Source organism: Psychrobacillus sp. Z3-81, assembly GCF_056620325.1.
The window spans coordinates 57,672-115,342 of record NZ_JBWQPU010000012.1; the positions used below are offsets into that span (position 1 = coordinate 57,672).

At 38.6% G+C, this 57,671-nt stretch carries 52 protein-coding genes and 1 other RNA gene (2 of these 53 cut by a window edge); 32 read left to right on the forward strand and 21 right to left on the reverse strand.

All coding sequences use genetic code 11. From position 1 onward, the window contains the following. Window positions 1-562: the 3' portion of an MBL fold metallo-hydrolase gene (locus tag AC1ECF_RS13305; protein WP_480389916.1), read on the forward strand. It extends 371 nt beyond the left edge of the window; only the last 562 of its 933 coding nucleotides appear in the window; the start codon falls outside the window, past its left edge; its stop codon occupies window positions 560-562. Window positions 563-939: 377 nt separating this feature from the next. Beyond that, on the forward strand, window positions 940-1,950 hold the full coding sequence (locus tag AC1ECF_RS13310) for an IS1595 family transposase (protein WP_480389917.1): 1,011 nt from the start codon (window positions 940-942) through the stop codon (window positions 1,948-1,950). Window positions 1,951-1,984: 34 nt separating this feature from the next. Here AC1ECF_RS13310 and AC1ECF_RS13315 read toward each other — a convergent pair whose 3' ends face one another. Together AC1ECF_RS13315 and AC1ECF_RS13320 are read right to left on the reverse strand one after the other, a co-directional pair. Further along, on the reverse strand, window positions 1,985-2,491 hold the full coding sequence (locus AC1ECF_RS13315; protein WP_480389918.1) for a YhfM domain-containing protein: 507 nt from the start codon (window positions 2,489-2,491) through the stop codon (window positions 1,985-1,987). Window positions 2,492-2,720: 229 nt separating this feature from the next. Continuing rightward, entirely contained in the window at window positions 2,721-3,083 is a 363-nt protein-coding gene (locus AC1ECF_RS13320; RefSeq protein ID WP_480389919.1) for an SLAP domain-containing protein, read from the reverse strand. A 125-nt stretch (window positions 3,084-3,208) separates the two neighbouring features. On the opposite strand from AC1ECF_RS13320, the gene AC1ECF_RS13325 reads away from it, so the two are divergent. Continuing rightward, window positions 3,209-4,186 (forward strand): macro domain-containing protein, encoded by a 978-nt coding sequence (locus AC1ECF_RS13325; RefSeq protein ID WP_480389920.1) that lies wholly within the window; start codon window positions 3,209-3,211, stop codon window positions 4,184-4,186. A gap of 545 nt (window positions 4,187-4,731) precedes the next feature. Here AC1ECF_RS13325 and AC1ECF_RS13330 read toward each other — a convergent pair. Both AC1ECF_RS13330 and AC1ECF_RS13335 read right to left on the reverse strand, forming a co-directional pair. Next, complete coding sequence (locus AC1ECF_RS13330) at window positions 4,732-4,956, reverse strand: sulfurtransferase TusA family protein (RefSeq protein WP_480389921.1); 225 nt, start codon at window positions 4,954-4,956, stop codon at window positions 4,732-4,734. A 19-nt stretch (window positions 4,957-4,975) separates the two neighbouring features. Beyond that, window positions 4,976-6,037 (reverse strand): YeeE/YedE thiosulfate transporter family protein, encoded by a 1,062-nt coding sequence (locus AC1ECF_RS13335; RefSeq protein WP_480389972.1) that lies wholly within the window; start codon window positions 6,035-6,037, stop codon window positions 4,976-4,978. 198 nt (window positions 6,038-6,235) lie between these two features. Here AC1ECF_RS13335 and AC1ECF_RS13340 point away from each other — a divergent pair, with 198 nt between their 5' ends. The 3 genes from AC1ECF_RS13340 (at window position 6,236) to AC1ECF_RS13350 (ending at window position 8,876) form a co-directional block, all read left to right on the forward strand. Next, a complete protein-coding gene (locus AC1ECF_RS13340; RefSeq protein WP_480389922.1) occupies window positions 6,236-6,886 on the forward strand; it encodes a vWA domain-containing protein in 651 nt (216 codons plus the stop codon). Window positions 6,887-6,906: 20 nt separating this feature from the next. Next, a complete protein-coding gene (locus tag AC1ECF_RS13345) occupies window positions 6,907-7,815 on the forward strand; it encodes a ferrochelatase (protein WP_480389923.1) in 909 nt (302 codons plus the stop codon). Between the two features lie 506 nt (window positions 7,816-8,321). Then, the gene (locus tag AC1ECF_RS13350; RefSeq protein WP_480389924.1) at window positions 8,322-8,876 is read left to right on the forward strand and encodes an HD domain-containing protein; all 555 of its coding nucleotides are present in this window, start codon (window positions 8,322-8,324) and stop codon (window positions 8,874-8,876) included. A gap of 88 nt (window positions 8,877-8,964) precedes the next feature. Here AC1ECF_RS13350 and AC1ECF_RS13355 read toward each other — a convergent pair whose 3' ends face one another. Next, window positions 8,965-9,234, reverse strand: a complete 270-nt coding sequence (locus tag AC1ECF_RS13355) for a hypothetical protein (RefSeq protein ID WP_480389925.1) — start codon at window positions 9,232-9,234, stop codon at window positions 8,965-8,967. A 135-nt stretch (window positions 9,235-9,369) separates the two neighbouring features. Beyond that, entirely contained in the window at window positions 9,370-9,735 is a 366-nt protein-coding gene (locus AC1ECF_RS13360; RefSeq protein ID WP_480389926.1) for a DUF2188 domain-containing protein, read from the reverse strand. 107 nt (window positions 9,736-9,842) lie between these two features. Here AC1ECF_RS13360 and AC1ECF_RS13365 point away from each other — a divergent pair, with 107 nt between their 5' ends. Next, entirely contained in the window at window positions 9,843-10,553 is a 711-nt protein-coding gene (locus tag AC1ECF_RS13365) for an alpha/beta fold hydrolase (RefSeq protein ID WP_480389927.1), read from the forward strand. 405 nt (window positions 10,554-10,958) lie between these two features. Here AC1ECF_RS13365 and AC1ECF_RS13370 read toward each other — a convergent pair whose 3' ends face one another. Continuing rightward, a complete protein-coding gene (locus AC1ECF_RS13370) occupies window positions 10,959-12,380 on the reverse strand; it encodes an aldehyde dehydrogenase family protein (protein ID WP_480389928.1) in 1,422 nt (473 codons plus the stop codon). Between the two features lie 126 nt (window positions 12,381-12,506). On the opposite strand from AC1ECF_RS13370, the gene AC1ECF_RS13375 reads away from it, so the two are divergent. The 6 genes from AC1ECF_RS13375 (at window position 12,507) to AC1ECF_RS13400 (ending at window position 22,348) form a co-directional block, all read left to right on the forward strand. After that, the gene (locus AC1ECF_RS13375) at window positions 12,507-13,142 is read left to right on the forward strand and encodes an SIMPL domain-containing protein (protein WP_480389929.1); all 636 of its coding nucleotides are present in this window, start codon (window positions 12,507-12,509) and stop codon (window positions 13,140-13,142) included. A gap of 138 nt (window positions 13,143-13,280) precedes the next feature. Next, window positions 13,281-14,486, forward strand: a complete 1,206-nt coding sequence (locus AC1ECF_RS13380; protein WP_480389930.1) for an EAL-associated domain-containing protein — start codon at window positions 13,281-13,283, stop codon at window positions 14,484-14,486. 282 nt (window positions 14,487-14,768) lie between these two features. Further along, window positions 14,769-15,980: a NupC/NupG family nucleoside CNT transporter gene (locus AC1ECF_RS13385; RefSeq protein ID WP_480389931.1), complete on the forward strand. Its 1,212-nt coding sequence runs from the start codon at window positions 14,769-14,771 to the stop codon at window positions 15,978-15,980. Window positions 15,981-16,302: 322 nt separating this feature from the next. Then, a complete protein-coding gene (locus tag AC1ECF_RS13390) occupies window positions 16,303-17,514 on the forward strand; it encodes a NupC/NupG family nucleoside CNT transporter (RefSeq protein WP_480389932.1) in 1,212 nt (403 codons plus the stop codon). Between the two features lie 299 nt (window positions 17,515-17,813). Further along, a complete protein-coding gene (locus AC1ECF_RS13395; RefSeq protein WP_480389933.1) occupies window positions 17,814-20,690 on the forward strand; it encodes a bifunctional diguanylate cyclase/phosphodiesterase in 2,877 nt (958 codons plus the stop codon). 20 nt (window positions 20,691-20,710) lie between these two features. Beyond that, window positions 20,711-22,348, forward strand: coding sequence for a thiamine pyrophosphate-binding protein (locus tag AC1ECF_RS13400; RefSeq protein WP_480389934.1), 1,638 nt, complete (start codon window positions 20,711-20,713; stop codon window positions 22,346-22,348). A gap of 199 nt (window positions 22,349-22,547) precedes the next feature. On the opposite strand, the gene AC1ECF_RS13405 is transcribed toward AC1ECF_RS13400, so the two are convergent. Both AC1ECF_RS13405 and AC1ECF_RS13410 read right to left on the reverse strand, forming a co-directional pair. Then, complete coding sequence (locus AC1ECF_RS13405) at window positions 22,548-23,270, reverse strand: class I SAM-dependent methyltransferase (RefSeq protein WP_480389935.1); 723 nt, start codon at window positions 23,268-23,270, stop codon at window positions 22,548-22,550. Then, complete coding sequence (locus tag AC1ECF_RS13410; protein WP_480389936.1) at window positions 23,270-23,941, reverse strand: hypothetical protein; 672 nt, start codon at window positions 23,939-23,941, stop codon at window positions 23,270-23,272. The genes AC1ECF_RS13405 and AC1ECF_RS13410 overlap by 1 nt, the downstream gene beginning before the upstream one ends. 272 nt (window positions 23,942-24,213) lie before the next feature. Between AC1ECF_RS13410 and AC1ECF_RS13415 the strand changes: the two genes are divergently transcribed. From AC1ECF_RS13415 to AC1ECF_RS13435, 5 genes are all read left to right on the forward strand, one after another. After that, on the forward strand, window positions 24,214-24,987 hold the full coding sequence (locus tag AC1ECF_RS13415) for a gluconate 2-dehydrogenase subunit 3 family protein (protein ID WP_480389937.1): 774 nt from the start codon (window positions 24,214-24,216) through the stop codon (window positions 24,985-24,987). Window positions 24,988-25,005: 18 nt separating this feature from the next. Next, the gene (locus AC1ECF_RS13420; RefSeq protein ID WP_480389938.1) at window positions 25,006-26,721 is read left to right on the forward strand and encodes a GMC family oxidoreductase; all 1,716 of its coding nucleotides are present in this window, start codon (window positions 25,006-25,008) and stop codon (window positions 26,719-26,721) included. A gap of 409 nt (window positions 26,722-27,130) precedes the next feature. Next, entirely contained in the window at window positions 27,131-28,300 is a 1,170-nt protein-coding gene (gene nagA / locus AC1ECF_RS13425; protein WP_480389939.1) for an N-acetylglucosamine-6-phosphate deacetylase, read from the forward strand. A 1-nt stretch (window position 28,301) separates the two neighbouring features. Further along, window positions 28,302-29,006: a glucosamine-6-phosphate deaminase gene (gene nagB / locus AC1ECF_RS13430; protein ID WP_480389973.1), complete on the forward strand. Its 705-nt coding sequence runs from the start codon at window positions 28,302-28,304 to the stop codon at window positions 29,004-29,006. 255 nt (window positions 29,007-29,261) lie between these two features. After that, on the forward strand, window positions 29,262-29,996 hold the full coding sequence (locus tag AC1ECF_RS13435; protein WP_480389940.1) for a class I SAM-dependent methyltransferase: 735 nt from the start codon (window positions 29,262-29,264) through the stop codon (window positions 29,994-29,996). Window positions 29,997-30,321: 325 nt separating this feature from the next. Here AC1ECF_RS13435 and AC1ECF_RS13440 read toward each other — a convergent pair whose 3' ends face one another. Further along, window positions 30,322-30,951, reverse strand: a complete 630-nt coding sequence (locus AC1ECF_RS13440; protein WP_480389941.1) for an alpha/beta hydrolase — start codon at window positions 30,949-30,951, stop codon at window positions 30,322-30,324. Between the two features lie 298 nt (window positions 30,952-31,249). Here AC1ECF_RS13440 and cypC point away from each other — a divergent pair, with 298 nt between their 5' ends. Together cypC and AC1ECF_RS13450 are read left to right on the forward strand one after the other, a co-directional pair. Then, a complete protein-coding gene (gene cypC / locus AC1ECF_RS13445) occupies window positions 31,250-32,506 on the forward strand; it encodes a CYP152 family fatty-acid peroxygenase CypC (RefSeq protein ID WP_480389942.1) in 1,257 nt (418 codons plus the stop codon). A 90-nt stretch (window positions 32,507-32,596) separates the two neighbouring features. Continuing rightward, window positions 32,597-32,857 carry a metal-sensitive transcriptional regulator gene (locus tag AC1ECF_RS13450; protein ID WP_480389943.1) on the forward strand — a complete coding sequence of 87 codons (261 nt, stop codon included), beginning with the start codon at window positions 32,597-32,599 and terminating at the stop codon, window positions 32,855-32,857. A 113-nt stretch (window positions 32,858-32,970) separates the two neighbouring features. Here AC1ECF_RS13450 and AC1ECF_RS13455 read toward each other — a convergent pair whose 3' ends face one another. Next, on the reverse strand, window positions 32,971-34,140 hold the full coding sequence (locus tag AC1ECF_RS13455) for a M20 metallopeptidase family protein (protein WP_480389944.1): 1,170 nt from the start codon (window positions 34,138-34,140) through the stop codon (window positions 32,971-32,973). Between the two features lie 246 nt (window positions 34,141-34,386). Between AC1ECF_RS13455 and AC1ECF_RS13460 the strand changes: the two genes are divergently transcribed. Further along, window positions 34,387-34,911, forward strand: coding sequence for a YhcN/YlaJ family sporulation lipoprotein (locus AC1ECF_RS13460; protein ID WP_480389945.1), 525 nt, complete (start codon window positions 34,387-34,389; stop codon window positions 34,909-34,911). A gap of 82 nt (window positions 34,912-34,993) precedes the next feature. Here the strand turns inward: AC1ECF_RS13460 and AC1ECF_RS13465 are convergent, their stop codons facing one another. Then, complete coding sequence (locus tag AC1ECF_RS13465; RefSeq protein ID WP_480389974.1) at window positions 34,994-36,517, reverse strand: solute symporter family protein; 1,524 nt, start codon at window positions 36,515-36,517, stop codon at window positions 34,994-34,996. Window positions 36,518-36,519: 2 nt separating this feature from the next. After that, window positions 36,520-36,927 carry a DUF485 domain-containing protein gene (locus AC1ECF_RS13470; RefSeq protein ID WP_480389946.1) on the reverse strand — a complete coding sequence of 136 codons (408 nt, stop codon included), beginning with the start codon at window positions 36,925-36,927 and terminating at the stop codon, window positions 36,520-36,522. Between the two features lie 279 nt (window positions 36,928-37,206). Between AC1ECF_RS13470 and AC1ECF_RS13475 the strand changes: the two genes are divergently transcribed. Both AC1ECF_RS13475 and AC1ECF_RS13480 read left to right on the forward strand, forming a co-directional pair. Continuing rightward, window positions 37,207-41,004, forward strand: coding sequence for a DEAD/DEAH box helicase (locus AC1ECF_RS13475; RefSeq protein ID WP_480389947.1), 3,798 nt, complete (start codon window positions 37,207-37,209; stop codon window positions 41,002-41,004). A 12-nt stretch (window positions 41,005-41,016) separates the two neighbouring features. After that, window positions 41,017-41,772: a hypothetical protein gene (locus AC1ECF_RS13480; protein ID WP_480389948.1), complete on the forward strand. Its 756-nt coding sequence runs from the start codon at window positions 41,017-41,019 to the stop codon at window positions 41,770-41,772. A 189-nt stretch (window positions 41,773-41,961) separates the two neighbouring features. Here the strand turns inward: AC1ECF_RS13480 and AC1ECF_RS13485 are convergent, their stop codons facing one another. Continuing rightward, window positions 41,962-42,768 carry a S1C family serine protease gene (locus tag AC1ECF_RS13485; RefSeq protein ID WP_480389949.1) on the reverse strand — a complete coding sequence of 269 codons (807 nt, stop codon included), beginning with the start codon at window positions 42,766-42,768 and terminating at the stop codon, window positions 41,962-41,964. Between the two features lie 112 nt (window positions 42,769-42,880). Between AC1ECF_RS13485 and ssrS the strand changes: the two genes are divergently transcribed. From ssrS to AC1ECF_RS13510, 5 genes are all read left to right on the forward strand, one after another. Beyond that, window positions 42,881-43,077: non-coding RNA, 6S RNA (ssrS, locus tag AC1ECF_RS13490), on the forward strand. A 230-nt stretch (window positions 43,078-43,307) separates the two neighbouring features. Beyond that, a complete protein-coding gene (locus AC1ECF_RS13495) occupies window positions 43,308-44,015 on the forward strand; it encodes a 3D domain-containing protein (protein ID WP_480389950.1) in 708 nt (235 codons plus the stop codon). 191 nt (window positions 44,016-44,206) lie between these two features. Next, window positions 44,207-44,566 (forward strand): MerR family transcriptional regulator, encoded by a 360-nt coding sequence (locus tag AC1ECF_RS13500; protein WP_480389951.1) that lies wholly within the window; start codon window positions 44,207-44,209, stop codon window positions 44,564-44,566. 35 nt (window positions 44,567-44,601) lie between these two features. Continuing rightward, on the forward strand, window positions 44,602-45,942 hold the full coding sequence (locus tag AC1ECF_RS13505; RefSeq protein ID WP_480389952.1) for a hemolysin family protein: 1,341 nt from the start codon (window positions 44,602-44,604) through the stop codon (window positions 45,940-45,942). A gap of 48 nt (window positions 45,943-45,990) precedes the next feature. Further along, a complete protein-coding gene (locus AC1ECF_RS13510; RefSeq protein ID WP_480389953.1) occupies window positions 45,991-46,800 on the forward strand; it encodes an undecaprenyl-diphosphate phosphatase in 810 nt (269 codons plus the stop codon). 20 nt (window positions 46,801-46,820) lie between these two features. Here AC1ECF_RS13510 and AC1ECF_RS13515 read toward each other — a convergent pair whose 3' ends face one another. Next, window positions 46,821-47,615, reverse strand: a complete 795-nt coding sequence (locus tag AC1ECF_RS13515) for a nucleotidyltransferase domain-containing protein (protein ID WP_480389954.1) — start codon at window positions 47,613-47,615, stop codon at window positions 46,821-46,823. 543 nt (window positions 47,616-48,158) lie between these two features. On the opposite strand from AC1ECF_RS13515, the gene AC1ECF_RS13520 reads away from it, so the two are divergent. After that, the gene (locus AC1ECF_RS13520; RefSeq protein WP_480389955.1) at window positions 48,159-52,571 is read left to right on the forward strand and encodes a S8 family serine peptidase; all 4,413 of its coding nucleotides are present in this window, start codon (window positions 48,159-48,161) and stop codon (window positions 52,569-52,571) included. Window positions 52,572-52,638: 67 nt separating this feature from the next. On the opposite strand, the gene AC1ECF_RS13525 is transcribed toward AC1ECF_RS13520, so the two are convergent. Further along, entirely contained in the window at window positions 52,639-52,941 is a 303-nt protein-coding gene (locus AC1ECF_RS13525; protein WP_480389956.1) for a YunC family protein, read from the reverse strand. Window positions 52,942-53,194: 253 nt separating this feature from the next. Here AC1ECF_RS13525 and AC1ECF_RS13530 point away from each other — a divergent pair, with 253 nt between their 5' ends. Continuing rightward, window positions 53,195-53,788, forward strand: coding sequence for a kinase (locus AC1ECF_RS13530; protein WP_480389957.1), 594 nt, complete (start codon window positions 53,195-53,197; stop codon window positions 53,786-53,788). A gap of 136 nt (window positions 53,789-53,924) precedes the next feature. Beyond that, window positions 53,925-54,128 carry an alpha/beta-type small acid-soluble spore protein gene (locus AC1ECF_RS13535; RefSeq protein ID WP_480389958.1) on the forward strand — a complete coding sequence of 68 codons (204 nt, stop codon included), beginning with the start codon at window positions 53,925-53,927 and terminating at the stop codon, window positions 54,126-54,128. 85 nt (window positions 54,129-54,213) lie between these two features. On the opposite strand, the gene AC1ECF_RS13540 is transcribed toward AC1ECF_RS13535, so the two are convergent. From AC1ECF_RS13540 to AC1ECF_RS13555, 4 genes are all read right to left on the reverse strand, one after another. Then, on the reverse strand, window positions 54,214-54,504 hold the full coding sequence (locus tag AC1ECF_RS13540) for a DUF2653 family protein (protein ID WP_480389959.1): 291 nt from the start codon (window positions 54,502-54,504) through the stop codon (window positions 54,214-54,216). Continuing rightward, window positions 54,492-54,935 (reverse strand): hypothetical protein, encoded by a 444-nt coding sequence (locus AC1ECF_RS13545; RefSeq protein ID WP_480389960.1) that lies wholly within the window; start codon window positions 54,933-54,935, stop codon window positions 54,492-54,494. The genes AC1ECF_RS13540 and AC1ECF_RS13545 overlap by 13 nt, the downstream gene beginning before the upstream one ends. A gap of 87 nt (window positions 54,936-55,022) precedes the next feature. Beyond that, entirely contained in the window at window positions 55,023-55,151 is a 129-nt protein-coding gene (sda, locus tag AC1ECF_RS13550) for a sporulation histidine kinase inhibitor Sda (protein ID WP_480389961.1), read from the reverse strand. A gap of 449 nt (window positions 55,152-55,600) precedes the next feature. Next, window positions 55,601-55,741 (reverse strand): hypothetical protein, encoded by a 141-nt coding sequence (locus AC1ECF_RS13555; RefSeq protein WP_480389962.1) that lies wholly within the window; start codon window positions 55,739-55,741, stop codon window positions 55,601-55,603. 117 nt (window positions 55,742-55,858) lie between these two features. Here AC1ECF_RS13555 and AC1ECF_RS13560 point away from each other — a divergent pair, with 117 nt between their 5' ends. After that, window positions 55,859-56,809, forward strand: a complete 951-nt coding sequence (locus AC1ECF_RS13560; protein ID WP_480389963.1) for a hypothetical protein — start codon at window positions 55,859-55,861, stop codon at window positions 56,807-56,809. Window positions 56,810-56,944: 135 nt separating this feature from the next. On the opposite strand, the gene hutH is transcribed toward AC1ECF_RS13560, so the two are convergent. Then, window positions 56,945-57,671 carry the 3' portion of a histidine ammonia-lyase gene (gene hutH, locus AC1ECF_RS13565; protein ID WP_480389964.1) on the reverse strand. Its footprint extends 785 nt past the window's final position, so only the last 727 of its 1,512 coding nucleotides appear in the window; its start codon lies off the right edge, out of view; it ends in the stop codon at window positions 56,945-56,947.

Sequence of the window (57,671 nt, forward strand, 5' to 3'; positions counted from 1 at the left end):
AGAGGCTATCCCGGAGGACAGGCTACTCGTAAAAGAAGATGGCGAAACCTTATCAATTGGCGAAAACTGCACGCTGAAATTTTTCCATACACCAGGTCACGCAAATCATCATTTTAGTATTTATGATCCAGTAAGCAATGGAATGTTTACTGGGGATACAGTAGGCGTACGCTATGAGCAGCTTGCAAAGGAAGGAATCGGTTTTTATTTGCCTTCTACCTCTCCAAACCAATTTGATCCAGAGGCTATGCTTGTAGCAATCAATCAGATGAAAGAGATGAAGCTCGATTACATCTATTTTGGTCATTATGGAATGACAGCCAATGTTGAGCAAGCGCTGATCATGGTTTCTAACTGGTTAGATGTGTTTATGAAGGAAGCAAAATCGGTTTTTGCGGATGGAGAATCTCATGAAGTATTAGCTGCTCGATTAAAGGAACGGATTCGTACTGCACTGGATGCCCATCAAGTTGCTCCGAACCATCCTGTATACCCAATTATCGAATTGGATATGCGGGTATGCTCCATGGGGTTGCTAGAATACTTGCAAAAGCAAGCTTAAGATTAAGGGAGGCCGTAACACGAATGTTTTGGTGCTACGGCTTTTGTTTAACCATTTAAAAGGAAATCAGATAAATATTAATTGATAGTAAACTATTTGATTTTTTATGTAAAAGAGGTTACAAATATAAAGGGTGAAACGTAAAAAGAAAAAAATACGCTCATCCTAATGCCTATAAAAGAGGCGTTGAGTGACTATGCTACTAGCAAATAAGAACTTGTAGCAGTCATTATACATATAGGTAACCAAGTGGTCATTTCCCTCGGCTTCATTCGACGGATTTCCATTGTTATTAAAGGCTGTTTTCGTTTAGATTGTTGCTTTCTTGACCATACTTTTATTAGGTTGATAAAATAGGGTTAAGGGGGCGTTAAGGTATGTGGAGAGATGTATATGAAGATTTCAGCGAATTAACAAAATCAGAACAAATAGCACTATTTGAGGCAATGAAACAAGATTTGTTTCCCGAAGAACCAGATAAAATCACGAAACTTCTAAAAACTATTCGTGAAGCGAGGTTTTCTTCGGGGATTGGTTGCGTTCATTGTGGTAGTACAGCCGTTAAACGTAACGGTAAATATCGCAGTCGCCAACGCTATCTGTGTAAAGATTGCGGTAAATCCTTTAACGATATGACAAACACGCCATTTTCAGGTTCTCGATACCCTCAAAAGTGGGTGAAATATATTGAACTTATGGTTGAGGGCTATACTCTGCCTAAAATTGCTGAAAAACTTCAAATACACATTTCTACCGCATTTTATTGGCGACACAAAATCTTGTACGCATTAGGTAGTCAAGGTTTTAACCAATTACAAGGTATTGTTGAAAGCGATGAAACTTTCTTTCGTGAATCTTTAAAAGGTTATCGTCAAATAAATCATAGAAAACCTAAAAAGCGTGGAGAAAAAGACAGAAAAAGAGGGATTTCTAACCTTAAAATTGCTGTTGTGGTGGCACAAGACCGTAACGGCAGTGTGATTGCTCGAAAAGCAGGAACAGGTCGTGTGAAAGCAGAAGAAATTGACAATGTGATAGGTGAGTATATTCACCCATCTTCTTTGCTATGTACAGATACAGCGACTAACTATAAGAAGTTTGCAAAAATTAAGGGATTACAACACGAAACTGTCAACGAAAGACAAAAACAACGTGTGAAAAAGGGTATCTACCACATTCAGCACGTTAATAATTTTCATAATCGCCTAAAAGGTTGGATGGAACGCTTTCAAGGTGTAGGAACTCGCTATTTAGACAATTATCTTTATTGGTTCCGCTGGTTAGATTTAGGGAAAAATTTAGCATTTGATAAACGTGTAGAACAAATGCTTATTTCAGCGTGTCAAAAATCCAATTATACAACTGTTGAAATGCTAAGAAGTGCATAAGAAAAGACCTCGAATTGAGGTCTTAATATAACTGCTATTCGATTAAATCAATTAATTTGTCTGTCATCTCTTCCGAAACCGTAAAAATGGTATTCTTATCATTTGAATTCATAAATGTGCTTCTTTCACCTTTTTCTCCTACCCATAAAAGAAAACTCTGTTTATTTTCATTCGAATAAACAATATCTATATAAAACTCTGGATTTACCATATTTACTATACCATCTTCTTTTACAGCACTTGTAAATATAGTATTGAAAGTTTCGATAGATTTGTCATCATTAAAAACAGTTGGGTCAAAGCCTTTCGATTTCGAAATACTAACCTTTGAAATTTCTCCAACTAATTTCAATTTCTCATTATCTTCTGCTGACCGCTGATTTGTTTCAACCTTATCTGCATCAGTTTTAGAAACGACTTCTGTTTGTTGCTCAAGTTTATTCTTATCAGTGTCTTTTGTAGTGTTATCGCCTGATTGGCAACCCAAAAGAATAGTTGATACAAAGGTCAATGATAAAATAAGTGACAAAGTTTTTTTCATATTAAAATACCTCCTAACATTTTTTTAAATTATTCAATTTAGACGAAGTAAACCCTCTTTTAGTTACAAATAATTTTATCAGATAATATGTTATATGCAAATTCGATATAAAAACAACAATCTTTTAGAAAACAGCCTTATTAAATTAGTTGTAAAACTATTTAATATAACTCCCAATATTCATGAAAAAAGAGCCAATATCAGAGGTTGGCTCTTTTTTCGTGTTTACTTAACCAAAATACAATTCGCCAAGCCTAGCTTCATTACCCTGCCAGCTACCAGCAGGAAAAATAAAGGTCCATGGCATGCTTGTCTTTGGGGGAACAACGAATGAAGAAAGACTGAAGGTGTTTTCTGCTATTTGTTTTCCATCTATTGAATACGTCATTCTCTGTTCTTGAAATAGCAAAGGTTGATCAGCTGTGTTATGTACGATAGCTGTAACTAAAAGCTCTTTTTTATAATTCACGGCATGACGAATAACAGAGAAAGGGGGAAAGGTGTCCAAGCTAGAAAATACTGCCTCTAATTCTTGTCGATCATGTTTGGAAATTGCTCTATCCCAAGAAGCTTCGTAGTTAAAAGTTTGCATCCATTCTCCTCCTTTTTTTGTAGTGTAACACACTTTTCAAGCCTCCTAGTATTCACTAAAATGAAATTATGTTAGTTGACCGCAACAAATGGTGAAGAACCATTATCATAGAAGGGAGAAAGATTATGCCATTTGAGATTGTCCGAAACGATATAACCAAGATGGATGTGGATGTCATTGTGAATGCAGCAAACTCACAGCTCCAAATGGGTGGAGGGGTATGTGGTGCAATTTTTCAAGCTGCCGGAGCGGAGCAATTGCAAGCTGCTTGTAATGAAATAGGGAGTTGCCCAGTCGGTGGTGCAGTGATGACGGAGGCGTTCCAGCTTCCGGCAAAGCGCATTATCCATACAGTTGGTCCTATCTGGAGAGGTGGATCTAACAAGGAGCAGCAACAATTGGAGAATTGTTACCTGAATACTTTACAATTAGCTATTACAGAGGGATATGAATCCATTGCATTCCCCCTCATTTCATCTGGAATTTATGGCTACCCGAAGGATCAAGCTCTCCAAGTTGCAATATCTACCATAAGTTCCTTCCTTATGAAGCACGACCTACTTGTCTATCTAGTGGTATTTGATCGAAGTGCTTTCGTGTTAAGTGAAAAACTATTTAGTTCCATTCGTGCCTACATTGACGAACATACAGTTCAAACTTTAAGCCATAAGTTACGAATGATGCCGAAGGAAATTGAAATGCTTCAGGTGTCGGAGACTACTTTTGAAAAAAAGACAGACCTGGAGCAACTTATTCATAAAAAAGATGAACCTTTCTCTAGACGCTTGCTTTGGCTGATAGATGAAAAGGGAATGACCGATGTAGGTACCTATAAGAAAGCCAATATCGACCGCCGGCTTTTTTCTAAAATTAAAAATAACATAGACTATACACCGATGAAAAAGACGGCGGTAGCCTTTGCAATCGCTTTGGAATTAACCATTGAAGAAACAGAGGACCTATTGGGGCGTGCTGGCTATACACTGTCTAAAAGCCATACATTTGATTTAATCATTCGATATTTTATTGAACAAGAACAATACGACATATTTGAAATCAACGAAGCGTTATTCGCGTTTGAACAGGATTTACTAGGGGCTTAAAATAATAGGGGGAATGGATGAGATTACTACATGGGTACATTCTGGGATTTTTGTACTGGCAATATCCTTTACAAGAATGTACTGGCTAGAAGAGAGTCTAGCCGCGGATTTATCTAATTGTGATAGCAGTCACTGTCGTAGCAGGTATCACCGGCTTATTTTTATTAAAGTCCAATAATAAAAAATTAGAAGCTCCAAAGAAGAAAATAGTTGGAGTAAGCCCTGATAGAATTATTTGATTTAGTGAAACATTTTTCAGTAGCATAAACAAGTTGATTGAAGTGAAAGGCGTGCAGACTCCTACGGGAACAGCGCGCAAAGGAACAAAGGCAATAACGTCACATCGTGTGACATTGCCTTTGTGACCAACATCCTGTTGGCCCGCACTCGGACTGAGCATAGCGAGGGAGAAGGCTGAGGCCGTGCCCGTGGAAAGCGAAGCGCCTGTAACGGAAATCAGTGACTTCTAAGATCTAAAACTAATTCTATACAATTTTCTCCTTATAAAAGCCCCCGAAAAATTTTTCGGGGGCTTTCAACTTTCGTTATTTCTTTTGAACAGTGATGGTCCAAGCTGCATCATCTAATTGTTCGTAGTTAGTGATTGTATGACCTTCTTCAGCTGCCCAGCGTGGGATAGATTCCGTAGCTTGTGTACAATCAAACTCGATTACTAGCTCATCTCCAGAGGATAGCTCCGTCATTGCTTCTTTTGCTTCAACTAAAGGGAAAGGACATACCATTCCCATTACTTCTAATACTTGTTTCATTCAAATACACTCCTTTAAATTATGCTGGTTTCACAGCTGTTTTAGTAGCTGTTGCTTTGTTTTTCTTGCGACCACGGACAAATACAAAGTAAACAGCAGTCCATGTTCCTAAAAGCATAAACGTTAGAGAAATCCAACCTTGCCATGTCATCATAGCAGTCATTACTAGACCGTTCCCAATCGAACAGCCTCCCGCAAGACTAGCCCCGAATCCCATTAAATTACCGCCTATGAAACTATTAATACCCGTTTTCACATCAGGCATTCTAAAACGAAACTCTCTACTTGCTTTTGCTGCAAAAAATGATCCGAAGAAAATACCAAGAACTAAGAAGACGCCCCAGTTTAGAACTGCTGAATCTCCAGTAGTTAAATACTGAAGGATATTTGCCGACGGAGTAGTAACCCCTAATCCAAACACACGGCCAGTTGCCGCACTAAGTGGCCAAGCAAGAACTGCGATTGCTCCGATTAATAGAGCAGTTACGAATGGGTGCCAGCGTTTCTCAAACAAGATATGTGCTAGTCCGGTTCTCTTCGGTTTTAAAGAAGGAATAAATACCTTTGGCTTCGTCACTTCTTTATACACAATCCACGCAACTACTGCTAACAGGATGGCAACAAAAATCCATACATTTAGACCAAATGTTTCTGGGATAGAGTTAGTTGGCAACTGTGATGACTGAATTTGTGCGTTAAGAGGTGCAAGCACTCCAGACTTCATGATTGTTGCCATCAGCATATATCCTGCAAGAGCGATCCAGCTTCCTATCAAGCCTTCTCCTGCTCGGTACCATGTTCCTGTTGCGCAGCCACCAGCTAAAATAATACCAATACCAAAAATGAAAGATCCGACAATGACTGCAAGCAACGGAAGCGTGCCTGCATTATATTCAAAAATTCCTAGCTCCATAAGGGTGAACACACCAACACTTTGTACTGCAATCGCGATTAATAACGCATAAAACATACGATTATCCTTCGCTAAATACATATCACGAAATCCGCCTGTAAGACAGAAGCGTCCACGTTGCATAACAAAGCCTAGTAAGGCGCCACAAATTAAACCGGTAATAATCATATATAACAAATAAATCCCGCCTTTTTAAATTCATACTAAACTTATAGGAATATATTATATTATGATAAATTTAATTTCAATAAATTAAACTCAATTACTAAAAGTCTATATTTTCAATCAAATTTGTCTCCTCCGAAGCGACCTACTGGGAAAAAAGAATTGATATCATCTATTTACAAACGAAGAGGAGGAATTGATATGAAAAAGAACTTAACTGAATTGGTGTTTATTCTTGACAAGAGTGGTTCCATGTCAGGGCTGGAGGCAGATACAATCGGGGGGTTCAATGCCATGTTAAGGAAACAGAAAAAAGAGGAAGGAGATGCTATTGTCACGACCGTGCTATTTAGCGATAAATATGAGCTACTCCATGACCGACTTTCTATTAAAGGAGTGTCACCACTTACAGAGGACGACTACCAAGTAGGCGGAATGACGGCACTACTAGATGCTATTGGAGCAACTATTCAAAAAATCGGAAACGTGCAAAAGAGAGTTAGCGAGAAGGAGCGAGCGGAGAAAGTATTATTTGTTATCACAACAGACGGAATGGAAAATGCAAGCTGCGAATATAAAGCGGAACAAATTAAAAAAATGATCAATCACCAAAAAGAAAAATACAATTGGGAGTTTATCTTCTTAGGTGCCAATATAGATGCATTAGCTACTGCTGAGAAATTTGGGATAGATAAGGATTTTGCAGTTAATTATCATGCCGATGAGAGAGGTACTACACTAAATTACGAGGCAGTAAGTCAAGCCGTTACCAATTATCGTCGTGGTCATAGACTGAATAAAACCTGGAAAAGGGAAATAGAAAAGGACTTTCAAGCCAGAAAGAGAAAGTAAAAGGAAGGATTGCTTCGTCTATGATCGGTTTATTGTTATATGCATACGGTGCTCCTAAATCAACCGATGAGCTACCGGGATATTTTCAGCACTTGTTTAGCGGGGAATCTGTACCTGATGTGGCATTAGCCGATGTAGGAAGGAAATTTCGGGAGCTAGGAACAGTTGATCCTTTGGGCGCCCAAACAGTAAGAATTGCAGAAGGACTAGAAAGCATTTTGTCTGAACGTTTTCCAAAAGGAATAAAGGTTTACAATGCTTATAAGCACACACCTCCATTTGCCAGCGATGCCCTTCAGCAAATGCTTTCGGATGGGGTTACAACAATCGCTACCATGACCATATATTCCTTGTACACACCTAGTGTAACTGGAGCGTTTCAACGAGAGGTAGAAGAGTGCCTAGAAAATGCTCGTGGAATTGAGCTGATTCATATTGATAATTGGCATGTCTCGCCTGAACTAATTTCTGTTTATTCCGACAGAGTAAGGCGAGCGTATAGATGGATACCGACGCATATACGCTCAGATTCCTATGTGCTATACACGGCCCATAGTCACCGGATAACCTCTAAAGGGAATGATGTATACGTCGAGCAGTTTCAAGAGATGGCTAAAGCTATTTCAGAGCAAGCAAACATCCCTAATTGGAGGACTGTCTATAGAAGTGCAGGCCAAACAGGTGAATGGCTATTGCCTGATGTAAAGGATGAAATGAAAAGGCTTGCGTCTATAGGGGCAAAGGGATTTGTTACTTGTGAGCTTTTGACGTTGGTAGCGGACATTGAATCTTATTATGAAATAGGAGCAGATAGTCAAGCAGTGGCGGAGGAGCTAAAAGCAGAGTTTGTTCGAACAGAATTCCCAGGGGATTCCTTTGATACGGTAAAAGCTTTGGCTGCAATTGTTGAGAAAAAGCTAAAAATGTAAAGAAGAGACCTTGTTAACTCAATGTCTTCTCTTTTCTTTAAAGAAATATATAAATATAATGCAGTGGACAGCGAGTATTCGAGATTTAGTCTAGCTACTGTCATTCCATCGTCTGAATGAACAAGAATAGACTCGAGCCTTGGATGGTCTGCTACAAATTCATTAAACTGCTGCATACTTTTTGTATAGTGTTTTATGACTTACGAATGTATTTGTAGCACAACCTCTTGCTAACACATCGTCTGTTACAATAACAGCTCTAAGGTCTGTAAGCTCTAACTGCTCGTATGATTGACCCAGATGGATGGAAACATTCTAGTTTTTAATTGCTTCATAGTTAAATTCCCTTCAAGACGGAGAAGCATACTCTTCCTCGATAGATGATGTAAATATGAAAAAATATTATACTATAATAAATAAATGCTATGTATATTTTCTAAAGAAATCTTCAGTTTATGTAGAACGAATGCTCTTAGAAACACTTAGGCAAGAGAGGATAAATTATTATGGATACAATGATTGAAAAAGCAAGGAGTTTTGCAAAAGAGGCTCATAAGAACCAAGTCCGAAAAACAACAGGTGCTCCTTATATTGGACACCCTTTCCATGTAGCCAAAATCCTAGAAGATGCAGGAATGCCAGCCGCAGTTGTAGTTGCAGGATATTTGCATGATACAGTGGAGGATACAGACGTTACAATGGAAGACATTGAACGCGAATTTGGCACGGAAGTAAAAGAATTGGTGGCATATAATACCGAGGAAAAAGAAAATACATGGGAAGAGCGTAAGCGACATACTATTGATCAGCTAAAGACAGGTACATTACATCAAAAAGCTCTTGTGGTAGCAGATAAATACGCTAATTTGTTAGAGCTAAAGCGTATATATGAATGTAAAGGAGAAGATGTATTTTTAGCTTTCAAGCGTGGAAGAACAGAACAAGGTTGGTATTTCTCCGGTGTAGCGAACAGTGGGATTGAAAATCTTCCAAAGAAGAGATTCCTGATTTTTTCTATGATTATCAGAATGAAGTTAAGTCCTTCTTTTCTTGAGCCATAGTCAGCGTAAAAATTGAAGAAAATGAAAATAGAAAGAGGAGCCTCGGTTAATTCGGGGTCTCCTCTATTTATTTGGTTGGTTAGATATGTTATTCCACGTCTTCTTTTTGATTTTCCTCGACTTCATGAAGCTCGAACAATTGAATAAATTCATCAATCACCATTTCGATTGCCTTAAGCTCACCAACCAAGTGTGGATGAATTGTTTGAAGCTCAGGAGTTTCTAATTGTTTTTTTAAGGTCTCTTTTCTAGTATTTAATCTCTCCAAAAAGGCTATCGCTCGACCTCTACGAAAGGTTTTTGCCCCTCTCTTTTCTTTTCCTTCTTTACAGTATCCTCTAGAAGAATCAGTTCTCATTTATTCCACTTCCCTCTGCATATACAGTAGTATTCTTCTTAATGTATACACCTGTATACAACAAGTCAAGTGGTGTGGTGGTGACTATCATTAGAAAAGCGCTTCTCTATTTCTAAAAGAAGCACTTTTAAAGCATTAATCATATAGTCGGGTTTCTAGATCTCCATCAGCTTGGTATATATCCAGTATCCCGTCATGGTCATTTACGTAAGGCTTTGCTTTCTCTAATAGCTTTTCTTTTGTATCTTCCTTGAAGATGGCTCTATCTCCATCCTTCTTTACAAGTACCCATTCATCCTCGCGAGCTCGTACCTCATATTGTCTTCTGTTATTTTCATCGCCATTAATTGCTTTTCTTGCCTGAGATGTTGCAATAGCAATAGCTCTTCCTTCTTCATAACCATCACGTAACAATGCATTTGCAATCTCTATAGCCTTTTCTCTAACATGTGTCTCTAAATTTTTCATAGAGTCTGGATAGTCGTTTTTAGTCCATGGCATATGTTTTCGCCTCCTTTAACCATCCATTTCCCCTCCTTATATTTAGTCAAACTAATTATGGTAAATCACTGGAAGTAATGGTATGTTCTTGGAAAGGGGGAATAAAAATGTTGTTGCATACTACCATAAAAGGTTCAGGGGAGCCTCTAATTTTTCTACATACGGGTTTAGAGGTGGGAGAGTCAGATTTTGTTTATCAGAGAGAGTTTTTTGAAGATAGTTTTCAGGTGATTACGCCAGATTTGAGAGGGCATGGAAAGTCGTTTACAGAGGACTACACTAACTTCTTTGAGGACTGCGCGAGAGATTTAAAGCAAACCATCGAGCACTATCAATGGGGGAAGGTTCACATAGTAGGGTGCTCGCTTGGTGGAATAGTGGCAGTTATGTTTGGGAGGATGTTCCCAGAGTATGTAAGAACGTTGACATTATCAGGGGTTCTTCCTTATAAACCTGAAGATTGGGAGGAGCAGCATGAAGCCGATGTGTCGACATGGAATAACTTATTAAATAGTGAGGAAGCTAGAGGTTACTTTCAATCGCTCCATGAATCGGACTGGACACAATTTTTACTATTAGGGATGGATGAGAATTGGTATCCATTTGAGGAGATGAATGCGATTAAATCCTTTACTTTTCCGGTTTTATTCCTAGTTGGAGAAAAAAATAAAGTAGAGGCATCTGGTGCTTTAAGCTACCCACTAAGCAACTCATTTGTTCACGGGGCAATCGTACCTTACGCAGGGCACTTGGCACATATAGAACAGCCTGAGATCTACACAAGTATCCTAGCAGAATTTTTAAAACAGAATAGCTGAAGAAAAGAGCAGTTGCGAAGTTCCTATAACTTTGTAAAAAGGACTGCTACAGAAGTATTTCCTGAAATTTGTTAGAATGAGTACACCGAACGAAATTTCCTGTCGTGGTTTGTCTAGGTAACAATTATGAAACAGAAGTTTTCGTTTAATTTTTATTAGATAGACCTAAGTCTATTATTATAAACTTGTATGACTTTGTGAGAAAAAGTTGATTGGAGTGTCGGCTGGCGACTCCTTGGGGATTAGCGCTTGCGGAAAATCCAATTGTTTCGGAAGCATCCGAAACAATTTAGTTGGAGCAGCGCCCCCAGGAAAGCGTCCAGCCAGAATGTAAATCAACCAATCCTTATAAATCAAAATTGTTTTTTATAAAAAGTAGTAAGTGCTCTTATTGTATCTAATAATTTACAGCTGATTCCAAACAATTAGCTTCGTTTCCGTCATTTCTTGAATAGCATATTTAACTCCTTCTTTTCCTATTCCGCTCTCTTTTACACCGCCATACGGCATTTGATCTACTCGATAGGTTGGAATGTCGTTGATAATTACGCCGCCTACCTCTAATTCTTTTGAGGCATGGAACGCTGTTTGAATATCATTTGTAAATATACCTGCCTGAAGCCCATAGTTTGAATCGTTAATGGCATCAATGCCTTCCTGGACAGAAGAAATACGGTTTACCCCGACAATTGGCGCGAACACCTCCTGGCAAGAAACCTTCGAGATGGCTGCAACATTCGTAAGGATTGTAGGCATAAATACACCATTCTCCTCAATGCCCCCAGTAATGACCTCCGCCCCATGCTCGACTGCTTCTTGTACCCAGCTAAGTGCACGCTCCTTTTCTGTTGAACTGATCATCACTGCTACATCGGTTGCTTCCTCTAATGGGTCTCCTACAACCAGCTGTTTCGTCATTTGTGTAAATTGATCAATAAACTCTTCGTAAACTTCCTCCATCACATACGTACGTTGAAGAGAGATGCATAGCTGTCCTTGATTCGAGAATGCTCCCATTACGCATTTTGGCACTATTTTCGACAAGTCTACATGTTTGTCGATGATTAAGCCTGCATTGGATCCTAGCTCTAAGGACACTCTTTTTAGCCCTGCTCTATTTTTAATTTCCTTTCCAACTGCGGCGCTTCCAGTAAAGGTAACCATTTTGACTTTAGTGCTTTCAACTAAAGTATTTCCAACTGTTCCTCCACTTCCAGTTACCACATTAAAGGCTCCTTTTGGTAAGGCGGTTTGGTCGATGAGCTCTGCTAAAAATAGAGCGGATAGAGGTGTTTGAGATGCTGGCTTTAAAACAACTGGATTACCTGCTGCAATCGCCGGTCCCACCTTATGTGCTACTAAATTTTGAGGGAAGTTGAATGGGGTAATAGCTGCAATGACCCCGATTGGCTGTTCAATAGTATAACCGAAACGGCCAGCCCCATTTTTAGCTGCATCCATCGGAACCATTTCACCAGTTAATCTCTTTGCTTCTTCGGCTGCAAACTTGTAGGTTTCGATGGTACGGTCAATTTCTCCAAGTGCATATTTTATTGGTTTGGCTGATTCCAAGGAAATTAACTCAGCGGCCTTTTGACGATTTTCTTTAAAGAGACGCACCAGATGTTCGAGAATCTCAGCGCGTTCAAGTGACGTAAGTGCAGCCATTTGTTGTCTTGTGTCATAGGCAATTTCTATTGTTTGTTCAACCTCTTCACGTGTTGCTTGTGGTATTTCTGCAATTATTTCATTTGTATGGGGACTAGTAAGCTGACGATAGCTTTCTGATGTTTTCCATTCTCCGTTTACGTAATATTGTTTCTTCATTGCAATCAATCCTCCCAAAAACGGTTCAAGTAATCATTATAATCACTTTATCATTTCTAGAATGAGATGTGATAACATTTGCCTTCTTCCTTTTGCATAAGATAGGAAGAGAAGGAGAAAGGATGGATGGCTATGTACTTTTATACTTCCCCACGTACTATTACGGTTTTCGGTGAAGGGATTGAAATGACAGCTCCTAGTCAATGGGAGGTTCGTCTCGAAATTACAACGACCGATGTAGAAGTGACGAAGGCTCAAGAAGAAAATGCCAAAAAAGCGAGTCAGGTAATTGATTCCCTTTTAGCTATAGGTGTTCCAAGAGAGAACATACAAACTTCTACCTATACGATTTTTCCGCGCTATGACTATATAGATGGGAGACAGATATTTAGAGGGTATGACATTACAAATGGATTAACCATAAGAATTACAGATCTTCAACAGGTGGGCAGTGTAATTGATACTGCTATAAAAAACGGGGCCAATCAAGTGTCATCCCTACAACCTCTAGTCGACCGTTCATCGGTTGCCTATCAGAATGCATTAAATATGGCTGTGTTCGATGCATTTTCTAAAGCAAATTCTATAGGAAAAGCGATGCAGCTTTCAGTTCAGCCTCAGCCTATTGAGATCATAGAATCAGCGGGACCATCTCCCATTAGACCGTTTGAAGTTGCTGCGTTAAAAAGTAGTGAGGGTACGCCGATTGAGCCGGGTCAATCCATCTTGAAAGCAGCCGTGACAGTTAAATTTCAATTCTAATTTAGAGGATATAATTGTATAATAATTCAGTTGAGTAATTAAAAATACAATTATGGGATTTGCACAAAAGGAATGAAAAACTTATGATAGAATGATAAGGTTTCATTTTTCAGATAATTCTAAAGAGGAGGTTTTTCAATGGATGCAATAGAAGTCCTTACTAATATAAATAGCTTAACGGCATTTTACCAACCAATATTTAGTGCAGATGAGCATGTCGTAGTCGCATATGAAATCTCCGGGAAGTTGATGAATAATGGGGACTGGGTTGCTTTAAATACTTTTCCATACGATGAAGATATACCAGAAGAGTATCGAGTAGAGGTACAACACAAAATTTTACATACAGCCCTCTCTCAGTTGAAAACAGAGCCGAATACCTTTGATATCTTCCTACCATGTAATGCTAATCTCTTAGTGTTAGATTATGGAGAGAGCTACTTTGACATTATTAAACAGTATATACCTGAAGATGAGCTATCCAGAATTGTTATTGTTATTTCTGAACATAATTTTAAAGGGGATTTTAACCAGCTCAATAATATTCTGCGATATTACAAAACTTATGGAGTAAAGATTGCTATAAACCAAGTAGGTTCAGAAAGCCATTTAGATTATATTAAGAAGTTGTCGCCAAATATTCTTAAGGTGAATATTGAGCAGCTTAGCTACGAATCCTGGGGGGCTCAAAATGACCTCTTTACTTCTTTAGGCGCTCTTGCAAGAAAAATAGGTGCAAATATGCTATTTGAGGGCATTGATACAGTGCATCAGCTTCAATTCGCTTGGAAAAACAGTGGAAGATATTATCAAGGGAAGTATCTTGCTGACGCGGCTACTAATTTAATACCTCGTGACCAATTAAAAAATAGCTTTAAGGATAAGTGTCGCCAGTTTATCGCAACAGAAAAGCGATTATTGGAAGAAAATTATAATACACTAAAACGTTTGGAAGGGGAGCTGGAGCAAGAGGTTCAGCAGGCCGCACCGACAAGTCAAGCTCCCCAGCTTTTGCTGGAGCTTGCAAGAAGATTGGATTATTGTACCTTCCGTATTTATATTTGTGATGAGGAAGGCTTTCAGACATCACCAAATATTATGAGGGTAAATGGAGAATGGAATGTTCAAACTGAAGCGGTAAATAAAAATTGGAGCTGGCGTCCATATTTCTTAAAAAATATTATTAAAATGAAAAATGATCAAAGAGGCATTTTCTCTGATGTCTACAGCGATATTGACACAGGTGAAATGACTCGTACTTTTTCCATTCCTTTAGAGGATAATGAATATTTATTTATCGACATTACGTATGATTATCTTTTTAAATATAATATTTTTAGGTGAGCAAGTTTCTATTAGAGGTGGAGTGACGGTTCAATAAGTTGACCTACTTTTTATGTTTAACAAAAATGCTTAAAAATATTGATATCGTTTTGAAATTCGATTACTTATTGTCATAAGTAATCGAATTTTCTTTATGTTCTTAAGAAAAAAATTCTATGGTAGAATGTACAATGTTCAATGCACAAATTAATCTGTTTTATTTGTGGATTTAGGGGAATGCTAAACGGGAGTTTATTTACGATATTATTCTGGGGTGCCACAAATCAAAAAGAAGGTGTAACAATGAACATATTATGGGGAATAGGTGGTATCCTAGTCGTTTTAGGAATCGCTTTCATATTTTCTAATGCGAAGAAGTCTTTAAATTTACGTACGATATTAGGTGGATTGGCTATTCAATTATTATTCGCTTTTATGGTATTAAAATGGGATGCGGGAAGATGGGCTCTTCAGAAGCTTTCTGATTTGATGAACAATCTTATCGGATATGCGAACGAGGGAATATCCTTTTTGTTCGGTTCATTAGCCGATACAGAAATCCATGGGACAGTCTTTGCTATTTCTGTGTTAACGATCATTATCTTCTTCTCCGCTTTAATATCTGTCCTTTATTACTTAGGTATTATGCAAATCGTGATTCGATTTATTGGTGGGGGCCTCTCCAAGCTTCTTGGGACAAGTAAAGCAGAATCTATTTCTGCTGCGGCTAATATCTTTGTGGGACAAACAGAGGCTCCATTAGTTGTTCGTCCGTTCATTGCAGGAATGACTAAATCAGAGTTGTTTGCTGTAATGACTGGTGGATTGGCGTCTGTTTCGGGTTCCGTTTTAGTTGGCTATGCAGTACTTGGAGTGCCGATGGAGTATTTATTAGCAGCAAGCTTTATGGCTGCGCCCGCAGGGTTAATTATGGCGAAGATTATCATGCCTGAAACAGAGAAAATTAATGATGAAAACTTCACGTTAGAGAAGGATACAGCTGCTGTGAACGTAGTGGACGCTGCTGCTCGTGGTGCGAGTGATGGTTTAAGGCTCGCAGTAAATGTAGGGGCAATGCTACTTGCATTTATCGCACTGATTGCTTTGCTTAACGGTTTACTAGGCTTTATAGGAGGATTGGTTGGTCTTGAAGGGCTAACGATTCAACAAGTTCTTGGATATATCTTCTCCCCGCTTGCCTTTGCGATAGGGGTGCCCTGGGCAGAGGCAATAGATGCAGGTTCATTTATTGGTCAAAAGCTTGTATTGAATGAATTCGTGGCTTACATGTCTTTCGCACCTGAAATTGCAGTCTTAGATCCTAAAACAGTCATTGTTGTGAGCTTTGCTTTGTGTGGATTTGCGAACCTAAGCTCTATGGCGATTCTGCTAGGAGGTCTTGGTTCTCTAGCACCAAGCCGCCGTGCGGATATTGCTCGCTTAGGATTGAAAGCCGTTTTAGCTGGTGCTCTTGCTTCCTTATTGAGCGCTTCTATTGCAGGTATGTTTTTATAATTTAAACAAGAGATAGGCTTATGAATGAAATAGCGAGTACGTGAAGATAGTCGTTCACGTGCTCGCTTTTATTTGTTTGATTTGACACTTCTGTATTAGCAGCGAAGTACTACCCGTCCGCTAGTATAATCCCTATAAATAATGAAATATTATCTAAATTTGATTATTTATTGTTCGTAAGTAATCGAATTTTTTTTAAACTTTTGGGGTGAAAATTCTATGATAAAATGTACGTGGCTCAGTTCATGAATGGGATTTAGGGGAACTAAATGGGAGCTTATTTACGATACAATTCTGGGGTGAAATAAAAAGAGGTGTAATAATGAACATATTATGGGGAATAGTTGGTATCCTAGTCGTTTTAGGAATTGCTTTCTTATTTTCTAGTGACAAGAAGTCTTTGAATCTTCGCACTATATTGGGTGGATTAGCTATCCAATTATTATTTGCATTTATGGTGTTAAAATGGGATGCGGGTAGATGGCTTCTTCAAAAACTTTCCGATTTCATGACGAATCTTATTAGTTATGCGAACGAGGGGATATCCTTTTTATTTGGTTCATTAGCCGATACAGAAGCCCATGGAACGGTCTTTGCTATTTCTGTGTTAACGATTATTATCTTCTTCTCCGCTTTAATTTCTGTCCTCTACTACTTAGGTATTATGCAAGCTATGATTCGATTTATTGGTGGGGGTCTTTCCAAGCTTCTTGGGACAAGTAAAGCAGAATCTATTTCTGCAGCGGCGAATATCTTTGTGGGACAAACAGAGGCTCCATTAGTTGTTCGTCCATTCATTGCTGGAATGACGAAATCAGAGTTATTTGCAGTCATGACTGGTGGATTGGCATCTGTTTCAGGTTCCGTTTTAGTTGGCTATGCAGTACTTGGGGTGCCGATGGAGTATTTATTAGCTGCAAGCTTTATGGCTGCACCTGCAGGTTTAGTTATGGCAAAGTTAATCATGCCTGAAACAGAGAAAGTGAATGAAGAAAACTTCATGCTAGAAAAAGATACAGCTGCTGTGAACGTGGTGGACGCAGCTGCTCGTGGTGCGAGTGATGGTTTAAGGCTCGCAGTAAATGTAGGGGCAATGCTACTTGCATTTATCGCATTAATAGCAATGCTAAACGGTTTACTTGGCTTCATAGGAGGATTATTTGGTCTTGAAGGGCTAACGATTCAACAAGTTCTTGGATATATCTTCTCCCCACTTGCCTTTGCGATAGGGGTACCTTGGGCTGAGGCTATTGATGCGGGTTCATTTATCGGACAAAAACTTGTGTTAAATGAATTCGTTGCTTATATGTCTTTCGCACCTGAAATTGCAGTTTTGGATCCAAAAACAGTAATCGTTGTAAGCTTTGCTTTGTGTGGATTTGCGAACCTAAGCTCTATGGCAATTCTACTAGGAGGTCTTGGTTCTCTTGCGCCAAGCCGTCGTGCAGATATTGCACGCCTAGGATTGAAAGCAGTATTAGCTGGTGCTCTTGCTTCCTTATTGAGCGCATCAATTGCAGGGATGTTCTTATAATAAGTGTATAAAATTAGAAATGGAGTACGTGAGATAAAACTCGCGTACTCTTTTTTTTATGGCTTTAACTTGTCTGATATAAGTAAAATAATCTTTTCGATCACCTCGTAAAATAAAAAGTTGAACTAGACATCAGATGCTTACCTTGACCTTCGTTCGTCATCAACTTCCTTTCTCACAACACACACAATTTTCCCTTATATAAGTTTGCAAAGTGGTTTCTTCCTATCTTCGTTGCAGCACCTGTATCTTTCATTAGTAATCACTAGTTCACTATCAGAAAAAAGAAGGACTTATAAATGGTTATTGTTCATAATAGTGGTGTTTTTATTAAAATGATGGGTAAAAACGGAAAGAAAAATGGTATGATTATAGAAAATACTAATAAGTCGAACTATAACGAAAATGCACGAATATTGGAGGTACCTAAAGTGAAAGAACAAACGAGATACTCTCGTCTTGCACATATTACAAAGTTGATTAATACGAAGTTAGATTTGAGGGAAGTGCTAGAGCAAGTTGTAAAAGCAATTTCAGAAGAAATCGTACAATGTGATTCTGTAGGAATCTACTTGCCACAGGAGGATGGGTTTCGTGGGTTCGTAGGGAAGCCGGAGCTTATCAATGGAATGACATTGGATATGCACCTAATTGAGACGGAATATGATTTGCTTGCGAAAGAGGTTATTGAAACGCAAAAAACAATCTATATTCCTGATACATCAAAGGATTCTAGACCGGATCCTCGGGCTGTTGAAGGTTTTAAAATTAAATCGTTGTTAGCACTTCCTATTTCTTTTGAAGGAGAATTATTTGGGCTTGCTTTTCTATTTGACTATGGAATTCCAATGGATTTAACAGAAGAAGAGATTCAAACTGTTGAGGCGTATGTCAACATGGCAGGGGTTGCTATTCAAAACGCTACGAATTTAAAGAAAAAAGAGGCTCTCTTAGCTGAAAAGCAGTTGCTTTTGGATCTAACTAGAGAGCTTTCTATGTGCTCCTCGATGCAAGGGATATTAGATCGTTGCTTTTTCTACGTAGCTAAGGTGTTGGGAAATGATAATGTCGGTGTTCATTTATTAGATCCTATTGCTGAGAAAAAAATTAAGCCCGCAAGTCTAAGTGCAAAAAGTGATTGGACAGAGGAAGATTGGATACGGACACATCATTCGCACAATATTGATCAAAATGACTTAGTGTTCCAGGAAGTTATCCGATCGAAAAAGCCTTTACTTATTCCGAATGTGTTTACAGATGATCGGCCGAATCACGAGGCGTGTAAAACGTTTGGCATTAAAGGGATGTTTATGCTCCCATTAGTGTCAATGGGCGAGGTGCTAGGAGCACTTGCTGTAGTTAACCTAGAGGATAATACGATGAGTTATTCAGAGTCTGATGTACTCTTAGCTCAGTCCATTGTAGACGCAACTGCTTCATCTTTTTCGAACCTGTTGTATATGGAAAAACAAGAAATAATTATTGAAGAAAGAACCTCTGAGGTGCTAGAGAAAAACAAGGAATTAGAAAAGGTGATTTCAGAGCTGCAACATCTTAGTAGGGAAAAAGAGCTGATTCTAAATTCGGCTGGGGAAGGAATCTTTGGATTAAATCTGGAAGGGAAAATTACTTTTTGTAATCCAGCAGCAGAGTCTATGCTTGGCTATGAGAAAAATGAACTCTTTGGGAAAGATTACAATGAAATATTCTGTACTCCCCAGCACCTAGATTTAAACATGGAAAATCACAGCGAATTTTGTCGAAAGGATGATACGTACTTTCCTGTAGAGTATGTAGTCTCTTTAATAAAAGAAGGAGAAACTACCCTAGGAAAGGTAGTGACCTTCAAAGATATAACGGAAAGAAAGAAATTGGAAGAAGAGATTAAATACCTTGCGTATTTTGATAGCTTGACTGATTTACCAAACCGAATCATGCTTCAGGAAAGATTAAATAAAGAAATTGCGAAAGCAAAAAAAGAGGATAAGCAGGTGGCAGTCCTCTACCTGGATTTAGATAGATTTAAGCTAATAAATGATAGTATGGGGCATAGCTATGGAGACCTGCTTTTGAGAGATGTATCTAAAAGACTCCAAGTTGTCATTCCAAAATATTCTATTGTTTCCAGACAAGGAGGCGATGAATTTACAATCATCCTTCCTGAAGTAACTAGTGCGAATGACGTGTCACATGTAGTAGAGGAAATATCCGATATTTTCTCGCAGCCTTTTTCCTTAATGGGAACGGATGTATTCGTGAAGACAAGCATTGGAATCAGCATGTTTCCGAAGGATGGAGAAACCGGGGAAGAGCTTATAAAAAATGCGGATGCTGCTATGTATAAAGCGAAAGAGAAATCCGGGACATCTCATCATTTCTTCCAAAGTGAAATGGTGGATCGAACGCTAGATAGTATCAAACTGGAAAACGCACTATATAAAGCACTAGATAATAACGAGTTAGAGATTTATTACCAGCCGCAAATGGATTATAATAGAAAAGTTATGTTTGGGGCAGAAGCCTTGCTACGTTGGAACCATTCGACAGATGGAATCATTTCACCTGCAGATTTTATACCGCTTGCAGAGGATACCGGGTTAATTGTCCCTATTGGAGAATGGGTGTTGCTGAATGCATGTAAGCAAGTAAAAGAGTGGCATAATGCAGGGCATAAAAAGCTAAGTGTGTCTGTTAACCTGTCCAGCCGTCAATTCGAAGAAAAAGGCTTGGTAAACATGGTGAAAAAGGTGCTAGAGGAGGTCGATCTTGCTCCTGAATTCTTACATTTAGAGCTAACAGAAAATCAAATCATCAAAAATACAGATGTAACGATAGAAAAAATGGAACATTTAAAGGATCTGGGAGTGAAGATTGCCATCGACGATTTCGGAACAGGCTATTCTTCCTTAGGTTATCTTAAGAACTTTCCGATAGATGCGCTAAAAATTGATAAGTCATTTGTGCAAGATCTTCGTACGGAAGACGATAGTAACTCTGCCATTACAAATACTATTATTACACTTGCTCAGAATTTGAAGTTGAATGTCATTGCAGAGGGCGTTGAAACAAAAGAGCAATTAGAATTTCTTTTATCAAAAGATTGTTATATGATGCAAGGTTACTATTTTAGTAAGCCATTACCAGCTGATCAGATTAGAGAGAAGTATCTGCTTTAAAAAACTAGGGGGTTTTTATTATGAAAGCAGTTCGATCTGTATTAGAGTATTTGAAAAACATCGGAGTAGAGCATGTATTTGGCATTCCAGCAGGGTCCGTAAATGCCTTCTTTAATGAACTATACGATATGTCGGAGATTACACCAATCGTTACAAAGCATGAAGGAGCAGCTTCCTATATGGCAGCCGCTTACGCAAAATATGGGAATAGATTAAGTGTTTGTATTGGAAGTAGTGGACCTGGAGGCACAAACCTTGTAACAGGTGCAGCTAATGCAATGCGTGAGCACTTACCAGTCCTATTTTTAACAGGAGCTGTCCCAGTGAGTACGGAAGGATTAAATGCTTCGCAGGAATTAGATGCTGATCCAATTTTTCATTCTGTTACAAAATATAGCGTGACAGTTAGAGACTCCAAGGATTTATTAAAGGAAATTGTAAAGGCGACCAAAATTGCGGTTTCAGGAGTCCCGGGCCCAGTCCACATTGGAATGCCAATTGATGTTCAGCAAGGACCATGGGGTGGGGATGAAATTCCTGTTAAACTTGAAAAACATGAAATTATGCCTGAAAGAGCAATGATTCGTCAAGTAGCTAAGGAGCTACATGAAAGAAAGAGTGGCTATCTATTTGCTGGACAAGGTGTAAGAAATTCGGTCGAATCTTTACTAACAGTAGCAGAAATGCTTAATTGGCCAATTGTGACGACTCCTGTTGCAAAAGGATACTTTAATGAAGATCATCCGTTAGTAAAAGGGGTATTTGGATTTGCTGGAACAGAAGAGGCTACTAGTCTCATTAATGCCGGAGATGGTAAGGCATTAGTGGTGGTCGGGTCAAGCTTAGGAGAAACAGCTACCAATAACTATAATGACAATCTTACAAAGAATCGTTTTACTGTTCAAATGGATTTCGATGAAACGGTATTCAATAGAAAATATTCAATCGATCTGCCGGTTTTAGGAGATATTGGTGAAGGTCTTTCTATGTTAATAGAAGAGCTGGAAGCATTAGGATATTCGAAGAATAGCATGGAAAGAACAGCGCCATCTATAGATGAACTGATCACCAGGGATTACAATACGAAAAATGTGTTACTCCAGCTTCAGTCCTACCTTCCTAAATCTACAAGATATACAATTGATATTGGGGAGTTCATGGCTTATGTTATTCATAACATGAAGGTACTAGACTATGCTACTTTTGATATCAATGTTCATTTTGGTGCGATGGGAAGTGGATTATCAACGGCTATTGGCTCCAAGCTTGCTGAACCGGCGCGACCTACCGTAGCAATTACGGGTGATGGCTGTTTCTTTATGCATGGAATGGAAATATTGACAGCAAAAGAGTACAAGCTCCCAATCCTTTTTGTCGTTATGAATAACGCACGCTTAGGTATGGTGTACCATGGACATTCTCTACAATACAAACGAGTGCACGCTACCTTTGAACAGGAGCCTATTAATATTGCAGCGATGGCCGCTGCGATGAACATTCCGAGCTACCGAGTAGAAAGCCTGGATGATTTAACGGAAGAAGCAATCTCCAAGCTGATGTATCTAGACGGACCAGCTGTACTGGAAATCTCTTTGGTAGATAATAACATTCCACCAATGGGAGACAGAGTGAAATTCTTATCTTCATTCGGAAAATAAAAAAGTCGTCCTTAGGGGCGACTTTTTTTAAAAGCTTCGTTATTCTTGGTAAGATTATTTATCCCGCATTAAGGGACAGTTAGACTCCCACTTCAAGATGGCAAAAGAAAGGAGACAGCTAAGTGGGAGATCCACTGTCCCTAAAAGCCCGATTGGTTCAACTAATGATTGGTGGGGGATGAAAGAAAACCCCCACCAATCAAAGTTTCACTTTATTATTTATAGATTTAACAATAAGAAATTGGGGGTTATTTAGTAGATGTTTAAATCTCTCAGGGTATAGTGCTTTAAATTCCTGTGTTGGTAATGGCTCCACAAGTTTTTTAATTGTGAAATACTTGCTTGTAACATTTATAATTGATTGAAGTGGTCTATGGTAAAAGGGGACTTCATATTTTTTTCCTTCTTTGTCCCATGTATCTAAAAGTAGCTCTGTAGAATAGTAATTCGCTTCTTTGCTTAAGAGAGTTGTATCAGAAAAAGGATGGTGTACTGAGTATAGTAAGTATCCGTCTGGCTTTAATACTCTCTTGAACTCTTGAAACGTCAAATTCCAATCTTTAAGATAATGAAGGGTTAAAGAGCTTAAAATGATATCGAAGGAGCTATCTTGAAAAGGCAGTTCTTCCTCTATATCCAAACAGAAAATCTTTGCCTTGTCTCCTAGACGTTGCTTAGTAGCTACAACCATATCTTCACTTACATCTACCGCAGTTACATTTGCCCCTCTTTGCAGAAGGATATCAGCGTACCATCCAGCAGCACAGCCTGCGTCAAGGACATCATTCCCTTGTAAATCTTGTGCTAGCTCTGAAAGCATTGCTGGCCTTTCGTATTCCGCATTAAAGAAACTTTTTGTATCGACTGTAGTTGCATAAACGGTGGATAGCTGATTGAATACTTCTATTATTTTGTCCTTCATTATAAATTTAAGTAATTCTCTTCAATAATTTTCATTAAAAGTCCTAATGTACGACCTTTAAAAGCATCGGGTACTGGTTTCTGATCAGGGGTAGCATAATAGCAATACGAGCCGTCTTGACATGTATAACCTAGCTCCTCTAACGATTCCTTTAATAGGAGAGGAATATCCTTTAAACCAGTTGTTTCTTTAAAATAGTCACTGATTGCTACCTTTACATCTAGATCGTTTTTACCGGTAGAAACGATAAATAAATCATTTTCTCCCTGCACGATCCACTGGTCCTTCGAGTAGAGGGAGATTCTTTTACCTTCTAATGAAACAATTCCATTTAAGTTAACTCCAAAAATATTATTTACCATGTAGCGAACTTCCTCGCCTGAAATATCCTTGTCTTGAGTTCTAAGTAGATAGTTTAAAGCTTCTTTTGGGGACGGATTTTTCAAAGATTCTAGTAGTTCGCTGTTTAAAACAGCCGCCTTTTGTAAATCAATTGCAAAGACCTTTTGGACAAAATCAAATACTGTTTCAGCAGAGATTTTAATATTCAGCGAAAAGTATTCATCCATCAATTGTAATTTCGTTTTATCCTCTAGTTCTGCTTCTGTTAGAGTAACTCCTTGCTCAGAATATGATCTTTTTAGTTCTTCTAGAATTCCGACATTAACCATCCATCCATCCTCCTTATAATTAAAAGGGTATAATTCACAATTATATCCTAGGGATAAGGTATTTTATAGAAATAAATTATAAAAAATGTAAAAAATAATGTGTACATTTTAGCAAAATAGGAGTATTATAGAAAAGTTCTTTAGTGCCAATATTTTCTAAAACTCATTATAAAGTATTAGAATCTTAAATGGGTAAATAGACCGCTTTTTTTGGTTCTTTATTTACTTAGGTAAATAGTTAGACAATTCATTTTTTTGAGGAGGTTCTCTATATGTCAGAAAAGGATACGAAAGTTCCTATTTTAGATAAACGTTCTTCAAGACGTACATTTATCAAAAACTCTGGTTTGACAGTTGGTGGAGTTGTATTAGGGGGAGCTCTAGGAAGTCTTCTAGGAAAAGACAGTTCTACAGCTACAGAAAAACATAGCCCAGTAACAGCATCCGTTAATTACAACCAAGCTCTTATGTTCTTTGATAAAACACAATTTGATACAGTGGAAGCTGCAGCTGAACAAATCTTCCCGAAAACAGATATAGGGCCCGGGGCGAAAGAATTGCTTGTAACTTACTACATTGATCACCAGCTTGCTGGCCCGTTTGGTTTGAACTCAAAAGAATATATGACTGGACCATTTTATCCAGGGGAAGCTGTTCCGGAACAAGGTTACCAAACACATTTGAACCGTCAGCAAATCTTTAATCTAGGGATTATTGCGTTAAATAAAGAAGCAATTGCTAGATCAAAAGCTAAAAAAAGCTTTGCTGCTTTATCCGAAGAGGAGCAAATCGAAATACTGAAGGATTTTGAAGCAAACAAAGTAAAAATTCAGGGGGCGGTAAGTTCTTCTTACTTCTTTAGCTTACTTAGAAAAATGACGATTGAGGGAGCATACGCTGACCCGATGTATGGTGGAAACAAAGATATGGCTGGTTGGAAAATGAAAAACTTCCCAGGTCACCAAGGTAACTATATAGGCACATTGGAAAAAGATGAATTCGTGAAGATTGCTCCACAAAGCTTAAATTCACAGCATCAACATTAAGAGAAAAGGTGAGAGACTGTGGCAACAAAATTACCAAAAACAGATATAGTTTTAGTAGGTGTTGGTTGGACAGGCGGTATTATCGCAGCAGAGCTTACTAAAAAAGGATATAAGGTTGTAGGGATTGAACGTGGGAAAGAACGTACAACTGCTGATTATATGATGGCGCATGATGAGCTTCGTTATGCGGAGCGTAAAGAAATGATGCAAGACTTATCGAAAGAAACACTAACATTTAGACATAATACAAGACAACGTGCACTTCCTTATCGAGAGTGGGGAAGCTTCTTAATTGGTGAAGGAACTGGTGGTTCAGGTGAGCACTGGAATGGCCAAACATTCCGTTTCTTACCGTACGACTTTGAGATTTATTCCGAAACAGTTAAACGTTATGGTAAAGGTAAAATTCCTAAAGGCATGATGCTTCAGGACTGGGGGATTACCTATAAAGAGCTTGAACCATATTTCGATCAATTCGATTTAATGACAGGTATTTCCGGAGAGCCAAACCCATTACCAGGGTCTCCTCAAATTAAGTACCCAAATCCACCAATGATTGAAACGCCTGTTACTGCTTTATTTAAAAAAGCATCAAATGAACTAGGCTATCATCCTTACCATATGCCGTCTAATAACTTATCTCAGGCTTACACAAATCCTGATGGAGTAGCTCGTGCTGCTTGTCAATATTGTGGGTTCTGTGAGCGCTTCGGCTGTGAATATGGAGCAAAAGCGTCTCCAATCGTAACTGTATTACCGGTTGCTCAAGAAACTGGTAACTTCGAAGTGCGTCCTCACAGTGTTGTTCGTCGTGTATTACACACGGATGGAAAAGCAACGGGAGTTCTTTATGTAGATACTCGTACAGGTGAAGAATTTATTCAAGAGGCAGAAGTGGTGGTTGTTTCAGCGTACCAACTAAACAACATTAAAATTCTTTTAAATTCTAAGATGGGCCGCCCTTATGATCCGACAACGGGTACAGGTGTAATCGGAAGAAACTACGCTTATCAAACTTACCTAGGAAGAGCAGTAGGATTCTTTGATAAAGAGTACAATATTTATGGTGGAGCAGGAGCTCTTGGTGCACAAATTGATGACTTCAATGGTGACTTCTTCGATCACTCTAACTTAGACTTCTTGCATGGGGCAACTATCCATATTACGCAATTAGGTGATCGTCCGATTGCAAACAATAATGTTCCTGATGGCACACCAAGCTGGGGTAAAGAATTTAAAGATGCATCTGTAAACAATGCAAACCGTGCATTACTTATTAAAGCGCAAGGTGCATCTCTTCCATGGCAAGACAACTATATTGACTTAGATCCTACTTATAAAGATGCATTTGGAGATCCATTACTTCGAATGACATTCAACTGGAAAGATCAAGACCGTAACCTAATGAAATTCATGGGTGAGAAATCTGCAGAAATTATGAAACAAATGGGTGCAAAAGAGGTTAGTATGGGGGGAGCAAATATTGCTGACTACGATATCCGTAACTACCAATCTACGCACAATACAGGTGGAGTTATTATGGGTGCTGACCCAGAAACTAGTGCATTGAACAGCTATCTACAAATGTGGGATTTTGAAAATGTATTCGTTCCAGGTGCAAGCGCATTTACACATAACTCTGGTTACAACCCAACAAACACAGTTGGAGCTTTAGCTTACCGTGCTGCTGAAGGTATTGAAAAATACTTGAAAAACGGTGGAAGTTTAGTTTAATTTTTAATAAGTATAGAATTAGTCAACGAATTCTTAGTTATTAAAGCAAATATAGTCAACAACAAACAATTAGTTAACGTAGACATCTCCCTGGCAAAGGAGATGTCTTTTTTGTATTTCTTTTCGACAGCACACATAACAATTTCGTATAATATTAAAATATTTGAAACTGGGTTGTAAATAATATTTCAACTATTTCATCATTAATTCATATGGTTAGTAGACAGGAACGGAGAAGTTGCTTTATAGGCTTTAAGGATAGATTTTGGTGGAAACCGATATATTGTTCATGACAATAGCTTCTAGGCAATTTTATACGACAATCACTTACTTAGACGAAACAAGGGAAGCTATGGAGATATACAAAAACAGACCTACACAAGAAAGAAAAGTGAGGAGAAACTATCCAATGAGAAATACACTTATCCAAAATGTCCGGATTTGTTTAGAGGATGGTCGAATGGTAGATGGAGAAATTCTGATAAAGGATGGAAAAATTCATGAGATTTCGGAGCGCCGTATATTGGTTGCTGCTGAAGAGACAATAGATGCAACAGGACTAATAGCGATTCCAGGTTTTATTGATATTCATATTCATGGAGCGGTGGGTGCGGATTTCATGGATGGTACAGTAGAAGCTGCATGTAAAATAGCTACTTATTTGCCTTCTGAGGGAACAACCTCCTACTTGGCTACAACCTTGACACAATCTTCTGAAGCGATAAAGAACGCAATAGCGGCTAATCGGCAAATGCTTGAAAAACAACACCCCTTTGGGGCAGAAATGCTCGGATTTCATCTGGAAGGTCCCTTTATTCATTCGGAGCAAGCAGGAGCACAGCCAAAACAATTTATTCAGGCTCCTTCAAGTGAGCTTTTGAAGGAATGGTTTGGTGATAAGCTAGAGAACTTAAAGATTGTAACACTTGCTCCAGAGTTAGATAAGCAGTTTGACCTAATCAGAATGCTCTCTGAAAAGGGTATTATTAGCTCTGCAGGTCATTCTAAGGCTAGCTTTCAAGAAATCAGTGATGCAATGGAAGTTGGTCTATCTCATCTTACGCATTATGCTAATGCGATGACAGGTCTCCATCATCGAGAGGTCGGGATGGTTGGCGCAGGATTATTATTAGATGAGCTATATTGTGAGGTAATCGCCGATGGGGTCCACCTGTCCGAGGATATGCTTCGGCTGCTAGTTAAAATAATTGGATCTGAAAGGATGGTTCTTATCACAGATTCTATGAGAGCAAAAGGACTGTCTGATGGAAGCTATACACTAGCAAATCAACAAGTGCAGGTGTATGAACAAAAAGCTGTTTTAGAGGACGGAACATTAGCGGGTAGTGTTCTTAGGATGAATGAGGGAGTAGCGAGGATGCAGCGAATATCCGCTTGGTCGATGGAGGAGATAATAAGGATTTCATCTAAAAACGCTGCAAAACGATTAGGAGTGTATGATAGAAAAGGTAGTATTACCGTTGGAAAGGATGCAGATATTGTTCTGGTCAATGATGTCTTTAAGGTTTGCTACACTTTTTGTAAAGGTGGACTGAGCTATTCCAATGAAGCAAAATAATATGAAATGGATACACGTTAATAACTACGATGAAATGAGTAAGCAGGCTGCATTGATTTTTAAGAAACAGATAGAGGAAAAACCCGATAGTGTGCTAGGCCTTGCAACTGGTGGTACTCCTATCGGTTTTTATCAAGAGCTTATAAAGCTATATCAGCAAGGACTTTCTTTTTCGAAGGTGAAAACCTTTAATTTAGATGAGTATGTTGGAATTTCTCCGCAAGATGTAACAAGCTATCATACTTATATGCAAGAGCATTTATTCCGGCACATTGATACTCCAAGTGAGAATATTCATCTTCCAAATGGCTTGGCAGAAGATTTAGATGCAGAGTGTAAGAGATATGAGGCATCTATCGCAGCATGTGAAGGAATTGATTTGCAACTATTAGGAATAGGGGTCAATGGACATATAGGATTTAATGAGCCTGGAACACCTTTTTCGTCAACTACACATGTAGTGACACTGGCAGAGCAAACAAGATTAGAAAATGCCAAGTACTTTCCTGAGGGGCAGGAGGTACCTGAACAAGCGATTACAATGGGAATCAAGACAATCATGGGGGCAAAGAAAATAGTGTTGCTAGCATTTGGAGAAAATAAAATGAATACCATGCAACAATTTCGAGAAGGACCGGTAACAGAGAGTATTCCAGCTAGTCGTCTAAAGGAGCATCCGAATGTAGAAATTATTTGTGGAAGATAGATTTGGGGAGGAGAAGGATGTATGACAGAGTTAATCCTATATCCACATCTTACAGTTTACGAAATATAGCATTTAGCTTGAAGCATCGTAAAAAGATTAAGCCTTGCCCCCAAGGTCAAATGGGTACCAAGTTCTTCCTGGCCGTTCCCCGATTGCTTGTCGGGGCAGAGATAGTCACTTGTACATTTTTGGTGACAGTATATCTATTGGGTAATTATTCATGTAAAATTATCCAGAAAGAAAAGGGGGATCAAGATGGATTATAAGGGATCTAGTGTTTATGACCAAGAGGCGTTTTTTGCTAGCTATATGGAGAGAAGAAATAGAAAACAAAGTCCAAATATTGCAATTGAAGGTCCTATTATATTCGAGCTAATAGGAAGTTCCGAAGGATACACTGTTCTAGATCTAGGATGTGGAGATGCATCCTTTGGTAGGGAACTCCTTTTAGAGAAGGGAATCCTATCTTATACGGGTCTTGAGGGATCTTTCCAAATGAGAGCTGCTGCATTAGAAAATGTAAAAGGGTTAAATGGAGAGATTGTAGCGGGAACGATGGAGACATTTGAATATCCAGAAGAGAGCTTCGACCTTGTAACCTCTCGTTTTGCTATCCATTACGTAGAGGATATTCAGAAGCTTTTTGAACAAATTTATAAGACATTGAAGCGGGATGGACGGTTTGTTTTTAGTGTCCAGCACCCACTGACCACCTCATCCTTTAAAAGCAAGCAAGCTGGAGAGAAACGGGAGGATTGGATTGTGGATGATTATTTTCATGAGGGTGAAAGGAAGGAACCTTGGATTAATCAGTCAGTCGTAAAATATCATCGGACATTGGAAACGTATTTTCAGGCGCTCCGGAATGCAGGCTTTAACATTGTGGATATGCGGGAAGGAAAACCGGAAAGGGAAAATTTTCTGGAGGAAGAAGAATATCAGCGGAGACAAAGAATTCCGTTAGTATTGGCCTTTTCTTGTGTGAAATAGCTATGGGCTGTTGATTAAAGTGTCCGTTAAATTTTCTGTGCAGCCTAACTCTCGTTTGGGGGTAGTTTACTCTCGTTCAACTAGAGGTTAATCTCGCTCATGAAGGAGTTACTCTCGGATAGAGCAGAAATACTCTCGTTCAGGTCCTTTACTCTCGTTCGAGAGGTAGATACTCTCATTCAGTGTAGATTTACTCTCATTTAGAATGGTGGAATGGCATGACAAGTGGCCGCTAGATTTCCAGTGTATCTTTGCTATCTTTCATCGTTTTCACCTTCCAACTAACAATAAAAAAACCGGCCCTAAGAGCCGGTTTTTAGATGTTTTATATATGCTTTAAAAATTCTACTAAATCCCTATGATTTTCAGGAACAACCCCGTGACCTTCACCATAAGTTTTAAAGGTTACTTCTGCTCCGGCATCTTCAAAATATTCCATGCTCTCGACTCCACGTATAGTCGGGATTATATAATCATACTCTCCATGAGAGATAAAGATTTTTAAATGATCAATTGTAGATTTTCTGTATTCATCCCTGACAAAGTCCGGTAAGTATCCGCTTAACGCTACCACCGCTTGAATTTCTTTACCCATTGTAATACCTAAAGTTTGGGCCAGTACTGCACCTTGACTAAAGCCTAGGATAACAATTTTGGATGGATCCAGTTTATATTCATTGATTGCCTCTCTTATAAACGCTTGAATATGTACGATTATTTGGTCAAAGACGTGACGTTCAGGTTTTCCTTCCTCTTCAATTGTAAAAAAAGCATAACCAGGATTATGTACAATTGGTCCTCTTAGGCTAAAGAGATGGTGGGTATCTTTAAATTCTTGGACAAGCTGTGGTAAGTCTTCCTCGTTGCTTCCCATACCATGTAATAAAAAGATGGCTGGCATATTATCTACTAATTCCTTTGGTTCCAAATGTTTATATGTAAAAGGTGATTTCATCTAAAACCTTCCTCTCTTGCAATAGTATTACCTATTTTACCATACTCTTTATCCCGCATTAAGGGACAGTTAGACTCCCACTTCAAGATGGCAAAAGAAATGAGACAGCTAAGTGGGAGATCAACTGTCCCTAAAAACCCGATTGGTTCAACTAATGATTGGTGGGGGATGAAGGAAAACCCCCACCAATCAAAGTTTCACTTTATTGTTTTTCTGTTAGTTGCACCTTGCAATAGTTTTATTAAGCATAAAAAGGGAAGCAATTAGTAAGAATAGATATATAAGGGAGTGAGCTATCATGAAGGATCCAAGGGAAATACCAAAAGAAGAAGGAATAGACCATAGTCTGACGCTTTTAAGGGAAGGGTATTTGTTTGTACCAAATAGAAGGAAGGCCTTTGCTTCCGATATATTCGAAACGCGCCTGCTAGGAAAGAAAGCAATTTGTTTGGGAGGCAAGGAAGCAGCAGAGCTTTTTTATGATAATGAAAAGTTTATTCGAAACGGTGCGGCTCCCAACCGAGTAAAGAAGACACTATTTGGAGAAGGAGCTGTTCAAACTTTAGATGGCCCAGAGCATCGTAATCGTAAAGCAATGCTTCTAGCAGCGATGGCTCCAGAATGTATGGAAAGATTAAAAGATATAACTCAAAAATGCTGGCAAGCTGAAATACTAGAATGGGAAAAACAAGAAGAAATAATTGTATATGAGGAAGCAAAAAAGCTTCTTTGTAAAATTGCCTGCGAATGGGCAGGTGTTCCTTTAGTGGAGGGAGAAGAAAAACAAAAGAGTGTACTGCTAGGAAAGCTTTTTGAATCTCCCGCAGCAATGGGTCCGGAACATTGGGCGGGTAGAAGGGCAAGGAGAGAAGCAGAGGAATGGATTGAAAGGTTAGTAAAAGAGGTTCGGTTAGGTCAATTGAATCCCCCTAAGGGTTCAGCATTACAAATTTTTTCATTCCATAAGGACCTGCGTGGTGAGCTATTAGATGCCAAAATAGTGGCAGTGGAAGTAATAAATGTGCTACGTCCTATTATTGCAATCTCTGTGTATCTAAGTTTTACTGCACTTGCTGTTATTCAGTATCCTCAAGAGAGAGAAAAGCTAGATTTGAAGGAAGAAAAATATAAAAAGACGTTTATTCAAGAGGTTCGAAGGTTTTATCCTTTCTTTCCAACAGCGGTAGCAAAGGTGAAAAAGGACTTTACTTGGAAAGGATATCAATTTGAGGAAGGAACACTTACGCTTCTTGATTTATATGGAACAAACCATGACCCGAACCTTTGGGAAAACCCTGAGTTGTTCAGACCAGAGAGGTTTTTAGAATGGCAAGACTCTACTTTTAGCTTTATCCCTCAAGGAGGGGGAGAGTTTGACTTGGGGCATAGGTGTGCTGGAGAATGGGTGACAATTGAAATCATGAAAATAAGCTTAGACTTCTTCGTTAACCGAATAGATTTTGATGTTCCGCAACAAGATTTAAGCTTTAGCTTTGTCGAGATTCCTAGCATTCCAAAAAGTAAAATTAGATTAAGGAATGTAAGAAGGAAGTAAAAAACACAGCTGATATCTGCATCAGCTGTATTTCTTAGATAGGGTGAATAGAGCTATTATCGATATACTGCCAAGAGGGAGGCGAGAGGAATGGAGTTTGATGCGAAAACACTCAACCGTGTTAGACGTATGGAAGGTCAATTACGTGGTGTTTTACGTATGATGGAGGAAGGGAAAGATTGTAAGGAAGTAATTACACAACTTAGCGCCGTGAGATCAGCCGTGGGCCGAACAATTGGCGTTATTGTAAGCGAAAACTTGGTAGAATGTGTACGACAGGCAGAAGGAAAAGGAGAAAGGATGGACGCTGCTATTCAGGAGGCAGTAAATCTATTGGTTAGAAGTAGATAAGCCTCCAACTCCCTTCCTTTATTTGTAGCATTGGGTGTAGCGATAATAGTAAAAATCTAGATGTGAATTTCTAAAAAAATCGACGGTTTAAGTCTGCCGTCGATTTTGACTAGCTATATCAGCTGGTAGTCCAGCGCAGCCTTCCCTAACGTTTTGGCAGCAATTAGCATTGCCTTTTCATCGAAATCAAACCGAGGGCTATGGTGTGGATAAGCTTCTCCAGCTGGTCTTGCTCCTGTAAAAAAGAAAGTACCGGGAACCTTTTCTAAATAGTAAGCAAAGTCTTCTCCAATCATTAGTAGCTCTGATTCCTTTACATGCTGTATGTCCGGAATCGAGGTTGCTATCCTTGTGAGATAGTGTGTTTCTTTTTCATGGTTGATGACTGGTGGATAACCTCGCTCGTAAGTAAGAGAATAAGTACAATCTGCTGCAATACAGGTGCCTTCTACCACTCTCTTTAGCTCTCTCTCCATTAAATCTCGCATCTCAGGAGTAAATGTACGGATCGTGCCACTTAGCTTTGCAGTATCTGCTATTATATTAAATGCGTTTTCAGCCACAAAAGATCCCACAGAAAGAACTGCGGCCTCTGTTGGATTAACACGTCTCGATACGATTTGCTGTAAGTTTACAACTAATTGGGAAGCAATGGCTATAGCATCTTTTGTATCGTGTGGTGTTGCCCCGTGACCACCTTTTCCTTGAATAGTTAGGATAAAACGATCGGCTGAAGCCATAATCGGTCCCTTCCTATAAGTGATTGTACCGAGAGGTGTTTGGGACCATAAGTGTGTGCCGAAAATAACTTCGACACCTTCTAAACAACCAGCCTCAATCATCGGCTTAGCACCTCCGGGAGCATACTCCTCTGCATGCTGGTGTATAAATACATACTCTCCTGCTAGTTCTTCTCGAATTTCATTAATTGCTTTTGCTAAGGTCAGCAAGGCTGCAGTATGACCATCATGACCACAAGCATGCATCACACCTGGTACGGTAGATTTATACGGAACTTCCTTCTCGTCTTGAATAGGTAATGCATCAAAGTCTGCACGTAATGCTACCGTTTTACCTGGTTTAGCACCTTTAATTTTAGCAACTACACCATTCCCTCCAACATGCCCCTTATAAGAGATCCCTAATTTCTCATAGTATGCTTGAATATACCGGGAAGTATTATATTCCTTAAAAGAAACCTCCGGGTGCATATGTAAATATCTTCTAATATCAACCATTTCTCCGTATGATTCCTCTAACAGTTTAAATAATGTGCTACTCATAAAATACCTCCTTATTAACATCCTCAAAATTATGTATGCAGTAAAAGTAGAAGTTATCTTTCATTCGACTCTTAAAACAAGTTGCTATTCAGGGAGAAATTTTCTTAATCGTACATCGATCTTAAGTTATAGTTACATTATAACAGAAAATTCCGTCTATAATTTATCGTTTCTAACTATATTCTTATGCATATTTCCAAATCTCCTACACATCCTATTCACATAAACATAGAAGGAGGAATTAATATGTCAAAAATAACTAAATTATTATCTCTGCTATTGTTGGTGGGCTTTTTAGTTGCATGTGGAAATAATGATGATAATGCAAATGACAATAACAATAATAGTAATGGTACTTCCACAAACGACAATGCAGAAACAAATACTAACAATGGGGGTACAGAAGGTACTGGAAATAATACTGTATCTTCAAACGACAATCAAAAGGTAGATGTTGCAGACGAAGCTGCAGCTAAAATTGCTGAACTAGAAGAAGTAGAAACAGCACACGTGCTAGTGACGGAAAATAACGCATACGTGGCTGTGAAAACGAAAAACGGAAATGAAGGCGGCAAGGACCTCGAGCAAAAAATTGGTGACAAAGCTAGAGAGGCTGGAAAAGATTTTAATAATGTATACGTATCTCTTGATCCAGATTTCTTTGAGCGAATAAAAGGTTATGGAGAGAAAATTAAAGCAGGGGAGCCTATCGAAGGGTTCTATGACGAATTTAAGACTACCTTAAAGGATGTATTCCCAGACGCAAATTAAATAAATGTGCGGAGAATATATAAAAGCATGGAAATTACCAATCAGTAAATTTCCATGCTTTTTTATTTTATTACCTGTCATTTTACTTAAGGCCTATATTCGCTTTAACATCCACCTCTGCATACTTTTTAGCATCTGCACGTGAACCAATTAAAGTTCCAACTATACCTCCTATGAATCCAATAGGAACAGAGAATACGGCAGGGTTTGTTAATGGGAATAAAGCTTCGCCGTTTAATAGGTGTGTTCCATCTGTTCCCCAAATATTAGGACTCAGGGCAACGAGTACAATCGCAGAAATTAGACCCGATAGAATGGCAGTCATAGCACCAGTAGTATTGAATTTCTTCCAGTAGATTGTATAGATAATAACTGGAAGGTTCGCGCTAGCTGCAATACAGAAAGCAATAGATACTAAAAATGCTACGTTCATTGTCTGTGCGCCGAGTGCTAAAACAATCGAGATTAAGGAAACTCCAACTGCTGCAAAGCGTGCGGCTTTCATTTGCTCTTTTTCTGTTATTTTCCCTTTTTTAATAATTTGCCCATAAATATCATGAGCGAAAGCAGAAGCACCTGATAATACTAGCCCTGCCACAACAGCAAGGATAGTTGCAAATGCAACCGCTGCTACAAAGGACATTAAGGCGTCTCCACCTAGAGCTTGGGCTAACAAAGGAGCAGCCATATTACCAGCAGGGTTCGCTGCAATAATTACCTCTGATTTTACTAAGGCAGCTGCACCAAAGCCAAGGAAGATAGTTAATACATAGAATATACCAACAATCCAAGTAGCATAAATAACAGAGCTGCGAGCCGTTTTAGCATCCTTTACTGTAAAGAAGCGCATCAGAATGTGAGGTAAACCAGCTGTCCCTAAAACTAGTGCAATCATCATTGAGATGGTATCTAGCCCGTTTGTATACTTTACCCCAGCGTTTAAATAAGCTTCGCCATGTGGGGTAGCACTTTTCATCTCTGTAAACATGGAGAAAATATTAAAGTTAAAGTGAAGGAGCACAAGGAAAGAAATAATTACTGTTCCTAGCATCAATAGAACGGCCTTGATAATTTGAACCCAGCTTGTGGCCGCCATTCCACCCCATAGTACATAGACGGTCATCATAACACCAACGATTAACACAGCAACCCAATATTCAATACCAAGAAGAAGTTTAATAAGTGCTCCTGCCCCTACTAGCTGTGCAATCATATAAAATAATACGATGGTAATTGTGCTGATCGCTGCTGCTCCACGAACCTTTTTCTGATTAAACCTTGCAGTAATCATATCCGCTAATGTGTATTTCCCTAAATTTCTTAATGGCTCGGCTACAATGTATAGCACCACTAAGTATGCAACTAAATAGCCGACGCTATAGAAAAATCCATCAAATCCGAAAAGTGCAATAGCACCAGCAATCCCTAAGAAGGATGCCGCTGAAAGATAATCTCCAGCAATTGCTATTCCGTTTTGCCAGCCGGTTAACCCTCCGCCGGCAGTATAAAATTCACTCGCAGAATTTGTTCGTTTTGAAGCTATATACGTAACAAATAGTGTTAGAAGAACAATTCCTACAAAAAATACTAAACCTATCGCACTTATATTCAAGCGTAATCACCGGCCTTTTCTTTTTCTATAATTTCATCTGCATCTTTATCAAAACCGTTTGCTTTACTTACATAAATCATACAAAGAGTCCAAGTCATAATAAACTGTGCAAGCGCAAGTATCCAAACCCATGTAATATCACCAATTGCTGGTTCGTTTAGAATAGTGGTATAAGAGGTTAAGATAGGCAAACTAATATAAAACAACAAGAAAAATATAGTAATAGGAAGGATAAATTTTACTTTTCGTTTTTTTAAGGCTTTAAATTCCTTGCTTTCTGAAATAGCAACATAGTTGTGGATATGTTCATCCTTTCGCTTATTTGATTCCACCTCTTTCTTGGAATTTTTTTGATCGGGGCTAGGACTATCTGATTTGAAAACGCTTTCTAAATTCTTCGTCATCTCCATACCTCCTACTAAATATTTCAGTTTTCGGAATATTCAGCCTTAAACTGTATTACTATTCTAATTTAAACAGAAGGAAAATATCAATAAAAAAGTTCATAAAATGGACAAAAAAATAAATTTTGGTAAACGAATAGAAAAATAGATTAGTAAAAAGGGGTGTATATAAGAAATTTCCTAAAACCTAACAAAATTTTTTATCTGTAAGCCAATTTAAGATTGAGAGAAAAAGTGCTAGGATATAAAGGTTGGAGAATAATAAAGGAGGTCCTGTTCATGAGTTTAGCTAAAACCCTAGAAAAAACGATACGATGCAACTTGAAAATAACAAATAACGCACGTAAAGGGATACAGGAATGGTCAACTGATGAACATGACTTTTTTCGAATGCAAGAGTCTTACCATGTTTATATTGAAAAAAAGCCACTAAATGCACATGGAAATGTAACTGTATCCATCTATTTTGATAATGATTCCAATAAAAAGCTTTCTGAGATCCTTGGAGGAAAAGTAGCTGTTTTAGAATGCGTGCTTCAGAATGATGGTTTTCTAGCTACAGCACTTATTATTAGAGGAGCCAATACACCTGTCGTAACAAATAGAAGATTAGCGGTATCTTTAAGTTTTGTGACAGCTAAAAACAATGGTGCTGGACTTCCGTTGTCTTTACATACATTGATTCGGGATCTTCCAGTTGCGGAGGAAAGGTCTGAGTATGTAAAAAAACGGATTTCAAGCTGGGAAGGTTACTTAAAAATACAAGAAAAAAATGCAGATGTAGAAGATATAACGATAAGCTTTACCCATCTTCATTTTAACGAAGACTTCAGTCGCATGACTGTACATGGAACTCAGCTAGAAGCAAAGGCTTGGGGAAAGTTAAAGGGCCTTAGTGCAAGTATTAAAGGGATGACTGGAGAAGTCGGCGACGTACTAAGAGCAGACAAAGCAAAAAAACTCATTGAGGTGGAGGTTAGACCTCGATTTCGAGAAGTTGCTAGAAAAAATCAAGTAAATACAAGCTCAAAGGAAATGGTCTTTAGTAATTTTGCCACTCTCAGTCAAATTAGACGTCTTCGAAAGGGCTTTGAAGACTTACAAAATGGATTGGCGGCAAACCCAAATTTAGAGAAGATATTATTTGAGGATAGACCGACCGTACGTATACACCAGAAGAACAAAGAGCTTGAATTTCATAACCGGCTGAACGAATATCAGCGTGAAGCTGTTATTGGTGCAGTTTCTTCTGAAGATCTTTATGTCATTCAAGGACCCCCTGGAACAGGGAAAACAACTGTTATTTCAGAAATCTGTCAACAGAATGCAAAAGCAGGTCTCCGAACCTTGGTAGCCTCTCAATCTAACCTTGCAGTAGACAATGCATTAGGCCGACTCCTTTCTAATAAAGATATTCGGATTCTTCGTTTTGGTAGAACAGAAAGTATCGAAGAGGAAGGGAAAAAATTTATAGAGGAGAATGTAGGCCTCTACTGGAAAGAACAGACCTATGCTGCCTTAAGCAAAGAAATAGAAGAGCATCCTTTAAAGGAAGGACAGCTTAAGGAGAGGTTATCAGACTTAGAAAAAGAGATAACGGATATAGGTGTGCAAATAAAGACACTGGAAGAAAAGATTGTTGAAAAAGAGAAGGCTCAAAAGAAACAAGAGGAAACGCTACAAGAAATAAGGGCACTTAAGAAGACATTAATCCGCTGGAAGAAGGAGCAGGAGGAGCAAGAGAACGAGCTTGCAAAACTTCAGACCGAGAGAGCCAAACTGATAGAAGAGACAAATAAACTCGAGGGGTTTATAGCTTCTCATTCGTCCATTCAGCAGATAACAGATGAGCTAAGTGTATTGGCGGTAGAGATAGATAGGACAAATCGAGAGATTGCCTTCCAAGAAAAGTCTTTCACATATAAACAGATAGAAGAGGAATTAGAAAAGACGAAAGAAGAATATCGTCTTATTCAGCTGAAATCCGGACAATCTGAGCAGCTCGTTGAACAAGTAAATGCCATTAAAAAATTTGACGAATTGAAGAAAAAGATAGACGATATCGGATTGACTCCTTCTTTCTTGCTTAATCAGCAAATGGAAGAATTGGATGCCATCATTGAAAAAATTAAAAGCTTTGCAGATTGGCAAGAAGTAAATGCAAGACTTGCAGCTGCAATAGACTATCTGGAAAGACTATTGAAAAAGAAAAATGTAGCGGTCGAAAACATCCTCCAAAATGCAGGAAGAAGTGGGATCGTTTACGATTCTAGCTATACCGTAAAGGAAATCCATCAATTTATGGACCGTATGAAGTCTATCCTTGCTTCGGAAGACGATGTGAACGCGGAAAAGCTTAGTATACTTCTTGAAGGCTGTTATGTAAGAAGGAAGTATGTTTGGAAGCAAGGAGAAATGCTTCAGCACGCAAAACAGAGCACTACTACTAAATATCAATCGATTAAGCAGGAGTTGGCTAAGCAAATCCGTTCAGAGGCGTTACATTATGAGCCTAAAAAAAGAGACTTAGCAAATAAAAACTTGGCATACTCTCAGCAATTGGGACAGTTAAAGGCTCAGCTTGAGAGTATGAATATAGCTGATTCAGAGACAATGCCTGGTCTTGCTGAACTAAAACACTCTCTCCAGAGCCATCAAAAGAAGCAAGAGGAATTAAAAAAGGTAGAAGATACCGTTATAAACTATGCAAAGCGCTTAAGCCATCATTCGGAAAAATTAGCTAAAATGAGCGAACGAATGGAAGAGCTTCGAACGAAAATAGAAAGCTGTGAGCAAGAAGTAAAGAAAATCAATGTGGCTGGTGTAGCGTTAGAAAAAGCTTTCACGAGTTTGGAGGAACTAATAAAGTCAAATCCAGAAGCAGAGCTAGAGAGTACAAAGATAGATAAAAAAGTGCTAGAGCAGGAGAAAAAGGAATGTGAGCAGCAGCTAGCAAGTCTACCAATAACCCAAGCTCTTCAAAAGCAATGGGCAGAATTTCTACAGGATGCCAACGATCATGACTTGGATGAGATCCGCAAGCTTTATGTAAGACATGCCAACTTGATTGGGACAACCTGTGTAGCCTCTGCTCGCAAGGAGTTTATGGAAAACTATCCGACATTTGATGTAGTAATCATCGATGAGGTTTCAAAGGCAACACCTCCAGAATTGCTGTTGCCAATGCTAAAAGGAAAGAAAATCATCTTGGTTGGAGATCATCATCAGCTTCCTCCACTTGTTGGAGAGGATACATTAGAGGAAACGTTACAAGCCATTTTAGAAGAAAGTGATAACTTTGAGGAAAAAGAAGAGCTGAAAAAGCTATTAAAGGAGTCTTTATTCGAAAGATTGTTCAAAAATCTGCCGAGTAGCCATAAGACGATGCTAGCTATTCAATATCGTATGCACGAAAACATTATGAATACGATCACACCGTTCTACGAGGAAGAAAACTATCGCCTTCAATGTGGTCTTACAGACTCGGATAGTATGCGTGATCACTTATTAGAATCACGTTATGTGAAGAGGCAGGATCATTTGTTATGGCTTGATATGCCAAACGAAAGCAAATACTTTGAAGAAAGAATGAAGGATGGGAAAAGTAGATTTAACCAGGCAGAGCTGGATAAAATCCGAGAAGTGCTTTTTGATCTGGATAGAGCAACAGAGGCTGCTATTAAAGAGGGTAGGATGGCTCCAGGTGAAAAGAAAAGTGTCGGGGTTATTAGCTTCTACGGAGAACAGGTAAAGAGAATCGATCGACTTATTCAACAGGAAATTAGCTTGAAGCATCTCCACCTTCGTACAGGGACCGTGGATAAGTTCCAAGGGATGGAGATGGATGTCATTATTCTAAGTATGGTTCGAAACAACCAAGAGAAGAGTGGAGATATCGGGTTTGCCAACGACTACCGAAGATTAAATGTGGCGCTGTCTCGCGCAAGAGAATTGCTGATGCTTGTGGGTAGTACAGAGATGTTCACAAAGCGTGCGAAACAAAGGAGTTCACGAGAAATGTACGGTCGTCTATTAAAGGTGGTCAAATCCCAAAACGGCTTAAGAACAGTCAACTAGAGGTGTCGAATCATGCAAGAATTACAGAAACGCTTAAGAAGAGAGCTCGAGCAAGATAAAAATGTTCAAATCATGGAAACTGCAGAATGGTGTGTCCCTGTTTATACCATTGAGGTGACATACCGTCCCATTAAGCGAATAAAGATGGATGTGCTGATGAAAATGATGCTCCTCTCGTTTCAGCAAGCGGAGATTGAAGGTAGCAAACAGCTTAGCGAGATTCTATTGGTAGAGCAGCTGTTTATAGACGACTTGATAGGATTGATGAAAAAGTCAGGCTTGATTACTGTGACAAATGAAAGGATCTTCCTTACCTCCAAAGGCGAGGAGCAGTTAAGTAAAGGTATCTTTGAGGAAGAGCAGGAGCCTGAAACAGAGGGGCTGCTATATAGTCAAACGCACGATCTATTTTTACCTGGGGAGATAAAGCCAGCGTTGGAAGGAGAAGAGCATCTTCAGGTATTCAGGTATACTCCAGAGAAGAGACTCGCACGCTTTCGCTGGGAGGAAGAGACTGTGGTCGAGGCCTTAATTAAGAAAGGGGTAGAGGAGCATAGTGAACTGCAAATAGTGATTGGTGATATTGTATCCACCGAAGAATTATATGTAGATGATGTTCCTTGCTTTGAGTTTCTTTTATTTAACGAAAAGGAAGATTTGTTTTATACGAGAGTATGGAATACGTTGACGGATGAGTGGGATAGTGTATTAGAGCAACAGATACAGGAGAAAGAGAAGACGACCTGGAGAGAGAAGTACCTTGGATAATTGGTAGGAGAATGAACGGAAAAGTGGTCGCTGTTAAATTTGAATAAAGCTCGCTTAAGGAAAAAAGAAGTGCTTATGATTCTATAAAATGATATGAATCATAAGCGCTTCTTTAATTTTATACCTTCGGTTCTCCGCTGCATCGGACGCTTTCCCAGTGGCTAATAGGGTGGGGTCCGGCTACTTTTCTTATTCTATTTGTTGGTGAAAGTATTCGATAGGAATAAATAAGCCTACTTTTCCATGTTCCTCGTGTTTCATGGTGGCAAAGACTACACCAATTACTTTTCCATCTTCATTTAGAACAGGGCTCCCGCTATTTCCTCGGTAAACTGGGGCTTGGATCATCATGACTGGTTGCTCCCAATCCTTCAGCTGGTAATATTCTAAGATGGTTCCTTCATTTGCGATATCCAAGAAGCCTAAAGGATTTCCGATAAAGGTAATAAGTTCTCCCTGATCTGCAGTAAGTTGATCAGCTAGCTCAAGATAGGGAAGGCCATCTTCTTCTACTTGTAAAACAGCTAAGTCTATGTCAGGATATGTATCCACCACTTCTGCACGGAATCTTCCTGCCTCGGGAAAGTTGACTGTCACTTGGTTACTTCCTTCAATGACATGGTAATTAGTGAGGAGGGTTCCATCCTCAGATATGGCAAAGCCAGTTCCTCTGCTATTATCATTTATCACGGTCACTACTGCCTCCTTGTAGGCGGCGATATCTTCTTGTGTGGAAAGTCTAGCAGATGTTTTGGCGAATTCTACGGCAGGTATGGAAAACGTTTGAAATAACAATCCTGCTGTGTTGAATACAAGGACAAGAGCAATCAGATAAAAGATCCATCTGGGAAAGGGTGCTTTCGGTTTGGGTGGATTTCTTCTTTCTTCGGCAGCTTTTTCTACTGCTTCTCTTTGAGCTTCTAAAACGAGAAGGCGTAGCTCCTCATCATCGATATCCTCTTCCCATTCGCTTTTCGTTCTATCGTTTGGATCCATGGTTTCGCATCCTCCTTGGTCCAGTTGTTAGTTCTATTATACATAAAGTCAAAATGGAAAAGCATACAAACATTTCCCTTGATATTCTGGAGGTGTGGGTATATTATATGTACATAGGCTGCGTTGTACGTATCAATATAAAGTTTTAACCTTTAAGCTGTAACAGGGAGTTTTATATAGAAACTGGAATGACAGGCTTCATTCTCTTCGGACAATGAAGACAAGCAGGAGAGTTTCTGCGAACACCCACTTTGAGGAGTGGTGGTTTAAAACTTCTATATTTTCAAGTACGGCAAAGGCGGCTTACCTAATCGTATATTATAGTGTCTAATATGCATCCTCCAATGGAGGGTGCTTTTTTTGTTGCTTGTAAAAGGTGGTTAATACAAGGAAATGGAGACTTGCTATCCCCTCCTAATAAAAATTACATTGAAATAGTGTGTTACACATTTATTATATTCCTATAATTTATTTGCAATGGCTTTGTCATGTGGACATGTTAAGCTAGGGTCGTTAGTGAAAAGGAGGAATTTCATTTTATGAAGAAACAAATTGTAGCACTAACTGCTTTAGCAGGGCTTTCTTTCGGAATTGCAGGTCAAGCATCTGCTTCAAGCATCCACACGGTAGAGAAGGGTGATACCCTTTGGTCTATTTCACAAGAGAATAATGTTAATGTCCAAGCTATCCAAGAATGGAACGACTTGGACTCCACAATTATATATCCAGAACAACAACTTAATTTTCAGGAATCAAGTAAGGTATATGTCGTAGAAGTAGGTGATACACTTTACAGTATTGCACAAGAGCAGGGCATTTCTATCAACAATTTGATGTCGTCTAATCAGCTGACAAGTGATTTAATTCATCCGGGTGATCGATTAAATGTAAGTGGAGGAGCGGTAAAGGCAGCAGCCATCTCAAAAAAAGAAGCGGAGAGTAAACCAGCTGACGCTTCAAAAGAGCTAACTGTAACGGCGACAGCCTATACGGCTTCCTGTGATGGCTGCTCAGGTGTAACAGCTACTGGAATTGATTTAATCGCAAATCCAAATCAAAAGGTAGTCGCTGTTGATCCTTCCGTTATTCCATTGGGCTCAAAAGTTTGGGTAGAAGGATATGGAGAAGCGATTGCAGGCGATGTTGGTGGAGCTATTAAAGGAAATAAAGTAGATGTTTTCATCCCTTCTTATGAGGATGCGATGAACTGGGGAATAAAAACTGTTAAGGTGAAAATCCTAGATTAATCAAACTTAAAACTAGTAAAACTAAATAATATTTTACAATACGTCTCGTTTAAACAATAACGAGGCGTATTTTTATTTACATATAAAACTATGGATTTTTTCGAACCATCACGTTATACTTAGAACTATAACGTGATGGTTTGGGGTGATTTGATGGGAACGAGAAATTAAAAATTGGTGAGCTTGCTGCAATGACTAATGTGACAAAAAGAACCATTGATTATTATACAAATCTCGGGCTCCTTCAAGTAGAGCGCTCGGCATCTAATTATCGGTATTACGATTCCGCTATGGTGGAACAATTGCGCTGGATAGAAGAGCAAAAGGCTAATGGAAAATGTTTAGACGAGATTCGAAAGCAACTCACTCAAACTGCAACTAGAGAAGAAGAAATTGATATACAAGAAATAAGGTTACAAATGCGTAAGCTTGAGAAGGATGTAGTTAAGCTCATGGCGAATATGGATGAGAACCAAAAGCAAGCTGTTAAGAAAAAGGTTTCTCCAGATAGCGTGGCACTCATCCAATCATTAATTCTATTATTACCTTAGGAGGTGACGTTCTACTTCGCGAGTAGAACAACTTATTGACCGCATTGAATCTAACGATATTTACCATTTTGATAGCATTAACAGCTTTCTTCGTAGCTACGGAGTTTGCTATTGTTAAAGTCAGACAATCACGAATAGATCAGCTTGTTGCTGAAGGGTCCAAAGGGGCGCTTTCTGCCAAACAAGTAACGACTCATTTGGATGAATATCTTTCAGCCTGCCAATTAGGTATTACTGTTACAGCTTTAGGGATCGGTATGGTTGGAGAATCTACCTTTGAATTTATTCTTCATCCTCTATTTGAAACAATAGGCATCCCCACAGATTATATTCACTTCTTTACTGTAGGAGCAGCCTTCCTTATTGCTACTTTCTTGCATGTAGTAGTTGGTGAACTTGCTCCAAAGACAATTGCCATTCAAAAGGCAGAAAAAGTTACATTAATGTTTGCTAAGCCAATTATGGTGTTCTATAAAATTCTTTACCCGTTTATCTGGTTCCTTAACGGTTCGGCTAGACTATTAGTAGGTCTTTTTGGTATGAAGCCTGCAAGTGAGCATGAGCTTTCGCATACAGAGGAAGAGCTGCGTTTATTACTTTCCGAAAGCTTTAAATCCGGAGAAATCAATAAAAATGAGCTTAAATTTGTAAATAACGTCTTTGAATTTGACGATAAAATTGCTCGTGAAATTATGGTGCCTCGTACAGATATCATTGGCTTTGATATCAATGCGACTTTTGAGGAAGTCCTTACGCTTGTTTCAGAAGAACGCTACACTAGATATCCAATCTACGAGGGTGATCGAGATAATATATTAGGGTTCCTAAATATTAAAGACTTCCTAACATTAGGAATGAAAAACAGAATTGTTCCAGAAACTTTTCAGTTACAAGAATTTATTAACCCAGTAATTCATACAATAGAAACAACCAGAATCCAAGACCTTCTTCAAAAAATGCAAAAAGAGCGTATTCATATGGCTATATTGCTTGATGAGTATGGTGGAACGTCTGGATTGGTTACGGTAGAGGATATTCTGGAGGAACTTGTTGGTGAAATCCGAGATGAATTTGATGACGATGAAATTCCAGAGGTACGAAAAATAAACGAAGATCATTATCTTGTATATTCAAGTGTTTTATTAGAAGATATCGCCAAGCTGTTATTTATTGATTTAGAGGAAGAGTCAGTGGATACAATAGGTGGTTGGTATTACACACAAGATATGGATTTAGATTTAGATAAAACAATTTACTATCAGGGATATGCTTTTTCTATTAAGGAAAAAGAAGGGCACCAAATACGCTATATTGAGATAAAAAAATCAGAAGCTCCTGAGAATTCTGAGACAGAGGTTACAGTAGTAAAAGATTAGGGAGGAGAATAATTTCTCCTCCTTATTTTTTTAGGAAAAGAGGTACATATGGAAGAGCTTCTAACCATTCTGAAGTATTTAATTATTGGACTTGTCCAAGGCTTTACAGAGCCTATCCCAGTATCATCAAGTGGTCATGTCATGATCGTAAGTGAGATATTAGGGATGGGGGAGCAGGGCTTTACGTTTGCCATTCTTACGAATACAGCATCCTTACTAGCGATTTTAATTATTTATAGAAAGGATATTATAAGACTTTTAACTAATTCATTATCCTTTATGAAAACAAAAGACTCACGCTATCGTAGTGAATTTAACTTTGTGCTTTATATTATTATTGGGACAATTCCAGCAGGACTTCTAGGCGTGCTCTTTAGCGATGTCATTGCGGAGAGCGTCAGTATGACTACCATTGCTATCATGCTTTTTGTGACAGGGATAGCGCTTTGGGCTATTCGTAATTCAAAGGGCTCAAAAGGGGAGGCCGACCTATCGGCAGGTGACGCTTTTCTTGTTGGGTTAGGGCAAGCGGTGGCATTACTGCCTGGCATCAGCAGATCTGGGGCTACAATCATTACATCAATGGCTGTAGGGATGAAAAGAGAAACTGCACTACGCTTTTCTTTCATGCTCTATATTCCGATCAGCCTGGGTGGAGTAGTGCTGGGCTTCACGGATTTTTTGGATGAGCCCAATAAGGGAGAACTTGCTATCCCTTATTTAGTAGCTTTTGTTTCTACTTTCATCATGACTTATTATGCAATGAGATGGTTTATGGGAGTCATGATGAAGGGTAAACTAATTTATTTTACGTATTATTGTTTTATCGTAGGAGCATTACTTTTACTATTTTATTAACAAAAAGCTGCACTCCCTGGTTAGTTGGGATGCAGCTTTTTTTTCTTTAAGTGGTAAGTAAGCATACGATTCATTAGCGGTTCAATTTGGCTTCTATCTGAATCTGGTAGTTCGTCCATCATCCAATCATATTCTTCGGCGATTAGTTTGCTTATTAAAAGGGCAGCCATGGAGTGGTGATGGACAGTTATGTGATTAAATATCTCCTCCACTTGCAATCTTACAGATGCAGGTAAAGAGGTATGTAAGGTCTTCAGGCCTAGCTGAGCTCTAGATGGCTTGTATTTATATAATAATACTCTTGAAAGATGCTCCATAACATTGGAAAGCATTCGTACTGACCATATATGGTTGCCTCTGTCCTCTGATTTTTTGTATTGAAATAAAAACCATGCAGTATCTATCACATCATCTCGATATTGTTCCAAAGAGATAGCTAAGCCTTGCGTATGGATATATGATTTTAATAAATTTTCAGGGTCATAAAGGACCTTAAAATAATCTTTTGCTGGAAAATCTTCTGATGTTACAGTGAACAAATCAATATGAAGCAAGTCTTCGTAGACAGCGATAATCTGAGGAGCGATAATATAGACGCTATCTTGGAATATAATTGGCTTATACGCTTCTAAATGTTTTATTCTATTAAGTAAAAATAAATCTCGGTCTTCTTTATCGACTAAGCAATATAAATCGATGTCAGAGAATTCATCGTGCTCATTTCTTCCCATGGAACCTTTTAAAAATATTGCCCTCACTAAGGGATCTGCTATTAAACTTTCACTAATTTTCTCGATAGCTATCTCTTGTTTCATTTAACGCCCTCCTCTCTTTCATCCCTATTTATCCCGATCAATTTAACATTCTATTAAGTATCATTTTACCAATATAAGTAACTCATATCCACAAGTTTTGCATGGACGCCAAGGGATTGGTCAGTCATCAGCAAAAAGTCTTGTATATTAATGCCTACAAAAAGTGAATAAGTACATTAGCAAGAAGTCCTAACATATAGAGAATAGGGAAAAGTAATCATTTTTAAAATTGATTAGGAAAATAGAATCCTAATTTCCATAATTATTTAGGGTTCCTAAATTTTTTTCTTTGTTTTGAGCCTTTATGACCAGCGTATTCCTTTCTAAGTACCTAACTAGCTAACTAGCTAACTTGGTAATATTCATTCAATTCTGAAAACTAAAGAAAAATGCGACTTAATTCGACAAAAAAGAATGCTTTTTTCCTATATAGTGAGTGGTACAGCGAGAGATTTACTAAACTCCATGAGATAGTTGCGAGTAAATTGCAAAGGAGGGACATAACGTTTTACAGAAGTACCTATATAAAAAGGAGGAAGGAAATTGAGAAGAAGAAAAGGATCCACTAAGGCACTTAGCCTTGCAGCATCTTTACTAATGACGTTCTCGCTAGTTGCTCCAAATGTAGTAAATGCCGAAGCATCAGTCAAAAACCTTCATCAATCTTTTAGAGATTCTAATCCTAATAGTATCTCTGTAAAGGACAAGCTTAGTAGTAGTCTACTAGAAAGCTTTAAAGAGGATGACAAAGTTACCTTTCTTATCAAATTCAAAGATAAGGCTGATACTGTCAAGGTTTCTAAAAAAGCAGAAGAATTGGCAGAATCTAAGAGCTTATCCTCCCATAATACTAAGTTAATGAAACGTTCTGCAGTAGTTTCTGAATTAAAATCTACATCCTTAGAATCTCAGGAATCTGTACTAGAGTTTCTTGAACAGGAAGAAGCAAATGGAAACGCTAAGGACATTGAATCTTATTATATTGTCAATGGACTAGCGGTAACCGCAACCAAGGAAATAGCTGAAAAGGTTGCTAGCTTCCCTGAGGTGGAAAAGGTTCTACCAAATGAAACACGTCAGCTTTTTACAACTAAGGTAGAAACACAAGAAACGCCTAAGGCAGATATTGCGAACGTTGAATGGAATATAGAACGTGTAAAAGCTCCAGAAGTTTGGGATATGGGAATTGATGGAGCCGGGACAGTAGTGGCAAGTATTGATACTGGTGTTCAATGGGATCACCCAGCTTTAAAAGAGAAATATCGAGGCTATAACAAAGCAACAGGAGAAGTTTCCCATGACTTTAACTGGTTTGACTCTACCTCTGGTGCAGGAGCTACGCCATATGACGATCAAGGTCATGGTACTCATGTAACTGGAACGATGGTAGGTAGCGAACCGAATGGCTCCAACCAAATCGGAGTTGCACCGGGTGCAAAATTCATTGCAGTTAAAGCTTTTACAGCTTCAGGTGGATCTGACACAGATTTATTAGAGGCTGCTGAATGGATTTTAGCTCCAAGAGATGCAAACGGCAACGCACGAGTAGATTTAGCTCCAGATGTTGTAAATAACTCATGGGGTGGCGGAGCTGGATTAGATGAATGGTACAGAGACGTAGTTATTAACTGGCGTGCAGCGGAAATTTTCCCTGAATTCTCTGCTGGTAACACTACTTTTACAAACCCTGGTGGTCCTGGGTCTGTAGCTGCTCCATCTAACTATCCTGAATCCTTTGCAACTGGTGCTATAGATATTAATAACCAGGTAGCTGGTTTCTCTTTAAGAGGACCATCACCGTATGATGAAATTAAACCGGATATCTCTGCACCAGGTGTTAATATCCGTTCTTCTGTCCCAGGTAGTGGATATGAAGGAGGCTGGGATGGTACATCAATGGCAGGTCCTGCTGTAGTTGGTGTAGTAGCTCTTCTTAAGCAAGTAAATGCAAATTTAACAGTAGATGAGATAGAAGAGATTTTACTAAATACTGCTATTCCATTAACAGATGCTCAGTATCCAGAATCTCCAAACCATGGATATGGTTATGGCTTAGTTAATGCTTATGATGCAGTTTCTTCTATTATTTCTGGTCTAGGATCTTTAAAAGGTCAAGTAACAAAGCAAGGAGAGGACACAGAAGCTCCTGTATTTGAACACGCTGCTCCTGCAGAAACATATGCAGGAATGGATCTACCATTATCTGTGAATGTTACAGATAACATCAGCATTGCTTCTGTAGTATTAAACTACCAAGATGCTGATGGTGCATGGCAAACAATTGAAGCTGGGCGCAAGTCTGGTGACTATAAAGCTGGGGAATATAACGTAGTAGTACCTGGAGCTTTAATAACTGGAGAATCTTTCACTTACTCTTGGACTATCAATGATTTTGGCAATAATGAAGTTTCAAGTGACGAATATACAGTGGAAGTGAAACCGGGAATTACAGTTGGATATTCAGAGGATTTTGAGTCTACACCAACTGGTTGGACATCCTTTGGAACAAACGATAGCTGGGAGTGGGGAGTACCAACAACCGGACCTGGTGCTGCAGCTTCTGGTGAAAAAGTATATGCAACAGATCTAGATGCGCTATATGCAAATAGCATGAACGCTACTCTAGTAATGCCTCCGGTTGATCTTCCTGAGGGCAGCGCTTATTTACAATTCAAACAATGGCATAACTTTGAAATGTCGACTTCTGGAAGAGCATGGGATTATGGCCATGTGTTCATCTCTACAGATCGTGAAAACTGGGAGCAGTTATTAATGGTTCAAGGTCAGTCTAACGGCTGGGTTGATGGTGAAGTAGACCTTTCTAGCTATGCTGGACAACGAGTTTATATTGGATTTAATGCTTTCTCTGATAGCAGTGTTCAAAAAGATGGCTGGTATATCGATGATGTAACACTTGCGAATGAGTCACAGACTGGAAAAGTTTCAAAAGGGAAAAATAACGGTAATAATGGTAACGGGAAAAATGCGGTAAATGGCAACAATGGCAACAATGGCAACAATGGCAAAGGAAACGATAAAGATTCTTTCAAAGAAGCAATTGATCCTAAAACCATCAAACCTGAAATGCCTATTGCTAAAGAAGAGCCACCAGTAATTGATGCTACACCAAGTCCAACATTGTTACCACTTGGTGCACAGGTAAGTGTATTAGAATCAGGGCGCTCTGTATATTCTAACCCTGCAAATGGATCTTACTCTCTGACTCATGCTGCTGGAGAATTTACAGTAAAGGCAGAGGCTTATGGATTTGCTTCTGAGGAGCAAGCAGTTGTCATCGCAGCGGATGAAACAACTACTGCGAACTTTACACTGGAAGAAATCACTCAAAATACAGTAAGTGGAACTGTAACTGATCAATCCACAGGAGAAGGAATTCCAAACGCTACATTACTATTAGTAGAGGATGCAAATATTTCTCCGGTGACAACAGATGAGAATGGTCAATATTCTATTACTGCATATGAAGGTGAATACACGTTAAAGGTACTAGCTCGTGGTTACCATGGTACAGAGGTTACTGTCACTGTTGGTGAGGAAGCAACTGTACAAAACATTACATTAGAGCCTTACTACACATATCCAGGTGGAGAAATTGGCTATGATGATGGAACAGCAGAAAATGCACGTGCATGGAATGCTGCAGGAAATGCTTGGGCAGTAAAAATGTCCCTACCTGAAGGAAAAGAAAGTGGAATCGTTACAGACGGAGTATTCCGTTTCTGGGATACTGAATGGCCTGTTCCAGGTGGTACCGCATTCGCAGTAGAGGTTTGGGATGCTACTGGTGCAGAGGGTACTCCAGGTAAAAAGATTGCAGGACCAATCGACGGAACTGCGCTACGTAATGGAGAATGGACAGTAGTAGATCTATCAGAGCATAATATCGTTGTAAACGGAGACTTCTTTATGGTATACCGTCAAACAGCTGCGAATCCTAACACACCAGGACTTGCAACAGATGAAAATGGAACCAATGCGGCAAGAAGCTATCAAAGCGTTTCTGGAGCATGGTCACCAGCACCTACTGCAGAGGGTAACTATATGATCCGTGCACGCGTTAGCTATGAAGTGGATGGTCCAGTTATCACTACTCCAAAAAGCGGATTGGTTACAAATGAAGAAACGGTTACGATTGAAGGTGCTGCTTCTCCTACTACTACTATTGAATTGAACCAAAATGGTGAAGTAGTAGATTCTACAACGGTAGGAAACGATGGCAAATTCACGTTTGAAGCGACATTAACTGAGGGAGTAAATGAATTTACCGTAACTTCTATTCTAGATGGAAGAGAGACTGGTGAATCAGAAGCAATTACTGTAATTCAAGATACTCAGAAGCCAGAGCTTACAATCGACAAGCCGGCTGATGGAGAGAAAACAAACCGTGAAACAGTAACTGTAGAAGGAACTATTTCAGATGATAATCTTGAAACTGTTCTTGTAAATGGAGAGCGAGCTACTGTTTCAAATGGTAAGTATTCAAAACGTCTTCTACTAGATGAAGGGGTAAATGTAATTACCGTGGAAGCAAGTGATCAGGCTGGAAACATGGAAACAAAATCTGTAACAATTACTGCAGATTATTATGCTCCAGAGATTTCTAACTTAACGCCTGCTACAGACGTTCATATAACGACTGGTAGAACTGTGAAAATCGAATTTGACAGTGAGTCAGGATTAAAACCAACATTTGTTATTCATATGCCTCTTACAAATGTAGGTGGTGAAGTAAGTAACGCAACGGAGCTTCCATTTATGGAGATGTCTAGCGGGCACTATGTTGGATATTGGACAGTACCTGCAGATACTGTAGCAAACGGAGCAGTAATCGAAGTTATCGCAAAAGACCAATTTGGTAATGAAACTCGTCAACGAGCTGCTGGTAAGCTGTTTGTCAATGTGACAAACACAAATGCCCCAGCTGTTATGAAATAACATGCAAAATCAGAGAAGCCAGGGATTGTCCTTGGCTTCTCATTCTGTGTGAAATAAATTCATGTAGTTATACCATTTTGAGCAAGGCTTCTCTACCGATTGTCCCCTTATTTATGCCATAACGCTCTGCTTCCACTGTTACAGATTCAAGTGGTGCATTCAATAATTCTTCAATCGTTTTTACACCAACAGCTCTACCAGCTATTATTTGTCTGTCCTTTAGCTTATCGTTGAGTAATCCAACATCTAAAGCTCCGCACATTATATAGCCTTTATCATTTGAGACTGTTAATAATGTGGTTTTAGGTAATTTAACAGTCACCGCTAGAAACGTCGTTCCTTCCAATATAATGGGCTCCATATGAATCATAAAATACGTCACTCTCCTTTTCTTTTATCAACTTATGTAAATAATCGGGATAACGTGAAAAAAGCCGGCGTTTGATGAATAGGAAGAGGAAAACTTACCGAAACGAGCTAATGACGTGGCTATAGACTAATCAGTAAAACCAATTGGATATAGCTGTATGTAAATGATACATTAGAATAGAGTTAGCAATTCTTTCTTCGTTCAAGATGTAAAATTAGAAAAATTAAATTCTGTTGTTTGGAAGGTGTTTATGATGAGGAATGGGTTAAAACAAATAGAAAGGTCCATACCCAATTTAAAAGATGGGGAAAGGTTCCTCCTAGGAATAGACGGTCTTAGTCGAGCAGGGAAGACGACAATTACCAGGCAACTAAAACATCTTTTGTTGGAGAAGAATATTCCTCATGTCATCATTCATCTCGATGATTTAATTGAAACGAGAGAAAAGCGATATAATACCGGACGTGAACAATGGGAAGAATATTATTATTTACAGTGGGATGTGGATGAATTAAAAGAAAGCTTTTTTGAAAAATGTAAGACTGCTCCTTTTTTAAAGCTGTCATTTTACGAAAATGAAATAGACCATCAGCATATAAAGAAGGTTATTCTCCCGCCGACTTGTGTCATTCTAATAGAAGGTGTATTCCTTCAAAGAGAAGATTGGAGAAATTACTTTGATTTTGTCGTATATATGGAGGCTACAAAAGATCAACGATTTAGCCGAGAAGAGAATACAACGAAAAAGCAGATAGAAAAATTCGAGAACCGCTATTGGAAAGCGGAGGACTTCTATCTAGATACAATAAATCCATTACATAAAGCAGATTTAGTTATTCAAAATTAGCTTTCCAAGTAGGAAGAAATTTATGCTGTTTCTATACTTGCTTGAGCTTTTCTCACGTGACTTTAAAAATTTTTAATACCTCCTTGTATAAACAAATTAAAAGCGCACAATCTAATCTCACAAGGAGGTGAGAGAAATGTCAAAAAACAATAACAGCAACCAACTACTTGTACCTGGTGTTAAACAAGCTCTTGATCAAATGAAATATGAAATCGCTCAAGAATTTGGTGTTCAACTTGGAGGAGAAGCAACAGCGCGTGCTAACGGTTCCGTTGGCGGAGAAATTACGAAGCGTTTAGTTGCTCAAGCCCAAAGTCAAATGAGCGGTCAACAACGTTAATAAAATAAAAATGAACTGATGACTAAATATAGTCTGGGTTCTATAGAATTACAAAAGGGTCGGAGTAATATCCGACCCTTTCCTTTTAACTAACAGCTGCAATAATTCCTTCTTCATCATCCAATATTAACTCAATTGCTGAGGAATTAGGATCAAGGTTAAGAAACTCGCGCATAGACTGTCTAAGTGCTTCAATAATATTTAGTGTTGATAACTCATATGTTTGCTGATTTATGAAAGCCTCAGCAGTAAAACCTGTGTCATCATCAAACATAAGTTCAATTTCTACCTCTTCTGGACTTATGCTATATTTTCTTCCTAGATATACACAGAGTGCGTTAATAATATTTTGCTCGGGGATGATTAGTTTTTCCATACTTGCTTATCCTCTTTTTGCTTTCTCTTCATCATATCGAAAATTTTCTTAATTAGTACAACGATTAAGATAATAGCACCAGCGTTAATTAATAAACCAAGTAATGAACCTAACATACCCATATCAGCAAACAAGCTACCAAATAACAGGCCAGCTAATCCACCAACGAAAAGTCCTTTCATTAGACCACCTGAAAAGAAACCACCTTTTGTATTAGTAGTGTTATTCGTTTTGCTTGCTGCAGGAGTTGAGTCTTCCTTATCCTTTTGTATATTAGAGTTCGTATTATTGTTATTGTTGTTCGTGTTAAAGCTTTTTTTTCCAGATTTATATTTTTTCGCTTCTGCAATCATTGTATCTTGAAAAACAAAGCTTCCAACAGAACTAAAAACAAGCGTAGCTGTAAGCAGTAAAACCATTAATTTCTTCAATCTAAACCCTCCACGATTTTTAATAGACGAATGTTTTCTTGTCTATTTGTATTACGTATTAAATGTAAAAAAGTTTCACTTTTAGAACTATAAATTTACATGAAGAGATCTTCGTAATATCTCATTTTCTAATAATGCTAAAAAATCAGGGCACAATTTTAATTCTTTTGCTTTTAGATATGACTCAATTAAAAGATCATCAGACATTTTACTCATAAATTATACCTCCAATTATTATGTTAAAAATAAATGAATATCTTTAAGAACAAATGACATAGCTACCATATATTTGTGTATATCCAATTTAACAAATTTCTTTATATAGAACAATCGTTCTTTTATCCACAGCTAGAAGGGGATAAATTGTTAATAACTTGTTTATATAATTTAAGAAGTCTTATATATCTAATGTGTATATTGTGAGTAACTTTATCCACAAGAGAGAAAAGTGCAAATTTTGTCGAAATGTTTTTTGAGGATTGTTGATTAAAATCGAATAATCAGGGTAACTTATACATATAATACCTACATTTTCTTGATTTTTTTGTAAGTTATCCTAGTTATGCACAGGTATAAGTGGATAACTTATCAGATTTTTTTACTAATACCCTGGAAAATCAATATTTAAACCTGTGAATAAATATATCCACAGATTTTTTTTTACTTTAATTGTCCGTCTCTATTTCATTCACACCGTCCACTAGCTCTTCACAAGTTTCTTCCGTGTCTGTCTCTTCTAATCCTAAATAGCCTAAAGAGATAAGGGAGGCTGCTCCGATTTTTGAACGAGATTTATTGTCAAACATCTATATTTCCTCCTAAATTCATTATTAGTAAATTACCCAGCTATCATTACTCTAAACATTTCGCTCGTTGAAACTCTTCTTGAGAATGCCCGTATAACTATCAGGGAGGGGAATTTTATGTGGGATTCATTACAAACTAAACAGAATTGGCTACAAGATGAAATGTTGAAAAGAGATAAGTTATTGCGAAAGCAAGAAATAATAGAGCACCAGATTGGCCAAGCTTTGGAACGGAAGGGGCTTTATCAGAAAGAGCTTAAAAAGGAACAAAGGGATGTAGATCGTTTAGACCGGTTTTCTATCATGAACTTGTTGCTTGGATTAACAGGGAAAATAGATGAAAAGAGAGAAAAGGAACTGCTTGAGCTTGCAGCTATTGAAGCGAAATATCGTGAAGTGGAGAAAATGATCATTGATTTAGAAAATGATAAGTTTCAGATTCATGTGGAGCTTAAAAAGGTAGAATGGCAGATTCTGGACGAGGAAATGGCAAGACTAAAAGAAGAAAAACAGCAATGGATTAGGAAGAATGATTTCATCACAGCAAAAAAGATAGAAGAAAGTTATGAAGAAAAGACTGCTTTAAATGCCTATATTAGAGAAATTGAGGAGGCTATCTCGGCAAATAAAGATGCTATGCAAGCACTGGAAGAAGCGTTGAAATCGCTAAATGACGCACATGGTTATTCTAGTTGGGATACTTTCTTTGGGGGAGGCTTAATGGCTACTGCACTGAAGCATAGTGAGTTAGATGCCTCAGAGGAAGCCATTCACCGTGCACAGCTATCTCTTCAGCGCTTTCAAACAGAGTTGATGGATCTAAATGAAATAGAGGTAGACAGCATAGTGATAGAAAAAGAGGGGTTCTTAACTTTTGCCGATTACTTTTTTGATGATATTTTCTCTGCATGGACGATTCATTCAGAGATAGATACAGCAATAAATCGTGTAGAAGATATTATTAATAAGCTAGAGGAAATTGCAAAACAACTTGAAGTATTGCTTCTAGAAAATCAACAAAGATCAGAAAAAGTAGAAGAAGAAATTCATCGTCTCCTAAAACTATAAGCTAGACTAATAATGGCGCTTTTCCTTCAATAGGAATGAGTGCCTTTTATTAGCTGTATCACGTATTAATTGAAAAAGTCACCTCCCCCCAATTCTTAGCTTGGCGGGGGAGGCATAGACATTTGCGCTTTTTTGTTATATTTGAGGTTCCTTCTCTTTAAGAGAAATTTCGTTTTTCAGCTGATTTTTCATATTTTCAATATCTACATAGAATGCTCTATCCTCTAAGATAGGAGGGATGGTTTTTCTAATTTCTTGCCATTTATTATACAGTAGGGGGGAAGCAAGCTCTGCTCCACGATATTCAAGTCCTTGGGCTGCACAGATGGCTTCAATGGCCAAAACATGTCTAGTGTTTTGGAGAATCTGTTGAGCATGTCTTGCTCCTATAGTTCCCATGCTTACATGGTCCTCTTGGTTTGCAGAGGATGGAATAGAATCCACAGAGGCCGGATGGGCAAGCGTCTTATTTTCCGATACAAGACTTGCTGCTGCATATTGCATGATCATTGCCCCTGATTGTAGGCCTGGAAGGGAGCTTAAAAAAGGTGGTAGTCCTTCATTAAGCTGTGGATTAACAAGACGTTCTATTCGTCTCTCGGATACATTTGCTAGCTCCGCTATCCCTAGCTTTAAAAAGTCCATGGCAAAAGCAATCGGCTGTCCATGAAAGTTCCCACCCGATATTACAAGCCCTTCATCTTCAAAAATTAAAGGATTATCTGTGGCTGCATTCATCTCAATTTCTAGTTTTTCTTTCACATAACCTAATACCTGCCAGCTTGCACCGTGAATTTGGGGGATGCATCTCAATGAATAGGCATCTTGGACACGAATTTCTCCTTGCTTTGTCACGAGTTTG

Coding starts and splice junctions, on each gene's coding strand:
- AC1ECF_RS13515 (WP_480389954.1), bottom strand. CDS start 47,615: ATGAAACAAGAGATAGCTATCGAGAAAATTAGTGAAAGTTTAATAGCA.
- AC1ECF_RS13410 (WP_480389936.1), bottom strand. CDS start 23,941: ATGGTTAATGTCGGAATTCTAGAAGAACTAAAAAGATCATATTCTGAG.
- AC1ECF_RS13500 (WP_480389951.1), top strand. CDS start 44,207: ATGACTAATGTGACAAAAAGAACCATTGATTATTATACAAATCTCGGG.
- AC1ECF_RS13355 (WP_480389925.1), bottom strand. CDS start 9,234: ATGAGAACTGATTCTTCTAGAGGATACTGTAAAGAAGGAAAAGAAAAG.
- AC1ECF_RS13540 (WP_480389959.1), bottom strand. CDS start 54,504: ATGGAAAAACTAATCATCCCCGAGCAAAATATTATTAACGCACTCTGT.
- AC1ECF_RS13400 (WP_480389934.1), top strand. CDS start 20,711: ATGAAAGCAGTTCGATCTGTATTAGAGTATTTGAAAAACATCGGAGTA.
- AC1ECF_RS13375 (WP_480389929.1), top strand. CDS start 12,507: ATGGCTATGTACTTTTATACTTCCCCACGTACTATTACGGTTTTCGGT.
- AC1ECF_RS13345 (WP_480389923.1), top strand. CDS start 6,907: ATGATCGGTTTATTGTTATATGCATACGGTGCTCCTAAATCAACCGAT.
- nagA (WP_480389939.1), top strand. CDS start 27,131: ATGAGAAATACACTTATCCAAAATGTCCGGATTTGTTTAGAGGATGGT.
- AC1ECF_RS13370 (WP_480389928.1), bottom strand. CDS start 12,380: ATGAAGAAACAATATTACGTAAACGGAGAATGGAAAACATCAGAAAGC.
- AC1ECF_RS13440 (WP_480389941.1), bottom strand. CDS start 30,951: ATGAAATCACCTTTTACATATAAACATTTGGAACCAAAGGAATTAGTA.
- AC1ECF_RS13560 (WP_480389963.1), top strand. CDS start 55,859: ATGTGGGATTCATTACAAACTAAACAGAATTGGCTACAAGATGAAATG.
- AC1ECF_RS13535 (WP_480389958.1), top strand. CDS start 53,925: ATGTCAAAAAACAATAACAGCAACCAACTACTTGTACCTGGTGTTAAA.
- AC1ECF_RS13435 (WP_480389940.1), top strand. CDS start 29,262: ATGGATTATAAGGGATCTAGTGTTTATGACCAAGAGGCGTTTTTTGCT.
- AC1ECF_RS13530 (WP_480389957.1), top strand. CDS start 53,195: ATGAGGAATGGGTTAAAACAAATAGAAAGGTCCATACCCAATTTAAAA.
- AC1ECF_RS13405 (WP_480389935.1), bottom strand. CDS start 23,270: ATGAAGGACAAAATAATAGAAGTATTCAATCAGCTATCCACCGTTTAT.
- AC1ECF_RS13390 (WP_480389932.1), top strand. CDS start 16,303: ATGAACATATTATGGGGAATAGTTGGTATCCTAGTCGTTTTAGGAATT.
- AC1ECF_RS13485 (WP_480389949.1), bottom strand. CDS start 42,768: ATGGATCCAAACGATAGAACGAAAAGCGAATGGGAAGAGGATATCGAT.
- AC1ECF_RS13475 (WP_480389947.1), top strand. CDS start 37,207: ATGAGTTTAGCTAAAACCCTAGAAAAAACGATACGATGCAACTTGAAA.
- AC1ECF_RS13365 (WP_480389927.1), top strand. CDS start 9,843: ATGTTGTTGCATACTACCATAAAAGGTTCAGGGGAGCCTCTAATTTTT.
- AC1ECF_RS13340 (WP_480389922.1), top strand. CDS start 6,236: ATGAAAAAGAACTTAACTGAATTGGTGTTTATTCTTGACAAGAGTGGT.
- AC1ECF_RS13470 (WP_480389946.1), bottom strand. CDS start 36,927: ATGACGAAGAATTTAGAAAGCGTTTTCAAATCAGATAGTCCTAGCCCC.
- AC1ECF_RS13315 (WP_480389918.1), bottom strand. CDS start 2,491: ATGAAAAAAACTTTGTCACTTATTTTATCATTGACCTTTGTATCAACT.
- AC1ECF_RS13385 (WP_480389931.1), top strand. CDS start 14,769: ATGAACATATTATGGGGAATAGGTGGTATCCTAGTCGTTTTAGGAATC.
- AC1ECF_RS13480 (WP_480389948.1), top strand. CDS start 41,017: ATGCAAGAATTACAGAAACGCTTAAGAAGAGAGCTCGAGCAAGATAAA.
- AC1ECF_RS13450 (WP_480389943.1), top strand. CDS start 32,597: ATGGAGTTTGATGCGAAAACACTCAACCGTGTTAGACGTATGGAAGGT.
- AC1ECF_RS13320 (WP_480389919.1), bottom strand. CDS start 3,083: ATGCAAACTTTTAACTACGAAGCTTCTTGGGATAGAGCAATTTCCAAA.
- AC1ECF_RS13460 (WP_480389945.1), top strand. CDS start 34,387: ATGTCAAAAATAACTAAATTATTATCTCTGCTATTGTTGGTGGGCTTT.
- sda (WP_480389961.1), bottom strand. CDS start 55,151: ATGAGTAAAATGTCTGATGATCTTTTAATTGAGTCATATCTAAAAGCA.
- AC1ECF_RS13555 (WP_480389962.1), bottom strand. CDS start 55,741: ATGTTTGACAATAAATCTCGTTCAAAAATCGGAGCAGCCTCCCTTATC.
- AC1ECF_RS13510 (WP_480389953.1), top strand. CDS start 45,991: ATGGAAGAGCTTCTAACCATTCTGAAGTATTTAATTATTGGACTTGTC.
- AC1ECF_RS13335 (WP_480389972.1), bottom strand. CDS start 6,037: ATGATTATTACCGGTTTAATTTGTGGCGCCTTACTAGGCTTTGTTATG.
- AC1ECF_RS13310 (WP_480389917.1), top strand. CDS start 940: ATGTGGAGAGATGTATATGAAGATTTCAGCGAATTAACAAAATCAGAA.
- AC1ECF_RS13360 (WP_480389926.1), bottom strand. CDS start 9,735: ATGCCATGGACTAAAAACGACTATCCAGACTCTATGAAAAATTTAGAG.
- AC1ECF_RS13525 (WP_480389956.1), bottom strand. CDS start 52,941: ATGATTCATATGGAGCCCATTATATTGGAAGGAACGACGTTTCTAGCG.
- AC1ECF_RS13380 (WP_480389930.1), top strand. CDS start 13,281: ATGGATGCAATAGAAGTCCTTACTAATATAAATAGCTTAACGGCATTT.
- AC1ECF_RS13350 (WP_480389924.1), top strand. CDS start 8,322: ATGGATACAATGATTGAAAAAGCAAGGAGTTTTGCAAAAGAGGCTCAT.
- AC1ECF_RS13330 (WP_480389921.1), bottom strand. CDS start 4,956: ATGAAACAAGTATTAGAAGTAATGGGAATGGTATGTCCTTTCCCTTTA.
- AC1ECF_RS13415 (WP_480389937.1), top strand. CDS start 24,214: ATGTCAGAAAAGGATACGAAAGTTCCTATTTTAGATAAACGTTCTTCA.
- AC1ECF_RS13395 (WP_480389933.1), top strand. CDS start 17,814: ATGGTTATTGTTCATAATAGTGGTGTTTTTATTAAAATGATGGGTAAA.
- AC1ECF_RS13495 (WP_480389950.1), top strand. CDS start 43,308: ATGAAGAAACAAATTGTAGCACTAACTGCTTTAGCAGGGCTTTCTTTC.
- AC1ECF_RS13455 (WP_480389944.1), bottom strand. CDS start 34,140: ATGAGTAGCACATTATTTAAACTGTTAGAGGAATCATACGGAGAAATG.
- nagB (WP_480389973.1), top strand. CDS start 28,302: ATGAAATGGATACACGTTAATAACTACGATGAAATGAGTAAGCAGGCT.
- AC1ECF_RS13325 (WP_480389920.1), top strand. CDS start 3,209: ATGCCATTTGAGATTGTCCGAAACGATATAACCAAGATGGATGTGGAT.
- cypC (WP_480389942.1), top strand. CDS start 31,250: ATGAAGGATCCAAGGGAAATACCAAAAGAAGAAGGAATAGACCATAGT.